The sequence below is a fragment of the Paenibacillus sp. Soil724D2 genome (genome assembly GCF_001427935.1).
Lineage (GTDB): Bacteria > Bacillota > Bacilli > Paenibacillales > NBRC-103111 > Paenibacillus_E.
The window spans coordinates 1-57671 of sequence record NZ_LMRY01000026.1 but is presented as its reverse complement, the minus strand read 5'-3'; the positions used below and the strand labels follow the sequence as shown (position 1 = coordinate 57671).

At 46.4% G+C, this 57671-nt stretch carries 47 protein-coding genes (1 of these 47 running past the window's edge); 14 read left to right on the top strand and 33 right to left on the bottom strand.

Going from position 1 to position 57671, the window contains the following annotated elements; translation table 11 throughout:
* Nucleotides 1–58, bottom strand: the 5' portion of a protein-coding gene (locus ASG85_RS21630; RefSeq protein WP_060647730.1) for a spore coat protein. Its footprint begins 758 nt before the window's first position; the window shows 58 of its 816 coding nt (coding positions 1–58); it begins with the start codon at nt 56–58; the stop codon falls past the left edge of the window.
* Nucleotides 59–87: 29 nt separating this feature from the next.
* On the bottom strand, nt 88–312 hold the full coding sequence (locus ASG85_RS21625; RefSeq protein WP_057303255.1) for a hypothetical protein: 225 nt from the start codon (nt 310–312) through the stop codon (nt 88–90).
* Nucleotides 313–377: 65 nt separating this feature from the next.
* Here ASG85_RS21625 and ASG85_RS21620 point away from each other — a divergent pair, with 65 nt between their 5' ends.
* Nucleotides 378–692, top strand: a complete 315-nt coding sequence (locus tag ASG85_RS21620; protein WP_060647729.1) for a hypothetical protein — start codon at nt 378–380, stop codon at nt 690–692.
* Between the two features lie 115 nt (nt 693–807).
* Here the strand turns inward: ASG85_RS21620 and ASG85_RS21615 are convergent, their stop codons facing one another.
* From ASG85_RS21615 to ASG85_RS21590, 6 genes are all read right to left on the bottom strand, one after another.
* Nucleotides 808–1740, bottom strand: coding sequence for a DUF4340 domain-containing protein (locus tag ASG85_RS21615; protein ID WP_060647728.1), 933 nt, complete (start codon nt 1738–1740; stop codon nt 808–810).
* Entirely contained in the window at nt 1737–3125 is a 1389-nt protein-coding gene (locus ASG85_RS21610) for a GldG family protein (protein ID WP_060647727.1), read from the bottom strand. The genes ASG85_RS21615 and ASG85_RS21610 overlap by 4 nt, the downstream gene beginning before the upstream one ends.
* Before the next feature lie 5 nt (nt 3126–3130).
* Entirely contained in the window at nt 3131–3847 is a 717-nt protein-coding gene (locus ASG85_RS21605) for an ABC transporter permease subunit (protein WP_047685542.1), read from the bottom strand.
* Nucleotides 3840–4913, bottom strand: coding sequence for an ABC transporter ATP-binding protein (locus ASG85_RS21600; RefSeq protein WP_060647726.1), 1074 nt, complete (start codon nt 4911–4913; stop codon nt 3840–3842). The genes ASG85_RS21605 and ASG85_RS21600 overlap by 8 nt, the downstream gene beginning before the upstream one ends.
* A gap of 255 nt (nt 4914–5168) precedes the next feature.
* Complete coding sequence (locus tag ASG85_RS21595) at nt 5169–7325, bottom strand: hypothetical protein (protein ID WP_060647725.1); 2157 nt, start codon at nt 7323–7325, stop codon at nt 5169–5171.
* 195 nt (nt 7326–7520) lie between these two features.
* Nucleotides 7521–10073: a DUF3656 domain-containing U32 family peptidase gene (locus ASG85_RS21590; protein ID WP_060647724.1), complete on the bottom strand. Its 2553-nt coding sequence runs from the start codon at nt 10071–10073 to the stop codon at nt 7521–7523.
* A gap of 249 nt (nt 10074–10322) precedes the next feature.
* Between ASG85_RS21590 and ASG85_RS21585 the strand changes: the two genes are divergently transcribed.
* From ASG85_RS21585 to ASG85_RS21560, 6 genes are all read left to right on the top strand, one after another.
* Complete coding sequence (locus tag ASG85_RS21585; RefSeq protein WP_063860344.1) at nt 10323–13559, top strand: FG-GAP repeat domain-containing protein; 3237 nt, start codon at nt 10323–10325, stop codon at nt 13557–13559.
* 55 nt (nt 13560–13614) lie between these two features.
* On the top strand, nt 13615–13872 hold the full coding sequence (locus tag ASG85_RS21580; protein ID WP_029194863.1) for an acyl carrier protein: 258 nt from the start codon (nt 13615–13617) through the stop codon (nt 13870–13872).
* Nucleotides 13873–13879: 7 nt separating this feature from the next.
* Nucleotides 13880–15079 carry a hypothetical protein gene (locus tag ASG85_RS21575; RefSeq protein ID WP_235549215.1) on the top strand — a complete coding sequence of 400 codons (1200 nt, stop codon included), beginning with the start codon at nt 13880–13882 and terminating at the stop codon, nt 15077–15079.
* 554 nt (nt 15080–15633) lie between these two features.
* Nucleotides 15634–16536, top strand: coding sequence for a hypothetical protein (locus tag ASG85_RS21570; protein ID WP_060647722.1), 903 nt, complete (start codon nt 15634–15636; stop codon nt 16534–16536).
* Between the two features lie 142 nt (nt 16537–16678).
* Complete coding sequence (locus ASG85_RS21565) at nt 16679–17833, top strand: MBOAT family O-acyltransferase (protein WP_057303262.1); 1155 nt, start codon at nt 16679–16681, stop codon at nt 17831–17833.
* A gap of 48 nt (nt 17834–17881) precedes the next feature.
* Nucleotides 17882–18850 carry a sugar phosphate isomerase/epimerase family protein gene (locus tag ASG85_RS21560; RefSeq protein ID WP_057303263.1) on the top strand — a complete coding sequence of 323 codons (969 nt, stop codon included), beginning with the start codon at nt 17882–17884 and terminating at the stop codon, nt 18848–18850.
* Nucleotides 18851–19033: 183 nt separating this feature from the next.
* Here ASG85_RS21560 and ASG85_RS21555 read toward each other — a convergent pair whose 3' ends face one another.
* From ASG85_RS21555 to uvrB, 4 genes are all read right to left on the bottom strand, one after another.
* Nucleotides 19034–19234, bottom strand: coding sequence for a DUF2759 family protein (locus ASG85_RS21555; protein WP_047682168.1), 201 nt, complete (start codon nt 19232–19234; stop codon nt 19034–19036).
* Between the two features lie 387 nt (nt 19235–19621).
* Entirely contained in the window at nt 19622–19780 is a 159-nt protein-coding gene (locus tag ASG85_RS38045) for a hypothetical protein (protein ID WP_156389965.1), read from the bottom strand.
* A 270-nt stretch (nt 19781–20050) separates the two neighbouring features.
* Nucleotides 20051–22933 (bottom strand): excinuclease ABC subunit UvrA, encoded by a 2883-nt coding sequence (uvrA, locus tag ASG85_RS21550; RefSeq protein WP_057303266.1) that lies wholly within the window; start codon nt 22931–22933, stop codon nt 20051–20053.
* 37 nt (nt 22934–22970) lie between these two features.
* Nucleotides 22971–24968 (bottom strand): excinuclease ABC subunit UvrB, encoded by a 1998-nt coding sequence (uvrB, locus tag ASG85_RS21545; protein WP_057303267.1) that lies wholly within the window; start codon nt 24966–24968, stop codon nt 22971–22973.
* Nucleotides 24969–25449: 481 nt separating this feature from the next.
* Here uvrB and ASG85_RS21540 point away from each other — a divergent pair, with 481 nt between their 5' ends.
* Nucleotides 25450–26244 carry a flagellar motor protein gene (locus tag ASG85_RS21540; RefSeq protein ID WP_060647721.1) on the top strand — a complete coding sequence of 265 codons (795 nt, stop codon included), beginning with the start codon at nt 25450–25452 and terminating at the stop codon, nt 26242–26244.
* The gene (locus ASG85_RS21535) at nt 26228–27043 is read left to right on the top strand and encodes a flagellar motor protein MotB (RefSeq protein WP_057303269.1); all 816 of its coding nucleotides are present in this window, start codon (nt 26228–26230) and stop codon (nt 27041–27043) included. Before ASG85_RS21540 ends, ASG85_RS21535 begins: the two co-directional genes overlap by 17 nt.
* 47 nt (nt 27044–27090) lie before the next feature.
* On the opposite strand, the gene ASG85_RS21530 is transcribed toward ASG85_RS21535, so the two are convergent.
* From ASG85_RS21530 to ftsE, 5 genes are all read right to left on the bottom strand, one after another.
* Nucleotides 27091–28374, bottom strand: a complete 1284-nt coding sequence (locus tag ASG85_RS21530; RefSeq protein ID WP_057303270.1) for a PDZ domain-containing protein — start codon at nt 28372–28374, stop codon at nt 27091–27093.
* A gap of 123 nt (nt 28375–28497) precedes the next feature.
* Nucleotides 28498–29961, bottom strand: coding sequence for a S41 family peptidase (locus ASG85_RS21525; RefSeq protein WP_057303309.1), 1464 nt, complete (start codon nt 29959–29961; stop codon nt 28498–28500).
* A 91-nt stretch (nt 29962–30052) separates the two neighbouring features.
* Nucleotides 30053–31243: a murein hydrolase activator EnvC family protein gene (locus tag ASG85_RS21520; protein ID WP_057303271.1), complete on the bottom strand. Its 1191-nt coding sequence runs from the start codon at nt 31241–31243 to the stop codon at nt 30053–30055.
* A gap of 284 nt (nt 31244–31527) precedes the next feature.
* Nucleotides 31528–32445 (bottom strand): permease-like cell division protein FtsX, encoded by a 918-nt coding sequence (gene ftsX, locus ASG85_RS21515; protein ID WP_057303272.1) that lies wholly within the window; start codon nt 32443–32445, stop codon nt 31528–31530.
* Nucleotides 32435–33121 carry a cell division ATP-binding protein FtsE gene (gene ftsE / locus ASG85_RS21510; protein ID WP_047682153.1) on the bottom strand — a complete coding sequence of 229 codons (687 nt, stop codon included), beginning with the start codon at nt 33119–33121 and terminating at the stop codon, nt 32435–32437. The genes ftsX and ftsE overlap by 11 nt, the downstream gene beginning before the upstream one ends.
* Before the next feature lie 575 nt (nt 33122–33696).
* Here ftsE and ASG85_RS21505 point away from each other — a divergent pair.
* The 3 genes from ASG85_RS21505 (at nt 33697) to ASG85_RS21495 (ending at nt 36855) form a co-directional block, all read left to right on the top strand.
* On the top strand, nt 33697–35139 hold the full coding sequence (locus ASG85_RS21505; protein ID WP_057303273.1) for a VanW family protein: 1443 nt from the start codon (nt 33697–33699) through the stop codon (nt 35137–35139).
* A gap of 120 nt (nt 35140–35259) precedes the next feature.
* The gene (locus tag ASG85_RS21500) at nt 35260–35964 is read left to right on the top strand and encodes an HAAS signaling domain-containing protein (RefSeq protein ID WP_057303274.1); all 705 of its coding nucleotides are present in this window, start codon (nt 35260–35262) and stop codon (nt 35962–35964) included.
* Nucleotides 35965–35967: 3 nt separating this feature from the next.
* Entirely contained in the window at nt 35968–36855 is an 888-nt protein-coding gene (locus tag ASG85_RS21495; RefSeq protein ID WP_057303275.1) for a DUF4097 family beta strand repeat-containing protein, read from the top strand.
* A gap of 57 nt (nt 36856–36912) precedes the next feature.
* Here ASG85_RS21495 and argH read toward each other — a convergent pair whose 3' ends face one another.
* From argH to ASG85_RS21425, 14 genes are all read right to left on the bottom strand, one after another.
* Complete coding sequence (gene argH, locus ASG85_RS21490; protein WP_057303276.1) at nt 36913–38328, bottom strand: argininosuccinate lyase; 1416 nt, start codon at nt 38326–38328, stop codon at nt 36913–36915.
* Nucleotides 38329–38480: 152 nt separating this feature from the next.
* Nucleotides 38481–39719 carry an argininosuccinate synthase gene (locus ASG85_RS21485; protein ID WP_057303277.1) on the bottom strand — a complete coding sequence of 413 codons (1239 nt, stop codon included), beginning with the start codon at nt 39717–39719 and terminating at the stop codon, nt 38481–38483.
* A gap of 39 nt (nt 39720–39758) precedes the next feature.
* Entirely contained in the window at nt 39759–40718 is a 960-nt protein-coding gene (gene argF / locus ASG85_RS21480) for an ornithine carbamoyltransferase (protein WP_047682143.1), read from the bottom strand.
* Nucleotides 40719–40748: 30 nt separating this feature from the next.
* Nucleotides 40749–41945 carry an acetylornithine transaminase gene (locus ASG85_RS21475; RefSeq protein ID WP_057303278.1) on the bottom strand — a complete coding sequence of 399 codons (1197 nt, stop codon included), beginning with the start codon at nt 41943–41945 and terminating at the stop codon, nt 40749–40751.
* Between the two features lie 27 nt (nt 41946–41972).
* Nucleotides 41973–42248 carry a hypothetical protein gene (locus tag ASG85_RS21470; protein WP_060647720.1) on the bottom strand — a complete coding sequence of 92 codons (276 nt, stop codon included), beginning with the start codon at nt 42246–42248 and terminating at the stop codon, nt 41973–41975.
* 282 nt (nt 42249–42530) lie between these two features.
* Nucleotides 42531–43301 (bottom strand): acetylglutamate kinase, encoded by a 771-nt coding sequence (gene argB, locus ASG85_RS21465; protein ID WP_060647734.1) that lies wholly within the window; start codon nt 43299–43301, stop codon nt 42531–42533.
* 82 nt (nt 43302–43383) lie between these two features.
* Complete coding sequence (gene argJ, locus ASG85_RS21460) at nt 43384–44610, bottom strand: bifunctional glutamate N-acetyltransferase/amino-acid acetyltransferase ArgJ (RefSeq protein ID WP_060647719.1); 1227 nt, start codon at nt 44608–44610, stop codon at nt 43384–43386.
* Between the two features lie 30 nt (nt 44611–44640).
* Entirely contained in the window at nt 44641–45690 is a 1050-nt protein-coding gene (argC, locus tag ASG85_RS21455) for an N-acetyl-gamma-glutamyl-phosphate reductase (protein WP_060647718.1), read from the bottom strand.
* A gap of 457 nt (nt 45691–46147) precedes the next feature.
* On the bottom strand, nt 46148–47041 hold the full coding sequence (locus ASG85_RS21450; RefSeq protein WP_057303282.1) for a YitT family protein: 894 nt from the start codon (nt 47039–47041) through the stop codon (nt 46148–46150).
* Nucleotides 47042–47057: 16 nt separating this feature from the next.
* A complete protein-coding gene (speD, locus tag ASG85_RS21445) occupies nt 47058–47876 on the bottom strand; it encodes an adenosylmethionine decarboxylase (protein ID WP_060647717.1) in 819 nt (272 codons plus the stop codon).
* A gap of 185 nt (nt 47877–48061) precedes the next feature.
* A protein-coding gene (gene prfB, locus ASG85_RS21440) for a peptide chain release factor 2 (RefSeq protein WP_156396713.1) occupies nt 48062–49175 on the bottom strand; the annotation gives its coding sequence in 2 pieces (ribosomal slippage) (nt 48062–49102 and nt 49104–49175; 1113 coding nt in all).
* 64 nt (nt 49176–49239) lie between these two features.
* Nucleotides 49240–51759, bottom strand: coding sequence for a preprotein translocase subunit SecA (gene secA, locus ASG85_RS21435; RefSeq protein WP_060647715.1), 2520 nt, complete (start codon nt 51757–51759; stop codon nt 49240–49242).
* A gap of 249 nt (nt 51760–52008) precedes the next feature.
* Entirely contained in the window at nt 52009–52557 is a 549-nt protein-coding gene (hpf, locus tag ASG85_RS21430; protein ID WP_057303285.1) for a ribosome hibernation-promoting factor, HPF/YfiA family, read from the bottom strand.
* A gap of 168 nt (nt 52558–52725) precedes the next feature.
* The gene (locus ASG85_RS21425) at nt 52726–52923 is read right to left on the bottom strand and encodes a cold shock domain-containing protein (RefSeq protein WP_047682118.1); all 198 of its coding nucleotides are present in this window, start codon (nt 52921–52923) and stop codon (nt 52726–52728) included.
* A gap of 411 nt (nt 52924–53334) precedes the next feature.
* On the opposite strand from ASG85_RS21425, the gene ASG85_RS21420 reads away from it, so the two are divergent.
* Together ASG85_RS21420 and ASG85_RS21415 are read left to right on the top strand one after the other, a co-directional pair.
* Complete coding sequence (locus ASG85_RS21420; RefSeq protein WP_060647714.1) at nt 53335–54360, top strand: class I SAM-dependent methyltransferase; 1026 nt, start codon at nt 53335–53337, stop codon at nt 54358–54360.
* Between the two features lie 93 nt (nt 54361–54453).
* Entirely contained in the window at nt 54454–56370 is a 1917-nt protein-coding gene (locus tag ASG85_RS21415) for a glycosyltransferase (RefSeq protein ID WP_060647713.1), read from the top strand.
* Nucleotides 56371–56408: 38 nt separating this feature from the next.
* Here ASG85_RS21415 and ASG85_RS39970 read toward each other — a convergent pair whose 3' ends face one another.
* Nucleotides 56409–56705, bottom strand: a complete 297-nt coding sequence (locus tag ASG85_RS39970) for an IPT/TIG domain-containing protein (protein WP_414858770.1) — start codon at nt 56703–56705, stop codon at nt 56409–56411.
* Between the two features lie 290 nt (nt 56706–56995).
* A partial coding sequence (locus tag ASG85_RS21405) for an IPT/TIG domain-containing protein (protein WP_200961697.1) occupies nt 56996–57671 on the bottom strand: 676 nt, incomplete at its 5' end.

Sequence of the window (57671 nt, the reverse complement as noted above, 5' to 3'; positions counted from 1 at the left end):
ATTGTACTTGTTGCTGATGAGACTGCTGCTGTTGTTGATAAGGGTTTTGCTGATACATGGCTTCTTGCACCTCCTATAATGTACGAATTAATGGGTAATGCCTGATTGCTGCTGTAGGGTGTTGATGAGGACGCTAATGTTTTGCAGACGCTCCTGCGAAAGTTGAGACAAGGTTTGTTTCAAGGATTGACTCTGGCTGTTCACCGCACCTTGAACACAAAGCTTTGTTAACAGCTCTTCATTTTTCAGCGTGTCGGCTACATACAAAAGCTCTTTACCTGAAATAGGATGGTTCCCTTGATTGCTATACATGTGAATGTTACCTCCTTTCCATTCCTTTTTTGTAGGTTTCCCAAATTATTCCGTTTTATGTGTCATTGGAAAAAAAAGTTAAACGAAATTTTGAGAAACTATGGTCCCCAACTGCTGCAGCTGTTGCAAAGGTTGTACATCGTAGAACATTATTTATGCAAATTCGTAAAACTTTACCGATTGTTGCAAGAAATACAACATTTCCGGCCCAAAGTGGACGTTTTGAACGAAATAGGGTTAAATTCTTGTACAAAATACAACCTATTCAGATTGATGGGGCGAAACTAAGGAAATTGTTGCACTCCGTACAACTTTGGACTTCTCACTGGGAAGAAAAGAAGAAGGTAGGTGCGGAAGGAGAACAACAAAAAAGAAAATAAAAGGAAAGAAGTAAGAATGAAGAAGTAGTAGTAAATAGAAAGTAGAAAGTAGAAAGTAGTAGAAAATGAAAAAACTGCCCCCACAGCACAATAGCTGTAGAGAGCAGTTTTCCTGTTAAGAGGCAGGCTGAGCCGGTTTGCCGGCATAGGCATCCGCCAATTTCTGTATATCTGCGGCTGTAAGCAGGTACGCCCACTGTCCGCCTTGCTTAGCCATCCAAACTTGATCTTGGCTTAGCTTGCCTTCATAGATCTCTGTGACTTCTTTGCCATCAACAGACAAGCCTAGCTCTACTTTGAGCTCACCGCCCGCAGTTGGCTTCTGAGCTGCTGGCTGCGGAAGTTCAGCGCTGCGAAGGAAGATCAGCTCATCCAACAGCGGATTCGCCTCCGTGCCTTTCAGCTCTTTATCACCAAGCTTCCAGTTCGCCTCGGCAGCCACCTTGTCTTTGTCTGTTTTGGTAAGCGTCCAAGTCTGACCTTTCCACGTTAGCTTTACGCTTTGCACCTTATCGCTTTCGAATTGGACTGGGCTGGCATCAGCAAAGTCTACCGGTGCTTTGCTGAGGGCAGAGAGCGTCTGATCGCTCACCTGATACACAGCAGGAGCTCCCTCCACCTGAACATAGGAGAAGCCTTCAATAGGAAGAGCTGTACCCACCAACAGTCCTTTCTTTGAGCCGTCTTTTAACGTAACTTCATAAGTTCCAAGCGGCTTATCTAACCCATAGTTGGATAGATTACTTACCTGATCTTCAACTAGTTTCGTTGATGTCACCAAACCGAGGGCATCCAACCACGAACCTACTTGATTCGTATTAATCGGCGCTGCTGCCGGGTTTTTCATCTCCCAGCCACTGCCACTCCGGGCTAATTCAATCTGCTGTGCCTCTGTTTTTACATGGATGGACTGCACTTCTTCTTGTTTGAGTGTGATGAGCGATTTCGGTTCATCTTTTTTCTCTTGAAAGAAGTCTTTGCTCGAAGCGTACCAAAAACCGCCGATACAAATAACGACTAACAGAATCGTAGGAATAAACCGTTTCATCCTCGTCTCCTCCTCCACCAAATCAAGCCGCCAATGACTAGGAACAAGAGCGGTAAGAACACGATCGTTACGAGGAAAATGGTATTCGCTTGGCTAGGCGTAATCATCGCTTGTTGGAACGCATCCCCTTGACGCGGACGGATCGTGATCTGATCCTTCTGTTCCTGCAGCCAGCCGATACTGTTCAGAGCAAAATCCTTATTACCTTGATTCTGAATATCTTCATCCAGTACGAATGTCGATCCCCCTAGAATAACAGCTTTAGGCTTGTTATCCTTGCCCGCAATCGCGTAACCCAGATTGAGCGGTCCTTTGACATCTGTCGCATCCTGCTTGGTCTTGGATTGCGCAAGAAGGTTAATATCTGTTTCCCCGTAAGCTTTGTCTGTTGTTTTCAAAAGCAGAGACTGCGTGTAGTCTGGCGCACTTTCATCCGCATTCAAACTTACAGCCAGCGACAACATCGTAATTAAATTATTGCTGGACAGCTTGTTGGTAATGTCATGGGGTCCATACTCCGGAATAATCGTCAGCGGATCATAGAGCGACGTTTGTTTCGGTTCAATTGCAATCGCATGTTGATCCTGAATGCCGTATGTTTTCATGATCGCATCGATGTTTTTCCACTTGGTCGCCATATCTTTATTGAAGCCTAACGCCATATAAATCTTGCCTTTATCCTTCAAATAAGCCTCTATCAGCGCCGCTTCTTTATCATTCAAGTCATTTTGCGGGCCAAGCAGCATGAGCATCTGCGCATCGTCCGGTATTTTGCCCTCAACGAACAGATTAAGGTCCTTCACAACATAATTAGCGGCTTCCAGACTGCTTTTCAAAATGGTCATGGCATTCAGTGGATATTCCTGATGACCGGAAAGCAGATAAACCGTGTGCTTCTCTGTGGACGTGAGGCTCTTAATGGCCTGGGTAAATTTCTCTTCCCCTGAGAACGTGTAGGAACCGTCCTGTTGGCCGACAAACAATTCATAGAAATTGATATTCTGCTTTTTAGAACCCATCTCAAAAATAATCGTTCCGCCTTGATCGACACCATACTGCTTGGCCATCGAAGGCTGTTTCAGCATATCGTATTCATCATACGTAATCTTGCCGCTTTGCTTCTTGTATTCAGTCACCATATCGGTGACTTGTCGCGTTACAAAACCGTTGTTGTCCCCACTATTCGTAAAGGCAACGATGTGAATATCTTGGTTTAAGCTTTTGAGTGTGGCAACTGTTTGCTCGGAGAGCGTAAAGCTCTTATTTTTCGTCAAATCGACCTGAAAGCCTTTCAGCGAGTGAAGGAAGATGGTCAAAATGATGAAAATGCCGATAACGGCGATCGATAAAACAGTCGCATTAGTTCCCCGTATCCACTTATTCATCCCGCTCACCTCCAACGCTTTCTTTCAAGGACTTGTATGCAAAGAACCAGGAACACAGCTGTCAATGTGATATAAAAGAGGATGTCTCCGCCGTGCAGGACGCCTTTTTGTAAGTTTGTCAGATGGCTCGTCAATGAGAATTGAGCGACATAATCCTTCAGCTTGCCTGTCATACTGCCGCTTACCCAATCAAGCAGCCATAACATAAGCAAAATAACGAAGCCTGAAATACCGGCAACCATCTGGTTGTTAGACAAACTGGAAGCGAACAAGCCAATGGCCATCATCGCGCATCCTAACAAGAACATACTTAGATAAGACAGCCACATTACAGGCTTATCTAACGTTCCGAAGGCAGACATAATAAGTGGATAGATCAAGCTGATCCCCACTAGCCCCACTTGTACAATAAAAGCAGATAAATATTTACCAAGCACGATTTCACCAATACCTGCAGGTGAAGTCAGAAGCAGCTCATCAGTCCCTTGACGGAACTCATCTGCGATGAGACGCATCGTTAAAAGCGGGATGATAAATAGGTACACGAATGTGGTATTTCCAACAACGGAACGCGCATCTACAATCGGCGGCTGGCCGTTAACGAAGTTGATGTAGAAGAAGAAGCTCGATAGCAGCACATAGAAAGCGAATGCCACGTAAGCAACAGGCGAAAAGAAATACATTTGCAGCTCTTTCGAGCAAATTGCCCAGACTCTACGCATCGGTGTCTACCTCCTCCTTCGGAGTGCTGTCGACTTCGGTAGGCTCATCCGTCGTCAACTTGAGGAAGATATCCTCTAAGCTAAGGCTTTCCCGCTTCATCTCTAGGATCGGGTAGCCTGCGCCTGCCAGGCGGAAGAACAGCGCCTCGCGGATATCGGAGCGATCCGCGGAGGTGACGAGCAGCTTCACGGTTTCGGCTGCTGGCAGATCTGTGAGCGCTGCTTCTGTTGAAGCTTCATCGGTAATGAACACATCCTGCGCAGCAGGCGCAGCGATAGTTGCAGCGTCGCTAAGCGCGTCGACTTCTTTCACTTCTGCGACCGCCTCTAGGCTGCGCAGCTCGGTCAAGATCCGCTCGCGAGGTCCCTTGACCTCGAGCGACACCTCGAACGTCTCGCCCATCGTGCGGCCGAGGTGCTCAGGGCGCTCGTCGAGAACGACGCGGCCTTGGTTAATGATGAGAACGCGGTTGCAAATCGCGTTAATTTCCGGGAGAATGTGCGTGCTCAGCAGCACCGTATGGTTCTCTCCCAGCTCATGAATCAGCTGGCGAATCTCGATGATCTGCTTCGGATCGAGGCCGGACGTGGGCTCGTCCAGAATCAGCAGATCCGGTTGGTGCAAAATCGCTTGCGCGAGGCCCAAACGCTGCTTGTAGCCCTTAGACAAGGAGCGGATGATTTGCTTCTCGCGGCCTTGCAGACCTAGCTTGTCGATCGCTTCGCCGACACGCAGCTTCTGCTCCCGTGCAGGCACATCGCGAAGATTTGCGATAAATCGTAAATAAGCTTGCACCGTCATCTCGGGATAGAGAGGCGGCGTTTCGGGTAAGTAGCCGATTTTGCGGCGTGCTTTCTTCGGGTTATCAGCCATGGAGTGACCATCCACCCATATTTGACCATGCGTAGGGTTCAAATAACCCGTAATCATGCGCATCGTCGTTGTTTTGCCAGCACCGTTCGGCCCCAAGAAGCCAACGATCTCACCGCGCTGCATCGAGAAATCGATGTTGTGTACGCCGCGATCATTTTCGTACAGCTTGCTGACTTGTTTGACCTCAAGCATCCAAGATCCCCCATTTCTACTCGTTCATATAACCATCATCACTATACCCGTGGAACAATAAACCAACCTTAAGCAAATCTGAAAAATAGATTAAAAATTTGTGTCTGAATTGTGAACAAACGAGATGAGGGAGATGATGGGGGGGCTATATCGTCGAATGCTAAAGCAAGCTGAAATATGTAATAAGTAATAGAACTCCCTAGCTGCAAGGGAGTTCTATTACTTGTGGCATCATGGCAAGGATTAAATGGTAGCCTAAAAACCTAACATTTTAGAAATCTTTTCAAGTAGTCGTTGCTGCGATGTCAATTGTTGAGATATGTCATCATATCGTTTGTTTAGTGATTCCGCAGTAGCAAGCATTTCACTTCGGATTTCTTGTTCCAACCTTTCACTTACCTTTTGCGTGTGAAGATGAATCAAATTGCGAAGGTCCTTTACATCCTCCGAAACGCCTTCATATTTTTGATTCAGTAACTCCGTTGTGGCAGTAAGTATTTCACCTTTGGGATCTTGCTCTGGAGCTTCAGTTACCTTTTGTTGAACGCTTTGGATCGCATTCTGCAACCCTGTTACTTCTGTAGAAACACCCTCAATTTGCCTATTCAGTAATTCTAGTGTAGCAGCAACTTCACTTCTAATGCCCTGTTCGAACTCATTAGCTGCCTCTTGCGCTTGGAGATGAATCTCATTTCGCAGGTACTTTACATCCTTTGAAACACCTTCATATCGTTGGTTCAGTAACTCCGTTGTGGCAGTAAGTATTTCACCTTTGAGATCTTGCTCCGAAACTTCAGTTACCTTTTGCTGAACGGTTTCGATCACGTTTCGCAGTACCGTTACTTCTTCAGATATGGTGCCGTAGCGTTTGTCTAGTGATTCTGCAGTAGCATTTACTTCACTTCGAATTTCTTGTTCCAACTTTTCACTTACCTTTTGCGTGTGGAGATGAATCTCATTTCGCAGGTACTTTACATCCTTTGAAACACCTTCATATCTATGGTTCAGTAACTCCGTTGTGGCAGTAAGTATTTCACCTTTAAGATCTTGCTCCGAAACTTCCGTTACTTTTTGCTGAACGTTTTGGATCACTTTCTTCAGCCCTATTACTTCTTCAGATATGGTGTCATAGCGTTTGTCTAACGATGCTGCAGTAGTATCTACTTCACTTCGGATTTCTTGTTCCAACCTCTCACTTACCTTTTGCGTGTGGTGATGAATCTCACTTCGCAGGTTCTTTACATCCTTTGAAACACCTTCGTAACGTTGGTTCAGCAACTCCGTTGTGGCAGTAAGTATTTCACCTTTGAGATCTTGCTCCGAAACTTTTGTTACCTTTTGCTGAACGTTTTGGATAACATTCTTCAGCCCTAATATTTCCTCAGATATGGTGTCATAGCGTTTGTATAGCGATTCTGCAGAAGCATTTACTTCACTTCGGATTTCTTGTTCCAACTTTTCACTTACCTTTTGCGTTTTGAGATGAATCTCATTTCGCAGATTCTTTACATCCTCCGAAACGCCTTCATATCGTTGGTTCAATAACTCCGTTGTGGCAGTAAGTATTTCACCTTTGAGATCTTGCTCCGAGACTTCAGTTACCTTTTGCTGAACGGTTTGGATCACATTCTTTTGCCCTATTACTTCTACAGATACACCCTCAATTTGTCTGTGTAGTAATTCTAGCGTAGTAGTAACCTCACTTCTAATGTCCTGCTCGAATAAATCAGCTACATATTGAGTTAGAATCTGGATCACGTTTCGCAGTTCCGACATTTCTTCAGAAACGTTTGAAACTTCGTCAACCTTTTGCCTGAGCGTATGGATGATGTTACTAAGTTCCGCGACTTCATTACTTAATTGAACGAAATGAGAGTTTGGGTGACCCATCATAGGTGACAAAAGCCCGCCAACTGCTATAGATGATATACCTGCCTTTTGATTCAAGTCGTCTATATGTTCCTTTAAATTCCTTGGGGATTTATTCGCTTCTATTTTTTGCGTAAGGAGCTTTACCCTGTTACTTAATTCCATTGTTTCTTTACTTAATTGCAAGTTGGAGTTGTTCATAACTGGAAGTAGGATTGATTCGTCTACGGAAGGAGGTACATTGGCATTGGAGTCAGGAACAATAGCAGCTGTAGGAGGTAATGATTCTTCATCATTGAGTGCAATAATAGCCTTCTGACGCATTTCCTGTAAATGTTCTTTTATAAATTTAGGCGATTTATTGGCATCGCTCAACTTGGATATGATCTCAAAAGTTTCGATGGCTTCTTCTGTGTACCTTTGGGATCCGCCAAAAGCTTTAGTCGGAAGAAATTCGCGATAATAATTTGTCCATCCCCTTACAACTTCTCGTGTTTTTCCGATTTTACCAGCGATCTCGGTGAACTTATATGTCCTTTTCATTGTTATCTATCGTCATCCTTTCTTCTTATGTCCATTAGGCTTAGGCATCAGTTGTAACATATTATTCAGGACATCAAACAAGTGACAACAAATGAAGGAAACATTTAAGAGTCCGCTTTTCCTTACCTTCGAGAGAACAACAAAAAACCCAGTACCTATGCGGCACTGAGTCTGTTTTATTACACTATTGATCCTCTACTTCACCAGCTGACCGCGAGTAACACCTAATTGGTTCGTCGCTTTCAACGAACGCCATACTTGCGTACCGCTAATCTCACCATCAATCGCGCGACGGTACAAGTCGAGAATTTCGCGCACCTTGTCTGGCGTCTCTTCAAGGAACTCAACACGGAAGGAGCGGATGCCTAAATCCATGAAATGACTCAAGTACTCGGCACCAGATTGGTCCACCGCGTTATACACCGTATTACGACAGCCTTCATCGACACGCACCGGGTGAGACATTCCGACACGGTCTTGTAAAGAAACGCTGTGATCCTCACAAGGACGACCGCAGTTTGTAAAGTCAGTGCCCTCGCTCAGGAACGTACAGTACACGCAGTGCTCCGTATGGAACATCGGCATGTGCTGATGAATAACAACCTCAAGCTTCGAGGTCTCAGCACGACGAAGCAAATCGACCATTTGCTGAATGTTCAAATCGTACGAAGGCGTAATCTTCGAAAGGCCCGCTTCTAGGAACAAGGCAGCCGTTTTGTGGTTGGCCACATTGAGCGAGAAATCCCCGATTAACTGCGGTTTCGGCGCGTCTGGATTTTCCAACCGATGCTTCAAGAAGAAGTAGGCTGCGCCCGTATTACGGATCAATACCGCATCCGGATTAAGCTTTAATATATGGTTAAAATAGCCCGTTTCCCCTGGCATGTGAATACGCGGTGTCACCAAGGCGATTCGGCGCCCGGCTGCACGAACGGCTTCCACGGCCGCTGGGAACTGCTTAATAAATTCGAAATCCGCATAAATAAACTCGATTTCCGTTGTTTCAAGCACAGCCTTCACCTGATCCAGGTTACGGCAAAGTGCAGTAAGCTCCACAGCCTTGCGTTCCGCTAGGGAAAGCGCAGGAGCATTCGCGGCAGCGTTGGTGATAGCTGCCTCAGCAGCTGACTGAATCACGTCGTCATACACGCCGATTTCACGCTTCATGTAAGCAGGCGGTTTCTGCCGCTCGTCTTCCATCAGCTCCACAGCCATGCGGCGCATGCTGTTAAGCTCACGCATTGGCACAATCAGCTCACCGGTCAGCTGTAGATCTAGCTGGCTGAGCTCAAAAACCGTGCCGCCAAGGCGTCCAAACTGCTCCGTAAAGAGCTGTTCGTCCATCGGTCTTTTCTCCGCGCGAACGAGCGGAAGCTCGGACTGTACGAAGACGGTATGTCCGCCTTGAATATCCGTCCACCAGCTCTTGAGCGGCTCGCCTTCTACGCCGCTTACCTTCACGCTGACCGGGAATGTCCGGTAAGGCTTGTCGGTCTCGAACGTCTGGCGCAGGCGCTTGTCCAGCTGCGGATCATTCGTCTTCCAGATGCGGTCCCCGACATGCAGACGGCCCAGCTCCACATCATTGCGTCCCATAATGATTTCGATGAGTCCGCCCTCGGCTTCGCCTTCGAGCTTCTCTCCCTTGCGGCGCAAATCGTAGATGCGCCCGCCTTCTTCCTTCTTCGTCGGATCCCCCGCGTCGAAAACAAGACCGTCACCGCGCTTGAGCGGCGCCTCCAGCTCACAGATCACGCCATCGCGCAAAATTTGCTTGATGCGGCCCACGAAAACCCCGCGGCTCTTCGGAAACGTGCCATCGACAAGCTGCTTATTGTTGGTTCCATTCAAGAAGCCAACCGTAAATCCACGCGAGAAGCTTTGCTGTAGCTCACGAACCTCTTCTTTGGTCGGACGAGCATCCTCCCCATCGAAATAGCGGTCAATCGCACGGCGGTATTTGCTCACGACATTGGCCACGTATTCAGGGGTCTTTAGACGCCCTTCAATTTTGAAAGAGCGTACGCCGGCTTCAATAAGCTCCGGCACGATCTCTATCGCTGCCAAATCCTTTGGCGACAGCAAATACGTGACATCGCCCATCGGCTTTTGCACGCCATCGACCATCAGATCATACGGCAAGCGGCATGCCTGTGCACATTCTCCGCGGTTAGCGGAACGCCCGCCCCACATTTCAGAAGTCAAACACTGACCGGAATAAGATACACAAAGCGCACCGTGCACGAAAACTTCCATCGGAAGCTTCGCTTGATCGCCGATTTGTTTAATCTGCTTCAAGTTATTTTCGCGCCCTAAAACAACGCGCTCAATATCGAACGGCTTCGTAAATTCAACCGCCTCAGGCGATGTAATCGTCATCTGTGTCGATCCGTGAATCGGAAAATCAGGGGAGATTTGGCGAATCATTTTAACCAAACCAAGATCCTGTACAATGACCGCATCCACACCGGCGTCCACACATGCATCAATCAATTGCTTCGCATCATTCAATTCTTCCTCAAACACAAGGATGTTGAAGGTAAGGAAGCCCTTTACTCCATATAGATGAAGGAACGACATAATATCCGGCAGTTCAGCCATCGTAAAGTTATGCGCGCGTGCCCTAGCATTAAATTTCTCCACACCAAAAAACACGGCATCCGCACCATTGGCAACAGCCGCTCTCAAACAATCCCAATCCCCCGCAGGGGCCAACAATTCTATATCTTCTCTGCGTATCGTACGCATGGCAGCAAATCCTTTCAATAATAGATCCTCGGGTAAACCTCAAAGTCTTCTCTTTAGTGTAACAGAAAGGATAGGTAGGAATCTAGGGCGGGGGGGTAATTACAAACTTAGCCAAAATCCGACAGCCACAGCTAATTGCCAAACGTTTCCTCTAGGAACACCAAACCCTTTGAAGTTAACAAAGCTTCCTATGAATGCTATAATGGCAAGGATAGTGACCTTTTTAGTAATTGAGGGATACCTTTGGTTTTGTCGAAAATTCGTGTTCTTAAACTACTGATCGGACTCGGCCTTGTCAGCCTATTTACCATTGTCCTACTTTTATTTTTGCCAAAAGTAGATGAAACCAAGCTCCTCTATGCGACGAGCGGGGATCTTTATGATGCGGCAGCCTATGGAAATTTTCAGCAAACCTTGCAAGCAGGCGTTCAAATTGACAAGCAAAACCTACCCTCCTTAACAACGAGCCAGCTTCGTAAGTATGATGCGATTTATCTGGATCCTGCCCTTGCGCAAGATGCCGGGTGGGCGGAGCAAGTTACGAAGCTTGTCACATTCGTGAAGCAGGGCGGACATTTATTAGTGGAAAATGAGTTTGCTGACCGGTTTCCGCTGGATTTTCTTGGAGCTGCCAGAATTGTTGATTTAAAAAAGGTACCTCTGAACAAATTTGGTTCACCTTTCTTATCAGGGGATTCACTGTCTCTCAGCTACCCGCAGGTGCCAGTTAATCTTCAGGGCATTCAACAAACCTTTCAATTATTTACGCAAAGCTATCTTAAGCATAATACAATGGACGATCTACCTGGTTTTAACCTCGGATACGGTTTCGATCCCTCCACAGGTCAAACGATTGTGGCAATGAATAAACCTATGGAGTCGAAGATGCCTGTATCGCTTGTTATGCAGAACCGCGTTGGAAAAGGCACCGTGCTGATCAGCAGTAACTTTCTGCCTAACCGGTATTTCCTAACAGGCTACGACATGATGAGCGGCATGGATCCGAAGCTAGGCTTCTCACAGCTGGCTGCAAAGTACCAAGCAGAAATGAAACGGGTTCCGGGAACGACTTATTTCAATAGAAAAACGTTACCGATTGAGCCTTACTTTAACTTTGCTTTTGCTGCCGCGAACATGCAGTACCGCGGTGAGCAGCTGGCTTATGTATCGAAAGAAACATTTGGTTACAGTGTGAAAAAAATTCTTGGCCCTTACGGAAGGCCTGCGATGGCCTTTCAGAATCATTTTGAGGCGATGCCGGCAATTCAGCAGAAAGACGGCATTGCTTGGGCGGAGAAGCTGAAGGAATATAACGAGATCCCCTCGTTTACACTCGTGCGTAACGCCTTCTACTGGGGGCAATGGCGCGAGAGCGTGACGGTGCAGCTCAATACGGGAACGAACGCGCAGCCGAAGTTCGTCGGAGAGCTGCCTGGCTCGGGTTACGCGAGCGGGCTGCACGTGATGGCTGCTGGCAAGCCCCTGCGGCAGGCTTTGTTTCCACAGTATCGCGATCTGTCGAGCGCGATTGAGCTGCCTTACCGCGCGTACCCGACGGCCGCGGATATGAACGGCGACGGCCGCACGGACCTCGTGGTCGGCAGCTCGGATGGATTCGTGTATGTGTACACGAATCAAGGTGTTGACGCGGCGGCCTACACGAGTGAGCCGCCGCCAGAGGGCTTGGCGCTGCCGGACACGTTCGGCGCGCCGGTGAAGCTGTTGCTGGAGTCCGGCGAGCCGCTCCAGCTTGGCCCTTACAGTGCCGTTCACGCCGCAGACGTGAACGGGGATGGCCGCACGGACCTCGTCGTCTCCGACGAGTCCGGGGCGGTACGGCTTCTGCCGCAGCTCGCTAGCGGCAGGTTCTCGAAGCCCGCGGTGCTGCTCGCGGGTGGGAAGCCGCTGCAGCTGCCCGGAGGGCCTGCAGCGCCGTTCGTCGCCGACGTCGATGGCGACGGCAAGCTCGACCTTGTCCTAGGCGGAGCCGATGGACAAGTATGGCTCTACAAGGGCCGCAGCGCAGCGGGCCTCACCCTAAACCAAGGCAGCGCCATCATCACGCTGCCGAACAAAGCCACGCACGCCGCACCATCCGTGCGTGACATCAACGGCGACGGTCGACTTGATCTCGTAGTCGGCAGCAGTGACGGGGACCTACAGGTTTTCACCCAAGAAGGCGCTGGCGCTTGGGCAGATGCGGGTCCCCTACAGGGCACAACCCTGAACCAAGTCGGCGATCACGCCTTGGTTGCCGGCCACTACTCCGTCCCGCTTTGGATAGATCTTAATCACGACGGCAAAGACGACCTGGTCGTCGGCGGTATCGAATTCGGGTCCCCCGTTTCGATCGACGACCCGCAGTTTCCTTATCAAGCGGAGCTCCAGGAGTTCATCCAATACGCGCGTGACAATCATTTACAAATCGATCCGCACATGTTCGTGCATAATTTCAAAAGTGCTGAACAGGAACGTACCGAGCTTTCCCTTCACAAGAAAGCTTTCGATAAGCTCGGTATCCCTTGGCTGCACCCTGGAACGAACCAACACACGTGGCGCATCAATAACATAGATCAACAGCAAACACTGGAAAATGAACAGCAGCAAGGATTATGGTACAATTTCGGATTCTTATCACCCGATTCGCCCGTTATTTCACGTCCCGAAGAGATTTGGTCGCTTCCCTTCCTATTACAGGATAAACAAGGGAATACAGATCATACGATGCTGATTCATACACCGACGCCGGTACTGCGGACAGGAGATTATGCAACGACGGACGTTTTCGAATCAATGGCTAAATTGGACATGCCGATTGATTATTTCGAGCACATCGAGTACCATTTTCCCGTACCGTCTTTGGTTGCCGACTTAACCAATTTTGCTGATTACTTTAATAAACTTCGTATGAAGCATGATTATAATTTTATGACCGAAACACAGATGGCGAAGTCATTCTTAACCGCTATGAAAAGCGAAGTTCGTATTAGTCAGTCATGGGCTTCTTACTTATGGGACAAGCTGAAAGATCGTTTATCAGGCAGCAGTCCGCACTTTCACGCCACTTTGACACCGAATACCAATAAGGTGCCAAGCTTGGCTGGTGAGTATGCTGCAACACTTGGTGTTGTCATCGAAAAGGGTGAAAAACTTGCCCTATACTCCCTACTAAGTGATTCGGATATTTACACGACAATTGACAACCAATTCTATGTAGGTTTGGCTAAGCCATCCTCCATCGGTATTGGAGTGACCAAGGAAAAGTTCCACGTCGTGCGTTCTAATGTCCCTTTTGGGCTGACACAGCAAGGAAACACTCATCAATTGGTCCTGAAATCAGCAGGTCTGCAGCAAGTGAAGGTATTCAGTCCTACGGAGCTACTTTTCGACGGATCCGATGCCAAGATCGAGCATGACTCCCAAACACATATGTACACCATCACCCGATACGGTGATTTGACGACACTTACTTTTACAGCAAAGTGAACTAACATTCCTTTATCTAATGACCACTTTTAAATTAACCAGGAGGCTTTCCAACATGTCTAATGAAGAATTATTAGCGCAGCTTGAACAGCATATTCGCGAGCGTTATGAAATTGCTGAGGATGACGATGATTTTGACGTTGATGTTCATCTGTTTGATTATGGGTTCATTGACTCCATCGGAGCCACAGCGCTCATCGCCCATATTGAGAAAACGTACAGCATCCAAGTGACGAATCAAGATTTAATGCTGTACTCTATGAACACGGTAAGCGAAATTGCCGATTTTATTTCCAAGAAGACTGCGAGGTAACCCACTCATGTTGACATGTAAAATTTCTTTAGAAGGCCTGGCTGAAAGTCAGCATGGACAAGTCAAATACGCGTCCGCCTTTGCCGATGAGCATATTCAGGATATTGCCCTTGTGGATGGTCACATTATCATTACCCATAACTCTCCGAATGGAAACGAAGGTATTACCGAACGGGTTCAGCGTCTTATTGAACGCTTCTCACACGGTGATTTCGGCTTCAAGGAAAACATTCTATTCGAGAACAAAGTCGATACTCCCTATGAAGGCGATATTATCGCTGAGCTTGTAGAGCGTAAAGCAATTAAAGTGTTGGAGCCCGGCCTTTTTATTTTCCGTGAGCCTTTCTCCAGCTTAATGCGTTTCTTGGATTATTCTTTCGTTACAAAGATCGCCAAGCGTTTCGAAGGCATGCAGGAAGAGTCTTATCCAGCTGTCATTCATAGTCACACTTTGAACAAAACGAACCATTTCACTTCGTTCCCTGAGCATATCCACTTCGTGACTCATTTGCGTGAAGACTTGGATGTCATCGAATCCTTCTCCCAATCGATCCGCGAAGCTGGCGGTTGGAACCAAGAGCAGCCATTGGCGCTTGATAACAATATGGTGAAGCCGAACTTCATGATGAATCCTTCTACTTGTTACCACTGCTATGAAGGCCTAGAGAATGAAACGCTTGAGGGTGACGGCATCGTCGTTACAGCCATTGCGAAATGTCACCGTTTCGAGTCCAAAAACCACACCGATTTCGGTCGTCTGCTCGACTTCTCGATGCGCGAAATTATTTTCGTCGGTAAACCGGACTTCGTCAAAGAAAATCGCCTAAAATCGATTGAATATCTTAAAGAGCTTGCCGTTGAGTGGAACGTGGACAGCATGATGGAGATCGCCAACGACCCGTTCTTCACGAACGATTTCCAAGTGAAAGCGTCCTTCCAACGCAATCAAGAGATGAAATATGAGCTGCGCTTGAGCATTCCTCATGTGAAGAAATCAATCGCCTGCTCCTCTGTAAATTTCCATAGCAACACGTTCGGAAATGCTTTTAATATTAAAATGGGCAAGCGCAACGCCGTTACAGGCTGTGTAGGCTTTGGTATCGAGCGCTGGGCGTTCGCGTTCTTGGCACAGTACGGTCTCGATGAACAGCAGTGGCCTGCCACATTCCGTGAGCAGTACCATGCTTGGCAGGAGAAGGCGCTGTAAGTGCCTTTTCTGTTCTATCCGTAACTACTTTGCTATGTCGACCATAAGCAGATCCCCTGATGGATCATTGATGTATAACCATCGATAATGAATCCCGATGAATGATCCTCGCCAAGTGAACCTTGACGATTGATTCCTCGACCGTCTAAGTTGCATTTTGTACAACAATATCTCGATAAAGTGGCCTTTACCAGCAGCATAGTTGCATTTCATACAACAATTCTGTTCCAAAACGCCTGATTTGATGAAAATCTCTTTGAATTGTTGTATTTTTTACAACATATAGCCAATATGCTTAAGGATTTAAAAGAATTGTTGCACAAAATGCAACTTCACCTCGAGTTGGGGGACGTCGGGTACATTGAGACGCATTCATATCAGTCCATCGACCTGCACGTTACATCAAAGTAACATCACATGGCCCACACACCGACATTAGCTGTACGATATACAGTTCCTTGTCAGCTGTGGACCAACTAATGCTTCATGCGTTCTCTATGGCAAGCCAGACGTTATGAAGCGTCCATCCTATACAAAGATAATGAGTGATACCGTTGAAAGTAGCTGCATTTCTCAAAAAAAATAGTTTCGTACTCGGCCTGCTGCTGGCAATCGTCGTCTCCGACCTGCTCATTTCTTGGTGGAACCCGATGGTTAGCTCACGCCGTTTTTACAAAAACGACTTTACCAAAACGCTCTACCACCACGGCTGGTCCCAATCGGGTCCAGTTTTCTTCGGTAATTCCTCCGTTACGGGTGCGTATATCGAAGAGAAATCCGAAGCCCATTTGGTTGAAATGGGACTTTCCTATGGAATGCTAACCGACCTGAAAGCCATCCTATCGAATAACCTTTACCAGGTGAAGGATGAGCTTGTGATTGGCATTGATGTTCACACCATGCTGGACTCACTTGAAACTGATCCAACCTACCAATGGTTCAAACCCTGGTACCAGCCTTATGTTTACACGTACCGCGACTATTTCCGGGATTCCGGTGAAGAGTTTGCTCGTAATCTGAGTAAAGGCAGCCTAACCTACGAACCTCGCTGGATTGATAAAGAGCTGTACCCCGGTCGCAAAGACGATGCTTTCCTAAAGACGAAATGGACCGATTACGACAAGCGCTTTGGTTCCATGACACTGAAAGATTTTCAGGCAAATTTGGATGCTCTGCAATGGGTTATCCAGTATGCGAATAAGCATCAACTTCCTCTGCGTGTGATTTGGATGCCGTGGAACAAAGGCTATACGGATCCGCCTTACGTCGCCTCCTTAATGCAAGAGGCAAACCGCCAGCTGCAAGCCGCGAATGTCCCTACGCTGGATTTGCTGCACAAATACGATCCACGCTATTTCCATGACCTTGTCCACTTGAACCGCGAAGAGGGCGCGCCGCTATTTACAAAGGAGGTAGACTCATGGTTAAAATCCTTAGGAAAACCATCGAAGTCCTGATCTATCTCGTGATGCTGTATTTGGTTTTCATCTATTTTACTGGCAAGGGCTTGTTTATCTACGAGAAATTCTAGTATTTCAAAATCTTCTAGAAGTCTAAGATGAGACTGATCAAGCTTTCGAAGCGAGGAGTTCTATAGCTATGTTTTATATGCACATGAACGCAATTATCGCTATGATTGGCATGGTTGCCGTTCTGATGCTCACCCGCAAGTGGGCTAATAACAAACGCATTCTGATGATTATTTTCAGTCTCTGCTTTCTGCTGCTGTTTAGCCAGAAGCTGCTTATTTTCTATGCTGCTTTCACGATCATTAATTATGCTGGCTTTGTTTATCTATGCCGAACAACGTTCTGGCGTAAAGCGACCTTTATTTTCGCGATTGCCGCTAATGTTGTCGGTGTGTTTCTCGGTGTCCGGCTTTTCGTCATGGACATTTTTCACAATCCATTGTTCGATGCTATCATCTATTTAGGCCTCATTTATAACGTTCTTAAAGTGATCGATGCATATTATTTTGCTTATTTCTTCGGTAAAGAAGGTCAAGTTCCAGCCATTGATTACGCGAATTACCTGCTCTTCATTCCAACTTTTACATCGGGACCGATTTTAAAATTCCGTGATTTCATGGCCGATAGCAAAAAGCCTTACAACGTAGACGCCGCTCTTTTTGAAGATAGTGTGAAACGGATCATTTTAGGTTTGTTTAAGAAAATTGTTGTGGTCACCTGGATGACCAGCGTTTTCGATCAAGTGCTAAAGCAGGATCTGCACACCCATCAGTCGTTATTTCTATTGATCTGGTTCTATGCACTCATTTACTTTGATTTCTCCGGTTATTCCGATATGGCGATCGGCTTTGGGCGATTGATGGGCTATACGATGCCTGAGAACTTCAAGCGTCCTCTCTTCTCACCTTCCATGACGCAGTTTTGGCGAAATTGGCACGCGACGTTAGGTGATTTTTTCCGAGATCATATTTTCATGTTCTTCTCCCGTACTGCTCCATCCCGCTGGGTAGCCTCCAGCTTGTCTGTTCTGATTATGGTCTTGATTGGTCTGTGGCATGGCTTTACATGGCTTTATTTCTTCTACGGGCTCTATCATGGGATTATTCTGGCCATCGAAAATATCTTTAAAATCACTACCGTTAATAAAAAGAAAGTATCCAAAACCTATTTCTACTTTCGTTGTTTCGTTACACAAGCATTAGTTACGTTCTCGGTTATTATCTACAGCTCCAATTATGAGACGGTACTTCGGATCTATAAAGGCTTGCTTCATTTTACTGGATGATAGTGGTATAATTTGTGTGGTTGTTTACCATTTATGGAGGTGTACCTAATGAAGTTAGGCGTTTTTATGGTTCTGTTCGGTGGAAAACCGTTCGAGGAAGCGTTGGATTACATTGCTGCGAAAGGCTTAGATGCTGTTGAAATTGGTACAGGGGGCTATCCCGGTACAGCTCATTGCAACCCAAGCGAACTTCTCGCAGACGCAGGGAAATTAAAAGCATTTAAACATGCGGTGGAATCCCGCGGTTTGACAATCAGCGCGCTTAGCGCACACGGTAACCCGTTGCACCCGCAAAAACACATTGCTAAAGAGTTTCATGATGCTATCATACAAACGATTGATCTTGCTGAGCGCTTAGAGGTACCTGTAGTTAATACGTTCTCAGGCTGTCCTGGTGACCATGAGGATGCGAAGTATCCGAACTGGCCGGTAGCGCCTTGGCCGAACGATTTCCAAGAGATTCTGGACTGGCAGTGGGGGAACAAAATTATTCCTTACTGGACAGAGACAGGCAAGTACGCTTCCGACCGTAATATTAAAATTGGTCTGGAGCTGCACGGCGGTTTCTCCGTACATACGCCAGCAACTCTCCTTCGTCTGCGCGAAGCAGCAGGTGATGCGATCGGCGCGAATCTTGACCCGAGTCATATGTGGTGGCAAGGAATCGATCCTGTGCAAGCTGTTCAAATTCTTGGCCGTGCCGGAGCGATTCACCATTTCCACGCCAAAGATACATCTCTTGATGTTAACAATGTGAACCGCTATGGTGTAACAGACATGCAATCCTACGCTAACATGCTTGACCGCGCTTGGCAGTTCCGCTCTGTTGGTTATGGTCATGATATGAAAGTTTGGGCTGACATCATTAGCGCTTTGCGCCTTGTTGGTTACGACTATGTCGTGAGCATCGAGCACGAAGACGGTTTGATGTCCGTAGAAGAAGGATTCTCCAAAGCGGTGCAAAATCTGCAACAAGTGCTCATCAAGGAACCTCTTGGTGAAATGTGGTGGGTATAAGCATTCGCTAAAGGATAAACGACTCCGTCGTCCTACTGGGACGAGCGCGTTTGTCAAGACTGATGACGCGAAGTGTAATAAAACTTATACTTTCTTATCTAATTAAATAAAACAAAAAAGCCCGCAGGCGCCGTTGATCTTACGATCTTGGTCCTGCGGGCTTTTATCTTGTTTTGCTCTGATTTACCAGCCGCTGATCATAACGTAATCCATGATGCCGAATACGATCAAGGAAACTCCTGCAAACCCAAGGGCAAACAAATTTCTTCGAGGGTTGATCAACTGTCTAATAACCGCAATGGCGATGACAACCGTGAAGATCAAAACGTAAATATCAAAGCTTGTATACGTACTTGTTGTTGCTGCTGCTTCCGCTAATAACATGGTGAAACCTCCTTATAGTAACTCGGTGCAAGGCACACGTCCTGCTATTTTAATTCTATGTTAGCTTGATTGGGCATTAGATGCAAGTGATTACACTGATGTGTAACAAGTTTGTCACCTTTTGCAGGCCTTGGCCCATATGATAAGGCCATGAATGAATGGATTCAACGAAGCTCATACATCAAATCAATGATTTCTTTTTGATAAATCGTGTTTTCTCATACCTGCCTCGTAAGTATAAAATGTCCATCTCTTCGAGTATTTATAACTCCGAGCATATTTGAGATTCAACTCATGACTTATACATCAGCTGCCAAAATAAAAAATAAACCCGACATCCCTATCAAGGGACGTTTCGGGTTCTATGTTTTCTTAGAGTAACATTTCTTAAACGACTAGTCCGTACACGGGGTCGAATTCTTTATGCTCCTCTAAGTATACGTTTTGTAGTTTTTCTGCTAATTCTTTCTCCTGCCAAGCTAAGAATCGAAAAGGATCAATACCTAAAGCAGAAACAATCTCTTGTAACTCTAACGTCGGTTTCATAACAAGCCTCCATAAAGTAGATAGATTATACTGCTTATATCCTCAATCATGGATAGTTAGTAATAGGGATATTTTCGTATGCAACTTATAACCTAATTATAGGTCTATTCTCCCTCATTGTGATAGAGGGTTAAATTGTCGAAGCTTGTATCATTCTATTAAGTCTTAACAAAATTAAAGGTATGTTAGTCGGAATTGTGACAAAAAGAACAAAATAAGCTTGGCGTCACGATCTCTTGTATCGTGAGCCAAGCTTATTCGGGTAACTGACTAGCCGACTGATTCTTCTAGCACCTCAAGGCGCTTCGCATAGTTCTCAGAGCGCTCCCGATCCCGTTCAAGGATCGGTTTCAAATACTGGCCGGTGTAGGACCCGGCCACCTTCACGACATCCTCCGGCGTACCGGCTGCCACGATCAGTCCTCCGCGGGTACCACCCTCGGGGCCTAGATCGATGACGTGGTCCGCCGTCTTGATCACATCGAGGTTATGCTCGATGACAAGTACGGTTTCACCGTTCTCAACGAGACGGTGAAGCACCTTCAGCAGACGATCGATATCGTGGATGTGGAGCCCCGTAGTGGGCTCATCCAGGATGTAGATCGTCTTGCCTGTGCTGCGGCGGTACAGCTCCGCCGCGAGCTTCACACGCTGGGCTTCGCCGCCGGACAGCGTAGTAGCTGGCTGGCCGAGGGTCATGTAGCCCAGGCCCACATCTAGAAGAGTCGTCAGCTTACGATGAATACGCGGCAAGTTCTTGAAGAACTCGCAGCCGTCCTCAATCGTCATTTCTAACACTTCGGAAATGCTCTTGCCTTTGTACTTCACTTCCATCGTCTCGCGGTTGTACCGCTTGCCTTTACAGACTTCACAAGGCACATACACGTCTGGTAAGAAGTGCATCTCGATCTTGATGATGCCGTCTCCACGACAAGCCTCACAGCGGCCGCCCTTCACGTTAAAGCTGAAGCGGCCTTTCTTGTAACCGCGAACCTTGGCTTCGTTCGTATTCGCATAAACATCACGAATATCGTCAAACACACCGGTATACGTCGCTGGATTCGAGCGTGGCGTGCGGCCAATCGGTGATTGGTCAATGTCGATGACTTTATCAATGTGTTCAAGTCCCACAATTTCCTTGTGCTCACCAGGACGCACCTTAGCTCCGTTTAAATCACGCGACAAGGTTTTGAACAAAATCTCGTTAATCAACGTACTTTTGCCTGAACCGGATACCCCTGTTACACAGGTGAATACTCCGAGTGGCACTTTAGCCGAGACGTTGCGCAAATTATTTTCTTTGGCGCCTTTGACCTCGATCCATTTCCCATTCGGCTTGCGTCGCGCTGCTGGAATAGGAATGAAACGTTTGCCGCTAAGGTATTGTCCTGTTAGAGAGTTTTCGTCTTTCATCAACTCTGTAGGCGTACCTTCCGCAATAACTTGTCCGCCATGAATACCGGCACCAGGACCGATATCGATAATGTAATCCGCAGCCATCATCGTGTCTTCATCATGTTCCACGACGATTAATGTGTTGCCGAGATCACGCATATGTTCGAGCGTCTGAATCAGACGCGTATTATCTCTTTGATGAAGCCCAATGCTAGGCTCATCCAAAATATAAAGGACACCCATCAAACTAGAACCGATCTGTGTAGCCAAGCGAATCCGCTGCGCTTCTCCACCCGATAACGTACCTGCAGCACGATGCATCGTTAAGTAATCAAGACCCACGTTGACAAGGAACCCCAGGCGAGATCTGATTTCTTTGAGAATCAAATTGGAAATCGTCAGCTCACGTTCATTCAAGTCCAGCCCTTTGAACCATTCCTCAGCGTCACCAATTGAAAGGGAAGTTGCATGCGCAATGTTTTTGCCATTGATCGTCACAGCTAACGTTTCGGGCTTCAGACGCTGTCCTTTACACTTCGGACAAGGCTTCGTGCTCATATACGTCTGGATATGCTCCCTGATCCCCTCAGAGAACGTATCTTTGAATCTGCGCTCTAAGTTGCGAATGATACCCTCGAAAGGAACCAACGCTTCCTTGCTCGCTCCCATATCATTCTCGTAGCGGAAGCGAATCTTCTCCCCGCCTGTTCCATAAAGGATAACCTTTATTTGATCACTGCTGATCTCAGAAACAGGCACATTGCGCGGAATGGAATAATGTTCACAAACCGCAGCAAGAAACTGCGGGTAATAGTTGGAAGTGCTGCCGGCCCAAGCTTCGAACGCTCCCTCTTCAATCGTTAGCTTCATATCAGGAACAAGTAAATCAGGATCAACAATCATTTGACTGCCTAGTCCATCACAATCGGGACAAGCGCCAAAGGGACTGTTAAACGAAAACATTCTCGGTGCTAATTCTTCAACACTGAAGCCGCACTCCGGACAGGCTAAGTTCTGGCTAAAAAGAAGCTCTTCTTTGTCAATGATATCAACGATTACCCGGCCATTCGCCAGCTTGAGCGCTGTCTCCAGTGAATCCGCAAGACGAGTTTGAACATCCTCTTTGATCACGATACGGTCAACAACGACCTCAATCGTATGCTTTTTATTTTTGTCGAGCTCAATCTTCTCAGCGAGATCGACCGTTTCACCGTTGACACGCACCCTGACGAATCCCTGCTTTTGAATATCAGCAAGCAGCTTCGTATGTTCGCCTTTGCGTCCTGAAATAAGGGGAGCTAGAATCTGGAGCTTCGTTCGTTCCGGATACTCCATAATGCGATCCACCATTTGTTCCACGGTTTGCGATGTAATCTCAATACCATGGGTCGGACAGTGCGGACGTCCAATTCGAGCATATAGTAAGCGCAAATAGTCGTAAATCTCCGTTACTGTCCCAACCGTGGAACGCGGATTACGGCTTGTTGTTTTCTGATCAATGGAAATAGCCGGGGATAGACCTTCAATCGAATCTACATCCGGCTTATCCATTTGCCCTAGAAATTGTCTGGCATAGGCAGATAGAGATTCAACGTATCTGCGCTGCCCCTCCGCATAAATCGTATCAAAGGCAAGCGAAGATTTCCCTGATCCACTTAAGCCTGTGAGAACAACAAACTTATCACGCGGAATCGTGACATCGATATTTTTCAGATTATGAGCTCTCGCTCCTTTAATGACGATTTGATCTCTAGACACAGTACCCTTCCTCTCCTATGTGAAGCTGAAGCCCCTTCTAGGCGTCAGCTTTCATTTCCATAATAGCATCACGCAGCTGCGCGGCACGTTCGAACTGCAGGTTCTTCGCAGCCTCTTTCATCTCGCCTTCCAAACGCTCGATCAGCGACGCGCGATCCTTCTTCGACATCTTCGCACCCTTCACATCAGCCAGATAATCCGCTTTCTGTTCAGCCACTTTCGTAGCTTCAATGACATCGCGAATTTTCTTGGCAATCGTTTGCGGTGTGATCCCCAGCTTCTCATTATGCGCTTCTTGCAAACTTCGACGGCGACTCGTCTCATAGATCGCTTTCTGCATGGAGTCTGTTATTTTATCTCCATACATAATGACACGTCCGTCTGAATTCCTCGCGGCACGGCCGATGGTTTGAATCAGCGATCGTTCCGAACGTAGGAACCCTTCTTTGTCCGCATCTAGAATAGCGACCAACGAAACCTCAGGTAAATCAAGCCCTTCCCTGAGGAGGTTAATCCCCACAAGAACATGGAAAGTCCCCAACCGCAAATCACGTAAAATCTGCATACGTTCAAATGTCTTGATATCCGAGTGCAAGTATCGAACCTTAATCCCTATTTCCTTAAAGTAATCGGTTAAATCTTCCGACATCTTTTTCGTTAAGGTAGTAACGAGCACCCGCTCATCTTTACGAATTCGATCATGAATTTCCGCTATTAAATCATCAATTTGTCCTTTGGTTGGTCTTACCTCAATAATAGGATCCAGTAACCCTGTAGGACGAATAATTTGTTGTGTCATTTGTGGACAATGTTCCAGCTCATAAGGTCCAGGCGTAGCTGATATATATAAAATTTGGCTGACTTTCTCCTCAAACTCCTCAAAGCGTAAAGGTCGGTTATCCAGTGCAGATGGCAAACGGAAACCATGATCAACCAATACTTCTTTTCTCGCTCTATCTCCATTGTACATCGCGCGAATTTGCGGCAAAGTCACATGAGATTCATCGACCATAAAGAGCATGTCGTCCGGGAAATAATCCAAAAGTGTATAAGGCGTAGCCCCTCGCTCACGGAAAGTCAGCGGTCCTGAGTAATTCTCAATCCCATTGCAGAAGCCCATCTCTTGCATCATTTCCATATCGTAACGAGTCCGCTGTTCAAGCCTTTGTGCTTCGAGCAGCTTCCCTTGCTCTTTCAGCTCAGCAAGACGCTCCTCAAGCTCACGTTCAATATTCACGAGAGCGCGTTTCATCGTATCTTCATGCGTCACAAAGTGAGACGCTGGGAAAATCGCGATATGCTCGCGTTCGCCGATAATCTCGCCGGTGAGCACATTAATTTCCGTAATCCGTTCGATTTCGTCACCAAACAACTCAACTCTCACCGCTTGCTCGCCATGCGACGCTGGGAAAATCTCAACAACATCTCCGCGCACGCGAAACGTGCCGCGCACAAAATTCAAATCATTCCGCTGATATTGAATATCCACGAGCTTGTGTAAAATCTCATTGCGTGATTTCTCCATCCCTACACGTAAAGAAAGCAGCATATTGCCATATTCAATTGGCGAACCCAAGCCGTAAATACACGACACGCTCGCCACGACAATAACGTCACGGCGTTCAAATAACGAGCTTGTCGCTGAGTGACGAAGCTTATCAATCTCTTCATTGATGCTGGAATCTTTCTCGATGTAGGTGTCAGAGGAGGCAATGTAGGCTTCTGGTTGGTAGTAATCATAGTAACTAACGAAGTAGGAGACGGCATTATGAGGGAAGAATTCTTTAAATTCACTGCACAACTGTGCGGCTAACGTTTTGTTATGCGCAATAATTAGGGTTGGACGGTTCAATTTGGCAATGACTTGCGCCGCTGTGAACGTTTTTCCCGTTCCCGTCGCACCCAAGAGCGTCTGATGCTTATTTCCCGCTTGTATACTTTGAACAATTTCCTCAATCGCTTGAGGCTGATCACCTTGCGGAGAAAAATCGGATACAAGTTCAAACTTCTTAGAACTAATTACAAGTTCACTCATCAATAATCACCTACACTTATAGTGGTTGTTTAAAAAGTTGACTCTCATAACAAAGTCATTCAGGAAGCAACTCGGCATCGAATCTTGAACGAAACCGGGAAGTCCGGTACCCATGTAGCAAATCTCTACACTTCGTTCCTCCTTCTCCGTACTTCCTCCAACCTTCTCGGTTCTGAAAGCGAACTTTTTAAACCTACATTTTATCGAAATAAATCGAACTTTTATCCTATTAACTTTCCTTATGCTATTTCCGATATAGAAGTTTATGGAACTTATTCGCCACAAATATGAAGGATTCTCTAAATTCATCCATCATAAGAATGTTTGTTCTGGTTTTTCCATTATACTCTTTTTGAATCATGGATGCAAACGGCAATATCTGTTACGGCCTGTATAAATTTTGTGGAGAACGACTCCAACGAACTTATCTGGTTGCTTTATGGTTCCTATTCTTTTTATGCTAATTAGGAGTGGTACAGTCATGGATTTGACAACAGTTTTAGGATTAGTATTGGGTCTTGTAGGTTTAGTCGGCGGGTACATGTGGGATGGCGGTCATATTAGTTCATTGATCATCCCGAGTGCCATGCTGATCGTTTTCGGCGGAACCTTTGGCGCAGTAGCCATCAGCTTTCCGCTCTCTATTTTAGCCAAAATACCTAAAGCTCTAGGCATTGCCTTCAAAGAAGTTAAAAGAGATCCGGGGGCAACGATTGATGAACTTGTGGATATGGCCTCTATCGCTCGTCGAGAAGGAGTACTAGCCCTTGAGCAGCGTGCACAGGAGCATACAAATCCGTTCCTTAAAGATGGCTTACTTATGGTGGTGGATGGAACTGATCCTGAGTTGACCAGACAAATTCTAGAACTAGAGATGGATGCTATTGAACACCAGGTTAACAATATGTCAAAGGTGTTTGAAGCCGGAGGCGGATATGCTCCAACCATGGGAATTATCGGTACCGTTATGGGGCTCATTCACGTTCTCGGTAATCTCGACGACCCCTCCAGTCTCGGTCCCGCCATTGCCGTTGCTTTCACAGCCACTTTATACGGTGTTATGAGCGCCAACTTGGTCTATCTTCCGATTGCTAATAAAATTAAGGTTCGCGGTAAAGAAATGGTTTCCGAAATGGAACTGATGTTAGAAGGAATTCTTGCCCTTCAAGCTGGTGAGAATCCACAGTTAATTAAGAAAAAACTGAATTCCTTCCTCCACGATAAATCAACGAAGAAAGTCGTAGAGGAGGATGTCGACAATGGCGCGGAGAGGTAAGAAGCACGAGGAACACGTCAATCATGAGAGATGGCTCATTACTTACGCTGATTTAATCACCCTTCTGCTCGTTTTCTTCATTATTATGTATGCAATGAGTAAAGTCGATGTTCAAAAGTATTCCGTTCTGGCCCAAGCCTTAAACATGCAATTCCAGAAAGCTGACTCGGTTTTGGATAAAGGCTTTGGCGTAAGCGGTCAAATGACCCCTAAGCAAGGCGATGCCCAGACACCGCAGAACCAGAATCAGAGCCAGGACGATCAGAAGGAAGAGAAAGATAAAACAAAGCCTGAAGAGAATGAAAAAGAGAAGCGCGAAAAGGAACTTCAGGATCTTTTAAAACAAGTCCAAGCTTATATTAAGGATCAGAATCTGGAGGCACAAGTGTCTGCCAGTGATACAGAACGCGGTGTGGCTATCACCCTTAACGACTTATTCCTATTCGACCTAGGAAAAGCGGATCTGAAAGCGGCCTCCTTTCCTATTCTGCAGAAGCTTGCTTCACTTATCCCTACGTTGAACAGCAAGATTAGCATTGAAGGTCATACCGACAACTTACCGCTGGCTACAGGTTCTCCTTTCAAAGATAACTGGGGCTTATCCTTCGCCCGTTCCCTTTCGGTTCTTCGCTATTTTAGCGATACAGCCAAGCTGGATAACAACAAATTTATTGCTACCGCATATGCCGATACGATGCCAAAAGTAGCCAACACCAGCGATGAGAACCGCAGCAAAAATCGCCGCGTTGAAATTATCGTACTGCGTGATGGGCTTTCTCCAACAACAACGGTTAAATAAGCAAAGACCCTTCCTCTTTCAAACGAGAGGATAGGGTCTTTTTTTAATCACATGGATTTCGTCGAATCATTGGATAACAAGCCGGTTAGTTTACTTCGCAAATAGGAAAACAGGTGCAGAGGTTTTTGCTCTAGGAAGTACAATGCATCCTGATCCGGAGCTAAAATAATACCTAATTGATGATGATCGCCAGAGTAAATCGCTCGCTGTAAGAAGCGTACCTCATCTTGCTCATTCAGCACTTCCAGCCTGCAAAAGGCGGAATTCAGCCCCATGGCAACGTGCAGATCGGTTTTAGTCTTGATTTTGTGACCGTTCACCTTATGAATGAGTTCGCCAGTTTGAATACCTAACTCGTGGGCAGGACTGTTTGGCACTACCGACAACACCATAAGACCTCGCTGTGAGTGCACGTAGAACGGCACCAGCTTATCTTCAACCCAGTGGTTATACCGAATCAATCCTTCATGTAAAGTAATGCTTAATACGGCTCCTACAAGCAGAATCGGCGACCAGAAATGGGCGGCTATAGCTATAACTAACAGGGTGATGCCATATAAGTAGAGTAAGCTTGCGCTGAAACGAGCTTGCTTACGAGGGAGCTTCGATATCGTTAGCTCCGTAAAGCCGATCATTGCCGGAAAGGCAAGAAGTGTCCATCCTGACGCGAGGTTCGAACCAAACAGTGTTTCCCATGGAAGAGCTTGTATACTTCCCCCTGACATAGGAACGAGCAAGAACAAAGGGACAGGCCAGAAGCCTTGCAGTTGTTGCCCGCCGATAATCTGCCCTCGTCTTCCTTCGAGGAACAACGGTGTTGCCATACGTGCCCCTTGAAAGCCGACGAGCGTCCCTTCTAGAAGATGAAGTACGGCGACAATGACCAGCAAGGAAGGAATATCCGCGCCAACTACAATGTCCAGAATCGGTACCGCCTCCTGAAGACTGGCTGCATTCGGTATCCACGAAAGAATCACTTGCGCGATTCCCAAAATACCTACCGCATAAGCCAGACACAAGAATCTAACGCGCATCATCACTAGAATAATCGAAAGGACCCATAAGAGAATTACCGTATTCGCTTCAATATTAACACCTACGAAGAGCATAAGTATGGAGGCACTGAGACCGCCTAGCCATCCCCATAGTACAGTGCGCCACGTCTCACTCAATAAAGAATGCAAGCGCGTGTGAAAAAGCTTACGTTCCATCTGAATCTGCTTCCGATAGTGCAGCACAATAAATAGAATTCCTATATAGTAAAAAGGATTCGCAAACAACTGCCCCACAGCATGCAGCAGTCTGTCCAAGAGTTGAATCAACACATCCATACGAATCTGGGCTCCTTGATGAAAAAGAAATAGGAAGGCTGCCGTAGCAACCTTCCTACACTAATTCGACTACGAGCGCTTATTTCCTGCCCATCCCGACGAATTTCCAATATCTGATCCTTATTATTTCCCGATTTGCTTTTGGATTTGCCCAATTGCTGCTTTCAGCTGCAAATCATTCTTCGGCTCACGGATTTGCGCCAAAATTGATTTTTCGATTTTAGTCGCTGTTTCCGTGTCTACCTCGCCTGTCATCGGTAAACCATTTGTCCGTTGGAATGCTTTAACAGCTGTAACTGTCTTATCATTGAAATAACCGTCCGTGCGCTCCGGGTTAAAACCCAGACCTGATAACATGAGCTGTAGATTCTTCACATCATCGCTTGTCGTATCCTGTTTAAGCACGCTTTTCTTAGACAGCGGAGCTGCTTTGAAATAACCTGGCTGCTCAACTGGGATATCCGGTTGGATCCCCGTTTTGTGAATCCAGTTGCCATTAGGCGTTAACCATTTGTATACGGTCATTTTAATATTGCTGCCGTCGCCCATTTCCTTCTCAAAAGTAACCTGAACGGTTCCTTTCCCGTAGGAAGTTTCGCCAATAATCTTACTGCCAACCGCTTCTTGGAACGCTCCTGCCAATATCTCTGAAGCACTCGCACTGCCCTTGTTCACAAGTACAGTGACCGGATAGTTCTTGCCTGAACCCGTTGATGGTGTCGGCTCCCGCTTCCCATCCCGATTCTCGACCTGGACGATCGGCTTGCCGCTTTTGACAAAAGGATTCACGATGTCCACAACTACGTTCAACAGACCGCCTGGATCATTACGTACGTCGATAACAAGCCCTTTCATCCCTTTGGCTTCAAGGCTTTTCAGCTCTTCAGCGAAACGGACGGCTGTATTCGAGGAGAATTGGCGAATCTCAATCTTCCCAATTTGGTCCTGCAGCATTTCGCCATAAACCGTTTCAACGTCAATATTATCCCTGACCACGATAACCTGCACTGGATCACCGGCACCTTGACGAAGTAAATCCAGCTTCGCTTGCGTCCCTTTAGGGCCGCGGATTTTCATGACCGCTTGGTTGAGTGTAAGCCCGTCCAATTTCTCTCCGTTAACAGAGACAATCACGTCTTTGGATTGAATACCCGCTTTCTCAGCAGGAGATCCCTTGATTGGAGACACGATAACGAATTTACCTTCCTCAATCGAAACCTCTGCCCCAATGCCTTGAAAAGAAGACGTAATACTCTCATCGAACTGCTTCGCTTCCTTCTGATCCATATACACAGTAAACGGATCTTCCAGAGATTCCAGCATGCCATTGATTGCACCATTGACCAACTTATCATGATCCGGCTGCTTCAAATACTTGCTCTCGATCAATTGAAACGTTGTAGAGATTTTGCTCAAATCCTTACTCGATAGCCCGGATGAAGTGGCAGTGGATGCGGCTGTACTGCCCGCTGGCTGCTCTTTCCGCCCCCAAGAAAAGGATGAATCCACAATCGTCAGTGTCACGATACTGCTTGCAAACATGGCTAACAAAACAAATACTATGACCGTGCGTCCTTTGAATTGCAAAGCGCGTTTCACCACCTTTTTCCTAAAACCCATCTGGGTTCGCCTGTTTGTAGTATATGACAAGCTATTCCCGTTTTATAACCAAGTCCCCTTATCGTAAGAACGGTTTAGGATCGGTTGGAACTTCATTCTTCCTAACCTCAAAGTGCAAATGGTTCCCTGTGGATTGACCTGTCGAGCCAACACCGGCAATTTTCTGTCCGCGTTTAACTAAATCGCCAACTTTGACGTAGATCCCGTCATTCATAATATGTCCATATACCGTCCATAACCCATTCCCATGATCCACGATGACGCAATTCCCGTAGCCGTTCATCCAAGATGCATAGATGACAGAGCCGTTCTCTGCCGCGAGGATGTCCGTTCCTTTGGGAGCTCCCAAATCAATCCCTTTATGGCTCTCTGCTCTGCCTGTAACTGGGTTGATTCTATTCGTAAAATCAGATGTAAGTGGCGCTTGAACGGCCAATGGGTAACCCAGTTTCCCACCGGAATAAGTGAAAGGCGACTTCGCATTACTAGCAGCCCGCTTCTTCGCCTGTAGGTCAGCTTCTTGCTTCGCTAATTGCGTAATCTGTTTATCACTTTCTTCTGAAATATCCTCAAGTACCTTCTCTTGCTTCGTAAGGGAAGCAATCTTAACTTCCTTGGCCTTCTCCTTCGCTTTCAGATCATCCCTAAGGTCATCTGCGTCAGCGTAAAGTGCCTTAACCTTCTCAAGCTGCTGCTCCGTATCTACTTTCTTCTGGGCAACCGTCTCTTTATCTTTCTTATTCGACTCTAGTATCTCTTTATCTTGATTGACAATAGATTTCAAAGCTTCAATACGGTTCAAGAAATCAGAAAAACTAGTCGCGCTAAGTACCACATCCATGTACGAAACAAAGCCGTTCATATACATCAAACGCACTCGGGATTTCAGCATGAGATCACGGCTCTCCACACGCGCTTCCGCTTCATCCAATTGTTTAGCATTATCTGCTAATGTGTCCGATACCTGATCGATCTCCTCATTCAGCTTCGTGAGCTTCATACTAGCCTCATTCACCTGATTAACAAGCGTTTTCATATCCTTGGTCGCCTGGTCCTTCTCCGTCTGGACCTTCGTTATTTGATTCTGCGCGTCATTCGCCTTCTGCTGCGCTTGCGCCTTCATCTTCTTGAGCTGAGTCAACTGCTGATCGATCTTTTCCGTTGTTGAAGCGGCATATCCCGCATATGGAACCGCCAATGAAGCCGCAATCCCAAGAGTCAACACCACAGGTAGAATCTTCTTCTTCAAGCACGTAGCCTCCCTATCATCAAAACCTGGCACTGCATAAATCATTTATTCTTTCGAATCTCTTAGTCTCTTATCTTATTAATCTATGAATCTTTGAAAATGAAAAAATAAAAATAAAAGCTTTTAAAGTCGGCTTTCAGAACCGATAAGGTTGGATGAAAATGAGGGCAGGAGGATGTAGCAAGCTACATGAGTACCGCACTGCCCCTTTTTCATTCAAGATTCGACGCCGATTAAGCTTCAAGATCAACTTCGTTATCAAAGTGGGCTTATTTAGCCACCTTTTAAACCCTGAGGAATTTGCGGACCGAGATTAGGGACCCCCAGATCCCTATTACCATACCAATGCCTAACAATAAAGCCGTCATCGTAGGAGCAATCTTCCCGAAAGGTGTTAATTCCACCATAAGCAAATTCAAGTTCAGTGAACTTGTGTTAAGCAGCTTCCAGTACCCGCCTAGAATAATAGCTGTAGGGATCACAGAGCCAATGAATCCGAGTAGAGCACCTTCTATAAAGAACGGCCAACGAATAAAGGAATTCGTCGCACCCACCAGTTTCATAATTGATATTTCCTTGCGTCTGGCCAAAATCGTAATTTTGATCGTATTCGCGATCAGGAATACGGCGGTAAATGAAAGTAGAATAACAATACCAATACCGATCCAACGAACAATTTGTGTCACCTTAAATAGGGCTTCGACCGTACCTTTGCCATAATTAACTTTATAAATAGGCTTTGGATCTTTGCCGATGTTAAGCGCGCTGATTTGATCAGCAACGACTGCCACATTTCGCGGGTCATCGACTTCGATTGTGAATGCATCATTTAGCGGGTTATTTTCCCCTTCGAATCCATCTAACAAAGCTTTACCGCTCTCACCAAGCTTTTGCCTTAAATAAACAAGGCCCTCTTCTTTCGAAACAAACTTAATGGTTTTTACCTCATGAATAGCTTGGATTTGAGATTCGAGTGCCTTAATCTGATCCTGCGAAGTGTTAACCTCCAGATACACATTAATCTCAACCTGTTTCTCAATCTGACCTGCAATATCATTCACATTAAGTGTAATAAGGACGAAAACACCTAAAATAAATAACGAAATGGCAATCGAACTGATCGACGCGAACGTCATCCAACCATTCCGAACGACATTCTTCGTACCTTCTCGCAAATGACGAGAAATTGTACTAATCTTCATAACCGTATTCCCCCCGTACCTGGTCACGAGCAATGAGTCCGTGCTCAATCGCAATGACTCGTTTACGCATCGTATTGACGATTTCCTTGTTATGCGTAGCCATGACTATGGTGGTTCCCCGGAAGTTAATTTCCTCCATCAATTTCATGATTCCCCAGGATGTCTCAGGGTCGAGATTTCCTGTCGGTTCGTCGGCGATAATGACAGCTGGGTTGTTAATTATTGCCCGGGCAATCGCTACCCGCTGCTGCTCGCCTCCAGAAAGCTGTGAGGGCAGCGAATTCGCTTTATCCTTCAACTTAACAAGTTCGAGCACTTCCATTGTGCGTTTCTTAATCTGCTTCTTAGGTGCCTCGATAACTTCCATAGCGAAAGCCACATTTTCAAAAATATTAAGCTTAGGAAGCAGTCGATAATCTTGGAAAATAACACCAATATTACGGCGAACATAAGGAATCTTACGCTGTTTGAGCTTTTCCAAATTAAAACCGTTCACGAAGATTTGACCCTTGGTCGGCCTCTCTTCTCTATACATCAACTTCATAAATGTAGATTTACCTGCGCCGGAAGGTCCAACAACATAGACAAACTCGTTGCTGTCCACTTTTACATTAATCCCTCGCAATGCATGAGTGCCGTTGGAGTATGTTTTCCATACGTCCTGCATTTCGATCACAATATCACATCCTAATATAGGGATCTTTGAGCTTGCTCAAAGTCTCTCTGCTTTGGGATCTTTGAGCCCAGCTCAAAGTCTCTCCGTTTTGGTGATCTTTGAGCCCAGCTCAAAGTCTCTCTGCTTGTAAAGATAGCTTTTAACCATTCGACACAAAAGCTGAAATTCCTTCTAAAATAGCTTTGAGAATCCTGTTGAATACCGTCATTATATCATTTTCTTAGAGAATATGAGAAATCCAACGCTAGTAATGTCGAACAGGAAAACTATAATATACGCAAAAACCGCCCCACATAGGACGGTCATGCATTAATTTTGTTTAATTTTAGGTGTCGGCTACACTAGACCGAATGAGCAATTCCGTTGGAAGCACCAATTGTTTGGTTACCTGACGACCTCTAGCATGTCAATAAGGGCGGATTGATAACCGATTTCAGTGTCCGATGGTTTGTTCTTCTGGGCTGCTGATTAATCCTCTAGCAAGTACTAAAACCCCCTAGCTAACGATACATATAGTAGTACAGGCATCCTTGTGCCTGAACCGCTTGTATCTGAGCGCAAAGGAGCCGCTGTGCATGCCAAGCCAAATTAGAAAAGTTATCTTCTATGCGTCTATCTTTATAGGCATACTAAGTGCGTTTAGCATTGCTCTGTATTACTATGGATCTCGACCTACATTTCCTGCAGATTTTACAGTTGCTGGGTGGCGGGTTGGAGGAATGCCCTATGATAAATTTCAACAAGAATACGAAAAGCGCCTACAGCTGCTCTCATCCTATCCCGTTCAATTGCAATCCTCCCGTACGAACATTCCCAATAAAAAACTGGCACTTGGACAATTGGGTGTTCAATATCAAACGGAAAAACTAGTTCGTTCACTTGGCCAGCTATTCGGAGGCTCTCCGATAGAACGTATAAAAGCTCGCTGGACTCTCCGTCATGCAGATATACCGCTTGAGGTCACTGTCAACCAAGCGCAGCTAAACACCGTACTCAAAGAAACTTGGAAAGACCTCTATAGCCTTCAGCCGGTTGCCGCAAAACGAATCGTAACCAATGAAGATTTACTCGTTTTCGAGCCCGAACGTAAAGTGTTAAGAATCGATACAGCCCATTTGCTTGAACACTTGAAAGAAATTGCTCCCTCCATTGCCTATATTCACAATGCCGCCCCAATCACACTCTCCTTGCCTTTATACGAGCAGGGCCCCGCAGTAACGACGGAAACATTGAAGCGTCAGGGTATCGATCGCAAAATTTCGGAATTTACGACCTCATTCCCCCCATCGGGTGAAGGGAGAATTCACAATATACGCTCAACAGCCGCCTCTATTCAGGATTATCTAATGGCTCCCGGAGAGACCTTCGACTATAGCAAGATAATTGAACAAACCGAGGCCAAATTCGGCTATAAGGAGGCACCAGTCATCCTAAACGGCCAGCTCGTGCCAGGCATTGGAGGCGGCATTTGCCAAGTCTCTACAACGCTATACAACGCTGTCTTGCGGGGTGGTCTAGACATTGTTGAGCGGCGCAATCATTCACTCCCTGTTAGTTATGTTACACTCGGCCAAGATGCAACTTTCGCCAGCGGTTATATTAACTTCAAATTCCGCAACAACACAGATGCCTATTTATTGATACGAACCATAACAACAGAACAAGCCGTCACCGTGAAGCTTTTCGGTCACATGTCGCCTTCCATTACCTATGACATCGATTCCAACATTGTAGAAACAATTCAACCACCGGTTAAATACTTGCAAAATTCCAGCCTGAAACCTGGCATTACACGCCCTATCAGCACCGGCAAGGTCGGCTACAAGGTAGAAACGTATCGAACCAAAAGAGAAAATGGTACGGTCGTCAGTAAAGAATTAATCTCGAAGGATCAGTATTCTCCAGTGCCTACTATCATCGCCGCCAACCGGAGTGACATCCAGTCGGAAGAAATGAATCCCTCAACGCCAGAGCAGCCCATCCTTGAAGACGGCGTGAAAGGACCGGTTAACCGGTAATATAGAGAGGCTTCTGCCTCTTTTGCGAATAGGAAAGGTCATGTGACTGTAGTTACTAGGTCATTATGACTTTTTTCTATTATGATAGGAATATGAAATAGCACACAAGGAGGCTAGGCGATGAGCAAAATCGATTATTTCAAAGAATTAAACTATCGACTGCGCGGACTTCCCGAGAAGGAGCGCCAAAATATATTGTCTGTTTATGAAGAATTGTTTCAGAAAGCAATTGAAAACGGCAAACAAGAGGATGATGTAGCCCAATCTCTCGGCTATCCGCGAGTTCCTAACTGGGATGCTCAGAAGGAGACACCTAGTACGGAGCAGGAGCCTTCCAAAAGCACGTCTGGCGAACGGGCAGAGAAATCTTATCCTAGACCTGAACCGACTGCGGCGCCTAAGCAAGCTCCTGAGACGAAGGGCTTTCCACCATATACGCCTCCACAGGGCACGAATCCTTATGTGAACCCCAATCCATACCCTTATCCGGTTAAACAGGAGTCGAGTATTAAGGCTATAATCGTAAGTATTATGCTCGGATTTTTTAATCTCCTTTTCGTTGTTGGTCCATGGTTCGGTGTTCTCGCCGCGTTAATTGCCCTATTTGCAGCGGGCTTTGCGCTTATCATCTCACCAATTGTTGGTATTCTCGGAAGTTATATGGGAACCGTCGGCAGCGATATGCGTTTCATAGGTTTCGCCATGCTTGCTTGCTTCGGATTGGGTATCATTTTAACGACGCTCAGCTCATGGTTGTTCAAACAATTCTTCAAACTAAGCTGGTTGTACATCCGATTCAATGCCAAACTAATTAAGGGGGCTTAAGCCATGAAACGTGGAGTCAAATTTTTCTTACTGCTCGGCTTTGCCTGCCTTGGGGTTGGCCTTATTGGAGCAGCTGTTTCTTTCAAAGAGGTGGATTGGAGCGCAGGTGTCACGAATATTGATATCGAAAAAAAGATTCCGGCAGCCAATATTGATACATTAGTCATTCAAAATGACATCTCCGGAGTAACTTTTATCCCAAGTAATTCAGATGAAATTAAAGTACATCTCGTAGGAACGGTTGGAGAGCTTACTGCTAAAAGCTGCACCATTGAGGCGGCGACAGAAGGAAGCAATGTATGGCGAGTAGACGTATGTACGCAGAAGAAACCGCAAATTAATTTCGGCTTCAATTTGTCAGATCTGAAAGCACTGATCAATAATCACGGTTTCCGATTACGAACAGAAGTCACACTTCCAGAAAAAATGTACAAAGCTATCACGGTTTCCTCGGATACTGGGGGCATCAACTTCAAAGAGGTAAAAGCCGATAAGCTTACAGTCACCACCGACACAGGCGGCATTTCCATTGATCGTTACGAAGGGAAGCAGCTAAACCTTCAAACAGATACGGGTCGTATCAATGTAGAGGATGGGCAAGGCGATGTAAAGATGAAAACAGATACAGGCAGTATTACAGCTAAGCTGCATGATATCGGAGATTCCGTATCGCTTCAAGCCGATACAGGCTCGATTCGTCTTCAGCTCGATCCTACTCCAAAAGGCGCAAGCTTCGATCTCAATTCCGACGTAGGCAGTGTCAATTTAGAAGTTCCTGGCTTGATTGTACAAAGGTCCGATCATCATTCGGCAAAAGGCACCATCGGCGATGGCAGCAAAAAAATAAGTGTGCGAACAGATACGGGGTATATCTCGGTTAACGGTAGATGACAAAAAGCCTTCAAGACCATCAGATTCGATGGTTTTGAAGGCTTTTTATCTATTCGTTTACTTGCTTTTTTCTAAAAATTCTTGCAACCACTCGTTCGACTGCACAAGCACTTGCTCGGCACGAGCGATCGCCTCAGTCACTTGGTTACTGGCTGTTCCGCCGTAGACATTACGCGCGTTAACTACTTGCTCTGGCTGTAGGACCTGATAAATATCGGACTCGAAAAGGGAAGAGAACGTTTTGAACTCTTCGATGCTCATATCGAGTAGGTATTTTTTGTTTTGGATGCAGTATAGCACTGTTTTGCCAATCACTTCGTGCGCCTGACGGAAAGGCAGCCCTTTGTTCACAAGGTAATCGGCGATATCCGTTGCGTTCGAGAAATCTTGGTTCACAGCTTGTCTCATGCGATCCGAGTTTACTTTCATCGTAGCGACCATAGGAGCGAATAATTGAAGAGCGCCCTGCAGGGTACGAACCGTATCGAACATGCCTTCTTTGTCTTCCTGCATGTCCTTGTTATAAGCCAGCGGCAGTGACTTGAGCACGGTCATTAGACCGAACAAGTTGCCGTAGACGCGGCCTGTTTTGCCGCGGACAAGCTCAGCTACGTCCGGGTTCTTCTTCTGCGGCATAATGGAGCTGCCGGTGCAGAAAGCATCATCGAGTTCAATGAACGCGAACTCGGTCGAGGACCAGAGCACCATTTCCTCGCTGAAGCGAGAAAGGTGCATCATGATCATAGACGCGTTAGAGAGGAACTCCAGGATGAAATCGCGGTCGCTGACCGCATCCAGGGAGTTCTCGTACACGCGTCCGAACCCGAGCTGCTCCGCCACGAAATGGCGGTCGATCGGGAACGTCGTGCCGGCGAGCGCGCCAGCGCCGAGCGGCAGCATGTCTACGCGCTTGTAGCTGTCCTGCAAGCGCTCAAGGTCACGCTGGAACATGCTGACGTAGGCCATCATGTGATGCGCGAACAGAATCGGCTGCGCACGCTGCAGATGCGTATACCCTGGGATAATCGTATCGAGATTATCCTTCGCTTTCTCAAGCAAAGCCTCTTGCAGCTTGATCAGCAGGCCTACGAACTCAACCACCCGCTTGCGCAGGTAGAGATGCATGTCCGTAGCCACTTGATCGTTACGGCTGCGGCCCGTATGAAGCTTGCCCCCGACAGGACCGATCAAGTCGATTAAGGTTTTCTCGATATTCATATGAATATCTTCATTCTGAATCGTGTACTCCAGCTCGCCGCGGCGAATCATGCCTTGCACAGCCAGCAAGCCATCCTTGATTTTCTCGACATCATCCGCAGGAAGAATGCCGCACTTGCCAAGCATCGTCACATGCGCCAAGCTGCCTTCAATATCTTCCTCGGCCAACTCTTTATCAAATGTAATTGACGCGGTATATTCTTCGACCAATTGGTCGGTTTTCTTCGTAAATCGTCCACCCCAAAGCTTAGACACCGTGCATGGCTCCTTTCGTATTAACACCTAATATAGGGATCTTTGAGCAGCGCTCAAAGTCTCTCTGCTGAACAGTCCTTACAATAGACAAGCTTATGGACAACCCAAAGGCTTTCCACAAGGGAAAGCCAGCGGACCGTGCTGCTATATAATTACTTCTTTGCTTTTTGTTCTACGCCGGAGGATACTTTCAGACGAAGCGCGTTCAAGCGGATGAATCCAGTTGCATCGCCTTGGTCATATGCTTTCGTCGGATCTGCTTCCATTGTAGCAATTTCCGGATTGTACAAGGATACTGGACTTTTCACACCAGCGCCAATTACGTTGCCTTTGTACAATCTCAAGCGTACAGTACCTGTTACGTTCTTTTGGCTTTCTCCCACAAGCGCTTGAATCGCCAAACGCTCAGGTGCAAACCAGAAGCCGTTGTAAACAAGTGTCGCATATTTGGTAATAAGGGAATCACGAAGGTGCATAACATCGCGGTCCATCGTGAGGGATTCCATTTTGCGGTGAGCGGTGAAAAGGATCGTACCGCCCGGAGTCTCGTACACGCCGCGGCTCTTCATGCCGACGAAGCGGTTCTCTACCATGTCCACACGGCCAATACCGTGCTTGCCGCCGATTTCATTCAAGGTTTCCATAACTTGAAGAGGAGACAACTTGTTGCCATTGATGGCTACACAGTCACCTTTGTCGAACTCAAGCTCGATGTACTCCGCTTGATCAGGCGCATCTTCTGGAGCTACGCTCAAGACGTACATGCCTTTGTTCTCGTCGGATGCAGCATCAAACCAAGGATCTTCCAGCATGCCGCTCTCGAAAGAGATATGCAGCAGGTTGCGATCCGTCGAATACGGCTTCGCCGCCGATGCAGTAACCGGAATGCCGTGTTTCTCGGCATAAGCGATCATCTCTGCGCGACCCGGGAACTCCTCGCGGAACTGCTCAAGACGCCAAGGCGCGATAACGGACAGCTCAGGCGCCAACGCCGCTGCTGTCAGCTCGAAGCGCACTTGGTCATTCCCTTTACCGGTAGCGCCGTGAGCAATCGCTGTTGCGCCTTCAGCGCGAGCGATTTCGACCATGCGCTTCGCGATCAAAGGACGAGCAATCGAAGTGCCTAACAGGTATTGCCCTTCATAAAGAGCACCCGCTTGGAACATCGGGTTGATGAAATCCTTCGCGAACTCTTCGCGCAGGTCGTCGATGTAGATCTTGGATGCGCCGGTTTGGAGCGCTTTTTCCTCCAGACCGTCCAGCTCATCCTTTTGCCCGATATCCGCTGTAAAAGCAATAATTTCGGCGTCGTAAGTCTCCTTGAGCCATTTCAAAATAACTGATGTATCCAATCCGCCGGAATAGGCGAGAACGATTTTTTCCTTAGCCATGTCTACTAATCTCTCCGTTTCTATGTCTGCTACGAATTATTATATCATTGTCGCGGCCATAATAGCCTTTTGCGCATGAAGACGATTCTCTGCTTGGTCAAAAATAATGGAATTCGGGCCGTCAATAACACCCTCGCTCACTTCTTCCCCGCGATGTGCAGGCAAGCAGTGCATGAACAAGTAATCTTGCTTAGCATGCTTTACAAGCGCCTCATTGATTTGGAAGTTTTTGAAAGCAATCTCCCGCTCCTGCTGCTCCGCCTCAAAGCCCATGCTTGCCCAAACGTCCGTGTAGACGATGTCCGCATTTTCAATCGCTTCGCGTGGATCGCGAGTTAGGAGGACACTGCCTCCAGTTTGCGCTGCGTTCTCTTTAGAAATCTGAATGACTTCCTTGTCGGGATCGTAGCCTTCCGGCGAGGCAATCGCGAAGTTCATCCCTAATTTACTTGCACCCATCATGAGGGAATGCACCATATTGTTGCCGTCTCCGATGTAGGCGACTTTGAGACCTTTCAAACGGCCTTTTTTCTCCAAAACCGTCTGATAATCAGCCATAACCTGACAAGGATGAGCATAGTCCGTCAATCCATTGATAACTGGTACCGTTGATCCACGAGCAAGGTCAATCACTTTGCGGTGTTCATACGTACGAATCATGATGCCATCCAGATAACGGGACAGTGTTTGTGCAGTATCCCAAACGGTTTCGCCGCGTCCAAGCTGCAGATCATTTTTGCTAAGGAAAAGAGCCTGACCTCCAAGTTGGTACATTCCTACTTCAAAGGAAACACGCGTGCGCGTCGAGGATTTCTCAAAAATCATTCCCAGCGTCTTACCAGCCAACACAGCATGCGGCTCTCTTGCTTTTTGTTTACGTTTAAGCTCAATCGCATAGTGAATCAAGTATTCAATTTCTTCTGATGTATAATCAACTAAAGCAAGAAAATCCTTGCCCTTTAACTGGGCAGCCAGTTCTTCCTTAACAGCCATATTCATGTTATCCAACCTCTCTAAACGGAACTTTTACTAGACGCTGCTGATGGTTGATGCCTTCTGGGAGAGGACACTGCACACCACATCTAGGGCTTGATCTAAATCTTCTTGCGGTATGGTCAAAGCGGGCACCAGACGAATAACGTTTGGCCCTGCCGGAATCACGAGTACACCTTGCTTATGAATTTCGCTAATGATTTCACCTGCTGGCTGTGTGCATTCAATCCCAATTAAGAGACCAATGCCGCGAATATTGCTGATAAGCGGATTGCCTGCAAGCTTGCTCTCCAGCTTCTTCACCGTATATGCGCCTAATTCCGCAGCACGTTCAGGCAATTTATTTGAGATAATCGTGTCAACAGCCGCATATCCTGCAGCCGTAGCTATCGGCGTTCCACCAAAAGTTGACCCGTGGCTTCCAGCGCTGAATGCTTCAGCCAAGAACGCTTTGCCTAACATAGCGCCGATCGGAAACCCTCCACCAAGGCCTTTGGCCAACGTGAAAATATCCGGCTCCACCCCATAATGCTCATAGGCAAAAAGCTTACCCGTACGTCCCACACCCGTCTGGATTTCATCCACGATCAGAAGCAGATTTTCTTGCTTGCAAAGCTCTGCAATTTGTTTCACAAACTCTGGATCAGCCGGCAGTACGCCGCCTTCCCCTTGCACCATCTCCAGCATGATGGCACATGTGTGCTCATTTACGAGATTGCGAACAGCCTCAAAATCGTTATAAGGCGCATAGACGAAGCCTCCAGGAAGCGGATGGAAGCCTTCCTTCACTTTATCCTGCCCTGTAGCCGTCAATGTCGCCAGCGTGCGTCCGTGGAACGACATGTTGAACGTGATAATCTCGTACCGACCATTGTTCAAAACCTTCTGGTTATAGCGACGTGCCAGCTTAATTGCAGCCTCATTCGCTTCCGCACCAGTTGAACAGAAGAATACCGCGTCTGCACAGCTGTTATCTGTAAGTAGTGTAGCCAGTTTCTCCTGATTCGGAATATGGAAAAGATTGCTCACATGCCATACTTGATCGAGCTGTTCAATCAACTTTTCCTTCACCGCTTGAGGCGCGTGCCCGAGGTTCGTCACCGCGATCCCGCTCATCAGGTCGATGTATTCCTTGCCTGTATCATCCCACAGACGGCTGCCCTCACCCTTTACTAGTGTGATTGGATATCTTGCGTAGGTTGGAAATAGCGAGCTTTTTCCTGTTTCAGTCATGTACATTCCCTCCTTAAAGTTTGTGGTTCAACCCATGAGCTCGAACTTATGCCAAGCTAGATAAAGACATATTGCTGCAGCTGCAAATAAAATGATAGCCGTTACTCGATTCCTTCGCATCTTCATCCCGTATGCGATGAAAAAGATGGCTGCCGCTAATTTGGAGAAGCCTTGGTAAGCTGGATCACTCGAAAAGTAGGAATTGCTAAAAATAAGTGCAATAAGCAAGGTTGTCGAAATAAGTATTTTAAACCATAAGGGCTCCCTGCAGAATTGTTTAAACATAAAAGTAATCCGCTGCATCACAGATACCTCCGTTCAAAAACCTTTGAGTATTTGAGTGGTAACGATGTTTTTCATCGCTATGGAGACAGCCTGACGTTAATCCTTAGTTGCAGCGATGAAAATCATCGTTAAGCGAGTCAATTTACAGGTAAACCTACATTACAGCCTTATTTAAAAATGAAATACATCGTTAAACTCGCTCCGGAGTCTTGTAGTTGCACCATTAGGATAAAAAACAACGTTATTGCGGTATTTGATTTGCAAGTCCGTATCTGTCCATACGATGAAAAACATTGCTATCTAGCGCACAATCCTCGTGCCAATCCCCGTACCCTTCAGCACTTTGCTCAGCACATTCGGCTCAGAGCCATTCACGATGACAACTTCTTGGACCCTGCCTTGAATGCAAGCAATCGCTGCTCGAACCTTCGGAATCATGCCCCCGTAGATATCACCGTTCGCGATCATTTCTTCAATCTCTGCCACGCTGACAACGGGAAGCACCCGCTTCTCGCCATCGACTGTTTTCATAATGCCGGGAACGTCTGTCACCACAACCATCTGCTCTACACCAAGGTGAGAAGCAACAGCTCCTGCTGCTGTATCGGCATTAATGTTATAACGCTGGCCGCCATCGGCGCCAAGCCCAACGGGAGCGATGACCGGGATGTAACCCATGCTTACGATACCTTGAATCAGCTCAGCGTTCACTTTCGTGACATCACCAACAAGGCCAACCTCGTGGCTATTCGCCACTGGCTTCGCTTCAATCAAATGTCCATCCACACCAGACAATCCAAGCGCCATTGCGCCTGTTAACTGAATTCGGCGGACGATCTCTTTGTTAATCTGACCGGAAAGCACCATCTCAACGACGTCCAATACTGCTTCATTCGTTACCCGCAGGCCGTTCACGAAACCGGACTCAATCCCAAGCTTCCCGAGCGTTTCCGAAATGGCAGGACCACCGCCGTGAACGATGACCGCTACAATGCCCTCATCCTGAAGCTGACGCATATCTTCAAAGAAACTAAACGGTAATGCAGCCAGCGTGCTGCCGCCGCATTTCATCACAAAGCAATTGTTCTTCACGAGCTTTCGTTCCCCTTTGCTTCCTTATGTGCGATCCTAAGTGTAAAAACTTAACTAATACCTAAGTTCGATAAGCCGCATTGATCCGCACATAATCATATGTTAAATCGCAGCCCCAGCCCGTTGCTTTGCCAGCGCCCATATGTAAATTCACATGAATTTGAATCGTGTCTGTTTTCAAATAAGCAAGCGCCGCTTCCTCGTCGAACTTCACCGGACGCGACTGCTCTAACACTGCGATATCGCCTAAGCGAATATCGACGGTGTTTACGTTCACCGGCTGTCCTGAGTAACCTACAGCTGCAATGATCCGACCCCAGTTCGCATCCGCGCCATAAACAGCGGATTTGACCAAGCTAGAGCCAATGATCGACTTCACGATCTTACGCGCCGCATCGTCGCTCTCCGCGCCTACCACCGTCGTCTCGATCAGCTTCGTCGCGCCCTCGCCGTCGCGCGCAATCGCCTTGGCGAGGTACTCGCCAACGTACTGGAACCCTGCCGCGAATGCTTCCCAATCCGGATGCTCCGGATTCAAAGCTTCGCCGCCGGCAAGCCCGCTTGCCATCGCCACGACCATGTCGTTGGTGCTAGTATCCCCGTCAACAGTAATCATGTTGAACGTGGTATCCGTGATCCTGCTCAGCAGCAGCTGCAGGTATTCGCTATCAATCGGCGCGTCGGTTGTCATGAAACCGAGCATCGTTGCCATGTTCGGGTGAATCATCCCCGAACCCTTCGCTGCCCCGGCAATGTGAACCTCCTTGCCGCCAACGACAACACGGACGCACGTCATCTTCTGCGTGAGATCCGTGGTCAGGATCGCTTGGCAGAAGTCGTTTCCACCTTCTGCCTTCACTTTAGCAGGCAGCTGCTCGATGCCGCTGAGTACTTTCCCCATCGGCAGTAACTCGCCGATGACGCCCGTGCTCGTCACGCCAACGTGGTGCTCCGCAACGCCTAGCGCCTTCGCACTAGCAGCGCGCATCGCGTATGCGTCGTCCTCGCCTTGCTGGCCGGTACACGCATTCGCGTTACCGCTGTTGACGATCATCGCCTGCAGCTTGCCGCCTTGGGCGATGCTCTCCTGCGTCACGCGCAGCGGTGCCGCTTGGAATGCATTCAGCGTGTAAACGCCTGCCGCTGCCGCCGGTACATCACAGAAGATTGCGCCTAGATCATAGCGCTCCGTCTTCTTTAATCCACAGTGCAGACCACCTGCACGAAAGCCTTTCGGCGTCGTTACTGTGCCCTCTGGCACGACAGTAAAGCTCACTAGATCTAGCATGTTCGTCCTTCACCTGTCCTCATCTTCTCGTTATGGATACACCGGTGCGAACAACAGCCCTGTCGTTTCGTCCCAGCCTTGCATCAAATTCAAATTCTGAATAGCCTGACCTGCAGCGCCTTTAACCACATTGTCGATGACAGAAACGATGGTCACACGCCCCGTGCGCTCATCCACCGCAAAACCGATGTCGCAGTAGTTTGATCCGAACACTTCCTTCGTAGAAGGGAGCTTACCATTTTGACGAATCCGCACAAACCTCCGGCCTTCATAATACTGGCGGTACAATTCGATAAATTCCTCGGCGGTGTGTTCACCTTGTATAGTTGCATACATGGTAGACATAATTCCGCGAGTCATAGGCACAAGATGTGTCGTAAACGTCGTAACAACCGGTTTACCTGCAACACGGCTGAGCGCTTGCTCGATTTCCGGAATATGCTGATGCTTATTCACTTTATAAGCTGTTAAATTCTCATTCACTTCCGCGTAGTGCACGCCGAGATTAACTCCGCGCCCCGCGCCGGACACGCCGGATTTGGCATCAATAATAATCGTAGATGGATCGATCCAGCCCGCTTTGACTGCAGGAATGAGACCAAGCAGCGTCGCTGTCGGATAGCAGCCTGGGTTTGCGATTAAATCACTGCCCTTCACTTCATCCCCGAACACCTCAGACAAACCATAAATCGATTGCTCCAATGTTTCCTCGGAAGCTGCCGGCTTTTTATACCATTTTTCATAGTCGGCACTAGATTTCAATCTTAAATCCCCAGAAATATCAATGACCTTCAGTCCAGCTGCCAGAAGCTTTGGTGAAAGTTCTGCACTCACACCAGCTGGTGTCGCCAAGAACACAACGTCCGCTTTACCCGCAATCAAATCAACATCAAGCACATCTAGAATATCCACAACCACTTCCTGCAAGTGTGGAAAATGCTCCGCAAGCGGCGCTCCTGCATTAGAAGTCGAGATGACCGAAGTGATCTTTACCAAAGGATGCGCCTGCAACAGACGAATCAACTCCGCACCACCATAACCTGTGGCTCCAATAATAGCCGCCCTAACTCCATGACTCATTCGAATTTCCCTCCCGATGTTCCGAAAATATATGTATTATTATACAGTCGTATACATAATAATTCAATGAATTTTTTTATGCGGATTTTGACAATTGAATTGTGCCTACGCAAGGCATTTCAAGGCTTTTTTACATTAAAATCGACAAACCTTTTATTCTTCGGGTTCCTACCTTCCGACAAGAAGTATACATAATATGCATCGTTTAAACGCAACATGTGCATAAAAACATTTTTTTCTTATCGATTCCTATTTATTTAACAAATCAATTATCCCAAATTATACGGCATACAGGCAAATCCTGTATGTGATTAATTCAAATTATTCAAGAAGTGTGGGTAAGTAGTACGGTTATCCACAGATTATACACACTTTATCCACAAGCCACTCATTCCTCAACAAAGTTATGCACAAAAAGACGCACTATAAGTGCGCCAATCTATCACAAAGCTTCTCGCTATGCATGTCGTTTGAAACCTTCCCCTAGTACCTCATTCGTTTCGCTCAAAATGACAAAAGCCTGAGGATCCACCGACTGGACTAATGTTTTCAATCGACTTACTTCATTTTGTTTCACAACGACCATTAAGACCGTTCGCGATTCGCCTGTAAATCCCCCGGACCCATTAAGTTCCGTAAGTCCACGGTCCAAATCGTATAAAATCGCCTTACGTATGGCTTCTGTATGATCAGAAATAATGAAGGCCACTTTGGCATAGTTAAAGCCGAGTTGAACGATATCGATCGTTTTCGTGGTGACAAATAACCCAATTAACCCGTACAGCGCATTCTCCGGTGTGAAAACAAGCGCAGAGCTTAGAATGACCAAACCATCAAAAATCGCTACCGAAAAGCCTAAACTTAAGCCCGTGTATTTATGCAGCATTTGCGCGGCCAATCCAAGTCCGCCTGTGGATCCTCGCCCTCGAAAGACAATACCGAGTCCAAGTCCAACACCAATGCCCCCATAGACAGACGCTAGCAAGGGATTATGCGTAGGCACCCCTAAATGGCTTGTTACAAGTACGCATAGTGGAAATATGACTGACCCGACTGCCGCCTTAACCCCGAATTGCCCGCCTAGTAACCATAGGGCTAACAAGAAAATCGGTATGTTTAGTGCCCACTGCGTAATCGCTGGGTTTAAGCCCGTCAAATGCTGAACAATCGTAGAAATACCTGAAACCCCACCCGTCGCAATTTGATTCGGGTTCAAAAAACAGTTAAAACTAGCCGCCATAATCAGCGAGCCGATCAACATCAATATATACTCAAATACGGTATGTGCTGGACTTCCTATCCGTATTCGCGGTTCATTTCTGGGCACGAACGGCCCTCCTCTCGGTACCATCTAATCAGGCCCATAACTACAACAGGGGTGCACTCATATTTTTACCGTAAAATATTTCGTCCATTTCCCACTTTACACTTTCTGTTATGTCCTTCTGCTCCGCTTCGCTCAACTTGTCTTTCGTATAACCGAACAAATAATTGTTTAAATCAAATTTCTTCAGCTTACATTTTGTATGAAAAATATTCTCCTGATACACGTTTACATCGATCATGTCGTACATGTTTTTGATTTCCTCAGGAATGTAGTTCTGAATCGAACTAATATCATGATCAATAAACAGCTTATGCCCGTTTATATCCCGTGTGAAGCCTCGAACCCGATAATCCATCGTCATAATATCCGTATCGAAGGAATGGATTAAGTAATTCAGTGCCTTTAGCGGCGAAATTTCCCCGCATGTGGATACATCTATGTCCGCCCTAAACGTGCTGATCCCTTCATCTGGGTGGTATTCCGGATAGGTATGAACCGTGATATGGCTGGTGTTCAGGTGCATAAGCACCGTCTCCGGCAGGGGCCCAGGGGATTCCTCAAATGAAGTTTCAGGAGCACCCTCCACAGGACCTTCTGAAACCAACATCGTTACGCTTGCCCCTTGCGGATCATAATCCTGCTTAGCCACATTAAGCACATGAGCACCGATGATATCCGCTACCGCTTTGAGAATTTTGGTCAGCCGGGCAGCATTGTACTGTTCGTCAATATATTCTATGTAGGCTTCGCGCTCTTCTTTGGTTCTGGTGTAGCAGATATCGTACATATTGAAGCTCAATGATTTCGTTAAGTTGTTAAAACCGTGCAGAGTAATGCGCTGCTCCGTAGTAAGTGTCATGATTTTTTTCTTCCTCCTTGTTGTTCCATCCTTACTATTTCCTTACCCAAACTCTGATTGACATTAAACTTGAAAAAATCCTACACCTTTCAGATGTAGGATAAACGTCTATTGCTCCATGTATGCGTTTTGTATTTAGTGTTCAGTGCACCAAGCTTTTCCAGTATACAGCTCCTGTGCAGGTTCTACTCAGGCTTCCGAATCTGATGACGAAGGTATGCATCGATGAACATATTGAGATCTCCATCCATCACTGCGCCAATATTACCAGTTTCCGCTGAAGTCCTGTGATCTTTGACCATGCTATAGGGATGAAACACATAAGAACGAATCTGACTGCCCCAGGCAATGTCAGACTGCTCGCCGCGAATCTCTGCGAGATGCTTCAGCTGCTCTTCGATCTTCCGCTCGTAGAGCTTAGACCTAAGCATCTTCATCGCTTTCTCGCGGTTCTTAATCTGCGAGCGTTCTTGCTGACAGCTCACCACGACACCTGTCGGTATGTGCGTAATCCGCACAGCCGAATCCGTGGTGTTAATGTGTTGACCGCCGGCGCCGCTCGCGCGGTATGTGTCGATTTTGAGATCCTCGGAGCGGATCTCTCCTACGTCTGTGTCGTCTTCGATCTCCGGCATGACGTCACACGACGCAAACGAGGTGTGACGACGACCGGAGGCGTCGAACGGCGAGATCCGGACGAGCCGATGCACGCCTTTCTCCGCCTTTAAATAGCCGTAGGCGTTGAAGCCTGTGATCTGCAGCGTGACACTCTTCACGCCAGCTTCGTCGCCGGGCAAATAGTCGAGTACCTCGACTTTGTAGCCCCGCTTCTCCGCCCAGCGGCGGTACATGCGCAGCAGCATCTCCGCCCAGTCCTGCGACTCAGTGCCGCCCGCACCGGGATGCAGCTCCAGGATTGCATTCAGCCGGTCATACGGCTGATTGAGAAGCAAGCCTAGCTCGAAAGATTCGAGCTTCTTCATCAAAGCATCGATACCTGCTTCAATATCTTTCGCTAGGCCAGCATCGCTCTCCTCTTCCTCGAGCTCGACCATGACCTGCAAGTCGTCGAACTCGTTCGAGAAGCCTTGGAACTGATCGACGACGCTTTTGATGGCGTTGAGATCCGCGATGGTCTTCTGGGCACGATCATTATCGTCCCAGAAGTCCGGCGCCCCCATTTTTTCCTCAAAATCCCCGATCGCTTCGAGCTTATGATCTAAGTCAAAGAGACCCCCGTAATTCGGTTAGTCGCTTTGCTGTCTCTCTTAAATCCTGTTTTACTTCTGGTTCCAGCATGTCTTACACCTCATTTATTCTCTCGTGCCTAGTTTATACAGATCATGGCAGCAAGCTAGCAGCTTTAGCTGCCTTGTCCGTGGCACTGCTTGAATTTCTTCCCGCTGCCGCATGGGCATGGGTCATTGCGACCAATACGCTGCTCATCACCGCGCACGAGCGGTTTCTTCCCGCCTGCTTCATTCTTCGTATCCACCGCTTGACCTTCGGCTACCGCTTGACGCTCCAGGTTGCTTTGTACGTGAGCCTTCATGATGTACATCGCGACTTCTTCGCGGATATTGTCGATCATTTCTTGGAACATCTCGAAGCCTTCGAATTGATACTCACGCAGCGGATCCGTTCCGCCGTAAGCACGAAGATGAATACCTTGGCGCAGCTGATCCATCGCATCGATGTGATCCATCCATTTGCTATCTACCGCACGAAGAGCAACGACCTTTTCGAATTCGCGCATGAATTCTTCACCAATCTCAGCTTCACGCTCATCATAACGTTTGCTAACGAGATCTTTGATGTAATCAATAACCTCTTCTTGTTCTTTGCCCCAAATATCTTGATCTGTAATCTGGCCTTCTTCTGTTAAGAAGTTATTGTTCACGAAGTTAGCCACTTCTTGAAGCTCCCACTCCTCCGGAATTTGTTCCTCCGGACAGTGTGCTTTCACGATGCGTTCGATAACCGCGTTGATCATGCCCTCGATGACTTCACGAATATTCTCGGACTCCAGCAGCTCACGGCGCTGTTTATATATAATTTCCCGTTGTTGGTTCATTACATCGTCATACTGAAGAACGACTTTACGAACGTCGAAGTTGTTACCCTCAACGCGTTTTTGGGCCGATTCGACTGCACGCGAGATCAATTTACTTTCGATCGGTTGATCTTCTTCCATACCGAGGCGGTCCATCATCGCCATGATATTGTCAGCGCCGAAACGTTTCATCAATTCATCCTCAAGGGAGAGGTAGAATTGTGAAGAACCAGGGTCACCTTGACGGCCTGCGCGTCCACGCAGCTGATTGTCGATCCGTCTGCTTTCATGACGTTCTGTACCTATGATATGCAGTCCGCCTGCATCATGTACGCCTTCACCGAGCACAATGTCCGTACCGCGGCCCGCCATGTTCGTTGCGATCGTCACAGAGCCTGGTTGACCTGCGCGTGCTACGATTTCAGCTTCTTCGGCATGATACTTCGCATTAAGTACTTTGTGCTGGACGCCTTTTTTCTTAAGCATTTCCGAAAGTTTCTCGGAGTTCTCAATAGATACCGTACCTACAAGTACCGGTTGGTTCAGCTTATGACGCTCTACGATTTGCTCAACAACCGCTCTGAATTTACCCATTTCTGACTTGTAAACAACATCCGGCATATCCTTACGAATCATCGGACGGTTTGTCGGAACAATGATAACTTCAAGACCGTAAATTTTCTTGAGCTCTTCTTCTTCCGTCTTCGCTGTTCCTGTCATACCCGCCAGTTTGCGGTACATCCGGAAATAGTTCTGAAATGTAATGGTCGCCAGCGTCATGCTCTCATTCTGAACTTGCAGCTGCTCTTTGGCCTCAATGGCTTGGTGCAGCCCATCACTATAACGACGGCCTGTCATAATACGGCCCGTGAATTCATCAACAATCATGACTTCGTCTTCTTGTACCACATAATCCACATCGCGCTTCATAATGAAACGAGCCTTGAGCCCTTGAGTCACGTGATGGTTAATATTCACATTCTGATGATCGAATAAGTTCTCAATGCCGAATGCCCGCTCCGCTTTAGCAACACCTTCTTCAGTAAGAGCCACGGAACGAACTTTAATATCTATCGTGTAATCCTCTTCTTCTTTTAACTTAGCCACAAATCGGTCTGCCGCGTAGTACAAGTCTGTCGACTTAGCAGCCTGTCCCGAAATAATCAATGGCGTTCTCGCCTCATCGACCAGAATGGAGTCAACTTCATCGATAACCGCAAAATAAAGCGGACGTTGAACCATCTGCTCTTTGTAAAGCACCATGTTATCACGCAGGTAGTCGAAACCATATTCGTTATTCGTTCCATACGTAATGTCACAAGCATAAGCTGCTTGCTTTTCCTCATGTGATAGATCGTGGAGATTAACCCCAACCGTCAAACCGAGGAATTCATAGATCTGGCCCATTTCGGCGCTGTCACGTTGAGCCAAATAGTCATTGACCGTAACCACGTGTACGCCTTTGCCTAGCAAAGCATTCAAATAGACAGGGAGTGTTCCAACGAGCGTTTTCCCTTCCCCTGTTCTCATCTCCGCGATACGGCCTTCGTGAAGCACCATACCCCCGATGAGCTGAACGTCGTAATGACGTTTACCTAGTACACGTAAACCTGCTTCTCTAACAACAGCAAAAGCTTCCGGTAAAAGATCATCAAGTTCTTCGCCTTTTTCCAGACGGTTTCTGAACTCAATTGTCTTGCCTTTCAATTCCTCATCGGATAGCGGCTTAATGCTAGCTTCAAGGTCGTTAATATAATCCACGGCCTTGAGCATCCGTTTAATTTCCCGTTCATTGGAATCACCAAAAATTTTCTTCACTAGTCCTAGCATCGGTGAACCCCTTTCCCTTGCATTCGTATCCTTAAATTGTACCACTTTTGACGGTCTTGCCGCAACAAATGACCATTCCTACATCTGTATAAACCATCCACAACATGTGAAAAGAGTACGTTTTTACTTATTTTCTATAGTATTGAATCGATGTCCCTATTGCATGCATGAGAAAAAGCTTAATTCGACAGAATCGAATCAAGCTCATTTTTTTGTTATAGGGATGTCTCGAGTTGCTCCGCTTTCTTATTAAACAGCCGGCTCAATCAGACCATACTTGCCGTCATCACGTTTGTAAACTACATTGACTTGATCCGTATCCATGTTCGAAAAAACGAAGAAATTATGGCCTACCATGTTCATTTGTAGAATCGCTTCTTCCACATCCATCGGCTTCAAATCGAAGCGTTTGTTGCGGACCAGTTCAAAGTCATCTTCCTCATCCAAATAAGTGACCGGCGATGTTTCAACCTTAAATAAATCACGCTTGCCGCCATCTTGGCGAATTTTTCGATTCGTCCTCGTCTTATGCTTACGAATCTGACGTTCCAACTTGTCCACGACCAAATCAATCGACGCATACATATCATTGTTACGTTCTTCAGCTCGCAGCAGCACGCCTGTCAGGGGAATACCTACCTCAATCGCCTGTAAACCTTTAACCACACTTAGCTTTACTTGTACATCAGATGTAAGGGGAGCTTCAAAATACCTCTCTAGTCTGTTCAATTTCTTGTCGACATAGTCCCTGAGGGCTTCAGTTACTTCAAGGTGTTCTCCGCGAATGCTAATCATCATAGTTAAACATCTCCCTTCCTTCTTACATTATACTACATTCAACCCCCATCTTCATAATTCCTTTAAATTCCGAGCATACTATTTACGCAAAAAAACACCCCAGAAATATGTCCCAGGGTGCTAATTAGTTCATAGATGTATTAAACCGGCACAAAACGTACCGGAAGCTTATATTCTGCTTACATTAGCGGCTTGCGGTCCACGTGCGCCTTCTACGATGTCAAACTCTACAGCCTGACCTTCGTCTAACGTTTTGAAGCCTTCTGATTGAATCGCTGAGAAATGCACGAATACATCCCCGCCATCTTCACGCTCAATGAAACCATAACCTTTTTCTGCGTTAAACCATTTTACTTTACCTTGCATAACGTACACATTCCTTTCGTTTTAAAAAGTAATAAAATGTAAGCCCTTACTTTTCGACTATATCACCAGCCCGCTTGACCTGTCAATTTCTAACTTACCATTTGATGAAATATTTTGAAAATTCGGGTATATACAAGCCGTGGATAAGTGCAGAATTTGTAAAAACTTGTCGTATCGGGCTTCTTTACATATTATCAACAAAGTTATGCACAGAGTTGTGCACATTATCCACAGGTTCAAGCTACAATTATGTTTTGTAATGACCTCAAGCAACTCTATAAGTAGGAAACAAATAGTATTAGACTTCAGCTATTATGTTGACTAGTTTGATTGCCGATATTAAATAAATACCTGTAATATTTGAACTGTCAATAATACGTAAGAGAAAACAACATACTGAAGGAGAATACTATGACAGATTGGGTTTCCTTGTTTAAAGAGGCTGAAGGATTACTAAGAATTAGGGATGAGCAAGCATTGATAATATATCGTGATATTATCGATAACAATCAGCAACTCTCTGCAATATCCTGCTATCGAATAGGAGAGATATATAACCGACTTCGGGAACCTATCTCTTCCTTTCAATACTTCCGAACAGCTTTTGAAAAAAATCCTCGGCTAAGTCAAATACTTGTAAAAGAAGATCATCCTGTTTATACATACAACTACTCGGAGCCACAAGAAAATCATATTGAAAATTGTCCACTGTGTGGAGAAAAAGGCCATCCATACGCCTCTTACAATACTACGACTTCAATTGATTTCATCCCAGGTTTTCACCCAATCCGGCTCTGGATGTGCTGTGATTCATGTCATCACCTATTCGCATTTAACTATCCTGTAAACCTAGGCGAACTTCTCACCAATAGTGCATTTGATTTCAACCTAAGTCCAAAAACAACCTTCTTCCCAACTATCAGTCGAATGATGGGGCAACTCACCCTAATAGCTCCAGGAGACCGTTTACTTGAGGTTGGTGTAGGTGCAGGTGAATTGTCAGCGGTCGCAAAGGAATTCTTGTTTAACGTTACAGGATTAGATATACGGCCTCCCTATGCAGAAGCTGTTTCCAATATGCTTGATATTCCAATCTACACGGTAGATTTCCTTGAATTCGAAACCGCGGAAAGATTCGACGTGTTGATTATGGGCGATGTCATAGAACACATGTTTGATCCTATTCAAGCTTTACGTAAAGCACATTCGCTTCTTAATGACAAAGGTGTCCTTTGGATTTCTACACCGAATTTCGAAAGTGCGTTTTCAATGGTAAAAAAAGACACTGACCCTATGTGGAGAATTGTTGAACATTTAAATTACTTTTCCTTCCGTTCTCTCAAAAAATGGTTGGATATTTTGGGCTTTGAGGTAGTGGATTACAATGTTTCGGGCCACTATAACGGGTCTATGGAGGTAACCGCTATAAAAAAATAAAAGCAATCATTTCAGTATTCTTAATTAAACTGGTTTAGAACTAATATTCGCTTTAAAATACCTGACGTTTTTTAAACGCTTTGGAGGAAATCAATGAAACCCCTTCTTTCTCTCTGTATGATCGTTAAAAATGAAGAAAAAGTGCTTGAACGATGCCTACTCAGCGTCAAAACCCTTGTCGATGAAATTATTGTTGTCGATACGGGGTCAACAGATCAAACCAAAACAATTGCAGCCCGTCATACAGACAAAATATATGATCTTTCATGGTCGAACGATTTCTCGGCTGCACGTAACGAATCGATTCGCCATGCTTCGGGACGTTGGATATTAATTCTCGATGCAGATGAGTTTGTTCAGCCTGCTGATCATGATAGACTTAGAAAATATTTATTGGAATATAAAAGCGATAGGCCTTGCGGATTTGTTCTGAACATCATGAATTTTGGTGGCAGCGGAAATGACGAATCAAATGTTACGGAATCAACGGGAGCGCGCTTGTTCCTCAACGGCAAATCCATTCGATATATCGAACCTATTCACGAACAATTAACTTCCGACTACGGTACACCTTCTTTCACACCTTATCCGTTCGTGATTTTCCACACTGGTTACACGGTACAGGTTGTACAGGAAAAGAAAAAATCGGAACGCAATTTGTCGATCTTGGAGAAAATGAACTCAGGCGAAAAGCGAAACAACCCTTACTTTTGCTTCGTGCTCGGCAATGAGTATACAAGCGCCGGACGCGAGGATGAGGCTCTGGAAGTTTACGGGCGTTCCTTGGAATGCAGCAGCCCTTCGGACACGTGGTATTTTCATCTACTCGAAAGTCTTGTAACACTTGAAATGAAGAAAGGCAATTACGCGAGAGCACATACCAATATTAAAAGTGCTATTAAACTAATCCCTGACCGAACAGATTTCCGATGTATGGAGGGCATTTTATTCGAAACATACGGGCTATGGAACGCCGCAGAGGATGTATTTCACCAGTGTATTCAATACGCGGAGGAAGCTGAAAAAAAGGGGGTGCCCTATTGGATAATTAAGCCTTCTTATGGAAAAATTATTCCCCATCAGTCCATTGCTGAGATAAAGCGTAGAAAAGACGATATTTCTGGCGCTATTCATCACTGGGTCAAAACGCTCCAACTTCAACCCAAAAATTACACTGTACTCCAGTTACTAATGGATGCTCTTCTTCAATTTGAATCGTATGATCAAGTAGCAAGCATTATCGAACAACTCTATCCTCTTCACCAACCTTTGAATAAAATGTTATTATACAAAATGGCCCTAAAAATCGGGAGTATTGAACTTGCTTCCAAGTATGCTACTGAAGTGCAGAAGCTCGACCTCCGTCTGGATGATGTTGATACCGTACAGCAAAATTTACTGCTTCGAAATTGGTCTGCGTTGACTACTTCTTCTCTTCAGCCGGCTTCTTTGGAAGATTCGCTTGCAATTGCTGCTGCCATTGTTCAGCAAGAAATCTCTTTTACTGATGCTGCCGTGGGGGACATCACTGCTTGCGCCACCATAATGCAGCAAGCCCTGTTAGCAATCGATAATAAAACTTGGAACAACGAGATTCTAACGAACAACGAAGAAAGGTTTACGCAAACGTTGCAACTGCTCTGGCGTTACGGATATACAGAGATCTATTTATCCCTCATGCAAAATATGGCAAATGAAACCATTCTGAATTGGATGGCCGACTGGTTTTACATCCGTGGACTTTTCGAACAGGCGCTAGATCTGTACAGCGTACTTCTTGAAAATAATTTACTCCATGCGAAGGGGCTTAAGAATGTTGGAGTATGGTATATCAACTGTGGGAATACCAATGAAGCATTTCCGTTTCTCAAAGCATCCTTCAAAAAGGAAGCCTCCGTTGACATTATTGGGCTATTCAAGGAGCAAGCTAGTCCAGAAACTTATCAAGAATTTCATACTATTTACATGGAACGATTCCCTGATATTTCTTTGTGCATCTTTCCTCGATAAACAAAAGGACTGCCCGCTTGGGCAGTCCTTTTGTTTATTTAAAGAATCGTAAACGAGAACACATTACTTGTTTGTCCGTCTGCATTGACGACAGTAATGTTAACGGCACCGGAACCAGTAGGTACATAGAACTTTACTCGAGTCGCRCTCAAGTAAACTGTTGTAGCCTGAACGCCATTGACGTATACTTTCGAAGCACTTGTATAGTTGGCACCATTAACATAAATCAGCGAACCGACGGAACCGCTATTGGGTGACAAACTCGTAATGGTCGGTGCAGGAAGGACCGGTCCATTATCATATGTAAAGTTTGTCGATGCGGTTTGACCATTCAACAACGTTAAGACAAGAGGTACGACTCCAGTTGTTGGGCTGGCCGGAACAATTACTTTCAAGCTTGTACCGNAATTCGGATCAACGGGAAATTTGCCCGAAAAATGAAAATTGAGACGGTTACGATTTTATGACGGAATGCAGGCGCAAGGACAGGACAATATCGTAAACCTGGTTCGCGCTGCTAACAAAGTTTTCCGGACGCGTAAATTGCCGGTTCTCAAGACAGCTATCATCTATGTCATATAAATAGTGAAAGTAGATTCTCCCCAATATTACCCGTATCCACAATTCATAATCGTGGGTATGTGAAGTTTGTCGATGCGGTTTGACCATTCAACAACGTTAAGACAAGAGGTACGACTCCAGTTGTTGGGCTGGCCGGAACAATTACTTTCAAGCTTGTACCGCTCATAAAGGTTGTTGACGCATTCACACCATTGATCGTTACTTTCGCTCCAGTTTCAAAGTTCGTACCTGTTACGTAAATAAGATCTCCACCCACTTTGTTSGCATGATTCGGGCTCAATACGGTAATGGTCGGTGTAGCAACYGTATACTCGTAGCCTTGCGTTACTGTGRCAGTACCTCCATCCAAATTCGTTACCGTTACGTCAACTTTCCCTGCAGTAGCCGAAGCCGGCACAACAGCTGATATTCTCGTTGAACTYAGATAAGTGCTGTTTGCAACAATCGAACCAAATGTCACTGTTACACCTGACATGAAATTCGTTCCATTAATATACACAAGATCCCCGCCTGCAGTTTTCCCAGTATTAGGAGACAACGTTGTAATAGTTACAGGTTTAATGACTGGTGCTGCGTATGTATATCCTTGACTAAGAACAGCTTCTTTCGTATCAGTGATAACTTTCACATCTACTGATCCGAGTCCATCTCCTGCTGGTACGATCACTTTCAAACTAGTTTTACTCATATAGGTTGTTGCAGCAGGTTTACCGCCAATC

Bases quoted from the DNA above. Each gene is read 5' to 3' on its own strand.
- ASG85_RS21485 (WP_057303277.1), bottom strand. From the start codon at position 39,719: ATGGCTAAGGAAAAAATCGTTCTCGCCTATTCCGGCGGATTGGATACA.
- ASG85_RS21610 (WP_060647727.1), bottom strand. From the start codon at position 3,125: ATGAATAAGTGGATACGGGGAACTAATGCGACTGTTTTATCGATCGCC.
- ASG85_RS21560 (WP_057303263.1), top strand. From the start codon at position 17,882: ATGAAGTTAGGCGTTTTTATGGTTCTGTTCGGTGGAAAACCGTTCGAG.
- ftsX (WP_057303272.1), bottom strand. From the start codon at position 32,445: ATGAAGATTAGTACAATTTCTCGTCATTTGCGAGAAGGTACGAAGAAT.
- ASG85_RS21505 (WP_057303273.1), top strand. From the start codon at position 33,697: ATGCCAAGCCAAATTAGAAAAGTTATCTTCTATGCGTCTATCTTTATA.
- ASG85_RS21580 (WP_029194863.1), top strand. From the start codon at position 13,615: ATGTCTAATGAAGAATTATTAGCGCAGCTTGAACAGCATATTCGCGAG.
- ASG85_RS21590 (WP_060647724.1), bottom strand. From the start codon at position 10,073: ATGCGTACGATACGCAGAGAAGATATAGAATTGTTGGCCCCTGCGGGG.
- argB (WP_060647734.1), bottom strand. From the start codon at position 43,301: ATGAAATGCGGCGGCAGCACGCTGGCTGCATTACCGTTTAGTTTCTTT.
- ASG85_RS21605 (WP_047685542.1), bottom strand. From the start codon at position 3,847: ATGCGTAGAGTCTGGGCAATTTGCTCGAAAGAGCTGCAAATGTATTTC.
- ASG85_RS21555 (WP_047682168.1), bottom strand. From the start codon at position 19,234: ATGTTATTAGCGGAAGCAGCAGCAACAACAAGTACGTATACAAGCTTT.
- secA (WP_060647715.1), bottom strand. From the start codon at position 51,759: ATGCTAGGACTAGTGAAGAAAATTTTTGGTGATTCCAATGAACGGGAA.
- ASG85_RS21600 (WP_060647726.1), bottom strand. From the start codon at position 4,913: ATGCTTGAGGTCAAACAAGTCAGCAAGCTGTACGAAAATGATCGCGGC.
- speD (WP_060647717.1), bottom strand. From the start codon at position 47,876: ATGACACTTACTACGGAGCAGCGCATTACTCTGCACGGTTTTAACAAC.
- ASG85_RS21500 (WP_057303274.1), top strand. From the start codon at position 35,260: ATGAGCAAAATCGATTATTTCAAAGAATTAAACTATCGACTGCGCGGA.
- argF (WP_047682143.1), bottom strand. From the start codon at position 40,718: ATGAATATGGCTGTTAAGGAAGAACTGGCTGCCCAGTTAAAGGGCAAG.
- ASG85_RS21450 (WP_057303282.1), bottom strand. From the start codon at position 47,041: ATGGTACCGAGAGGAGGGCCGTTCGTGCCCAGAAATGAACCGCGAATA.
- ASG85_RS21420 (WP_060647714.1), top strand. From the start codon at position 53,335: ATGACAGATTGGGTTTCCTTGTTTAAAGAGGCTGAAGGATTACTAAGA.
- argC (WP_060647718.1), bottom strand. From the start codon at position 45,690: ATGAGTCATGGAGTTAGGGCGGCTATTATTGGAGCCACAGGTTATGGT.
- ASG85_RS21425 (WP_047682118.1), bottom strand. From the start codon at position 52,923: ATGCAAGGTAAAGTAAAATGGTTTAACGCAGAAAAAGGTTATGGTTTC.
- hpf (WP_057303285.1), bottom strand. From the start codon at position 52,557: ATGATGATTAGCATTCGCGGAGAACACCTTGAAGTAACTGAAGCCCTC.
- ASG85_RS21495 (WP_057303275.1), top strand. From the start codon at position 35,968: ATGAAACGTGGAGTCAAATTTTTCTTACTGCTCGGCTTTGCCTGCCTT.
- ASG85_RS21595 (WP_060647725.1), bottom strand. From the start codon at position 7,325: ATGAAAAGGACATATAAGTTCACCGAGATCGCTGGTAAAATCGGAAAA.
- ASG85_RS21625 (WP_057303255.1), bottom strand. From the start codon at position 312: ATGTATAGCAATCAAGGGAACCATCCTATTTCAGGTAAAGAGCTTTTG.
- ASG85_RS21535 (WP_057303269.1), top strand. From the start codon at position 26,228: ATGGCGCGGAGAGGTAAGAAGCACGAGGAACACGTCAATCATGAGAGA.
- ASG85_RS21615 (WP_060647728.1), bottom strand. From the start codon at position 1,740: ATGAAACGGTTTATTCCTACGATTCTGTTAGTCGTTATTTGTATCGGC.
- ASG85_RS21415 (WP_060647713.1), top strand. From the start codon at position 54,454: ATGAAACCCCTTCTTTCTCTCTGTATGATCGTTAAAAATGAAGAAAAA.
- ASG85_RS21530 (WP_057303270.1), bottom strand. From the start codon at position 28,374: ATGGATGTGTTGATTCAACTCTTGGACAGACTGCTGCATGCTGTGGGG.
- ASG85_RS21575 (WP_235549215.1), top strand. From the start codon at position 13,880: ATGTTGACATGTAAAATTTCTTTAGAAGGCCTGGCTGAAAGTCAGCAT.
- ASG85_RS21470 (WP_060647720.1), bottom strand. From the start codon at position 42,248: ATGCAGCGGATTACTTTTATGTTTAAACAATTCTGCAGGGAGCCCTTA.
- uvrB (WP_057303267.1), bottom strand. From the start codon at position 24,968: ATGAGTGAACTTGTAATTAGTTCTAAGAAGTTTGAACTTGTATCCGAT.
- argJ (WP_060647719.1), bottom strand. From the start codon at position 44,610: ATGCTAGATCTAGTGAGCTTTACTGTCGTGCCAGAGGGCACAGTAACG.
- ASG85_RS21475 (WP_057303278.1), bottom strand. From the start codon at position 41,945: ATGACTGAAACAGGAAAAAGCTCGCTATTTCCAACCTACGCAAGATAT.
- ASG85_RS38045 (WP_156389965.1), bottom strand. From the start codon at position 19,780: ATGAAACCGACGTTAGAGTTACAAGAGATTGTTTCTGCTTTAGGTATT.
- ASG85_RS21540 (WP_060647721.1), top strand. From the start codon at position 25,450: ATGGATTTGACAACAGTTTTAGGATTAGTATTGGGTCTTGTAGGTTTA.
- ASG85_RS21565 (WP_057303262.1), top strand. From the start codon at position 16,679: ATGTTTTATATGCACATGAACGCAATTATCGCTATGATTGGCATGGTT.